At 44.3% G+C, this 57,671-nt stretch carries 49 protein-coding genes (2 of these 49 running past the window's edge); 17 read left to right on the plus strand and 32 right to left on the minus strand.

Translation table 11 applies throughout. The features are described 5' to 3' along the window. The 5 genes from OA79_RS03405 to OA79_RS03425 form a co-directional block, all read left to right on the plus strand. Positions 1–230, plus strand: partial view of a MerR family transcriptional regulator gene (locus OA79_RS03405; protein WP_063331816.1) — the 3' portion only. 127 nt of this gene lie to the left of the window's left edge; 230 of the gene's 357 nt are visible here — the last part of the coding sequence; its start codon lies off the left edge, out of view; the stop codon is at positions 228–230. Between the two features lie 57 nt (positions 231–287). Then, entirely contained in the window at positions 288–671 is a 384-nt protein-coding gene (locus OA79_RS03410) for a carboxymuconolactone decarboxylase family protein (RefSeq protein ID WP_063331817.1), read from the plus strand. 344 nt (positions 672–1,015) lie between these two features. Further along, on the plus strand, positions 1,016–2,545 hold the full coding sequence (locus OA79_RS03415; RefSeq protein WP_063331818.1) for a flavin-containing monooxygenase: 1,530 nt from the start codon (positions 1,016–1,018) through the stop codon (positions 2,543–2,545). 322 nt (positions 2,546–2,867) lie between these two features. After that, positions 2,868–3,407, plus strand: a complete 540-nt coding sequence (locus OA79_RS03420; protein WP_063331819.1) for a shikimate kinase — start codon at positions 2,868–2,870, stop codon at positions 3,405–3,407. 31 nt (positions 3,408–3,438) lie between these two features. Beyond that, positions 3,439–3,651 (plus strand): Rho-binding antiterminator, encoded by a 213-nt coding sequence (locus tag OA79_RS03425; RefSeq protein ID WP_269447816.1) that lies wholly within the window; start codon positions 3,439–3,441, stop codon positions 3,649–3,651. Between the two features lie 80 nt (positions 3,652–3,731). On the opposite strand, the gene OA79_RS03430 is transcribed toward OA79_RS03425, so the two are convergent. The 6 genes from OA79_RS03430 to OA79_RS03455 form a co-directional block, all read right to left on the minus strand. Then, positions 3,732–4,367 carry an NAD(P)-dependent oxidoreductase gene (locus tag OA79_RS03430; RefSeq protein ID WP_063331821.1) on the minus strand — a complete coding sequence of 212 codons (636 nt, stop codon included), beginning with the start codon at positions 4,365–4,367 and terminating at the stop codon, positions 3,732–3,734. 215 nt (positions 4,368–4,582) lie between these two features. Next, a complete protein-coding gene (locus OA79_RS03435; RefSeq protein ID WP_197465351.1) occupies positions 4,583–5,143 on the minus strand; it encodes a nuclease-related domain-containing protein in 561 nt (186 codons plus the stop codon). A 239-nt stretch (positions 5,144–5,382) separates the two neighbouring features. Beyond that, positions 5,383–5,985: a class I SAM-dependent methyltransferase gene (locus tag OA79_RS03440; protein ID WP_063331823.1), complete on the minus strand. Its 603-nt coding sequence runs from the start codon at positions 5,983–5,985 to the stop codon at positions 5,383–5,385. 88 nt (positions 5,986–6,073) lie between these two features. Next, positions 6,074–6,970 carry a PhzF family phenazine biosynthesis protein gene (locus tag OA79_RS03445; RefSeq protein ID WP_063331824.1) on the minus strand — a complete coding sequence of 299 codons (897 nt, stop codon included), beginning with the start codon at positions 6,968–6,970 and terminating at the stop codon, positions 6,074–6,076. A 472-nt stretch (positions 6,971–7,442) separates the two neighbouring features. Then, positions 7,443–8,222 (minus strand): thioesterase family protein, encoded by a 780-nt coding sequence (locus OA79_RS03450; protein ID WP_063331825.1) that lies wholly within the window; start codon positions 8,220–8,222, stop codon positions 7,443–7,445. Positions 8,223–8,314: 92 nt separating this feature from the next. Further along, positions 8,315–9,148, minus strand: coding sequence for an alpha/beta fold hydrolase (locus tag OA79_RS03455; protein ID WP_197465352.1), 834 nt, complete (start codon positions 9,146–9,148; stop codon positions 8,315–8,317). A gap of 100 nt (positions 9,149–9,248) precedes the next feature. On the opposite strand from OA79_RS03455, the gene OA79_RS03460 reads away from it, so the two are divergent. Beyond that, on the plus strand, positions 9,249–10,229 hold the full coding sequence (locus OA79_RS03460) for a GlxA family transcriptional regulator (protein WP_063331827.1): 981 nt from the start codon (positions 9,249–9,251) through the stop codon (positions 10,227–10,229). A gap of 420 nt (positions 10,230–10,649) precedes the next feature. On the opposite strand, the gene OA79_RS03470 is transcribed toward OA79_RS03460, so the two are convergent. From OA79_RS03470 to OA79_RS03485, 4 genes are all read right to left on the minus strand, one after another. Next, positions 10,650–11,423: a hypothetical protein gene (locus OA79_RS03470; RefSeq protein WP_063331829.1), complete on the minus strand. Its 774-nt coding sequence runs from the start codon at positions 11,421–11,423 to the stop codon at positions 10,650–10,652. 964 nt (positions 11,424–12,387) lie between these two features. After that, positions 12,388–13,026, minus strand: coding sequence for an RluA family pseudouridine synthase (locus OA79_RS03475; protein WP_082825362.1), 639 nt, complete (start codon positions 13,024–13,026; stop codon positions 12,388–12,390). A gap of 5 nt (positions 13,027–13,031) precedes the next feature. Continuing rightward, positions 13,032–15,860 carry an RNA polymerase-associated protein RapA gene (gene rapA / locus OA79_RS03480; RefSeq protein ID WP_063331831.1) on the minus strand — a complete coding sequence of 943 codons (2,829 nt, stop codon included), beginning with the start codon at positions 15,858–15,860 and terminating at the stop codon, positions 13,032–13,034. A 2-nt stretch (positions 15,861–15,862) separates the two neighbouring features. Further along, on the minus strand, positions 15,863–16,480 hold the full coding sequence (locus OA79_RS03485; protein WP_063331977.1) for a YigZ family protein: 618 nt from the start codon (positions 16,478–16,480) through the stop codon (positions 15,863–15,865). A 138-nt stretch (positions 16,481–16,618) separates the two neighbouring features. On the opposite strand from OA79_RS03485, the gene OA79_RS03490 reads away from it, so the two are divergent. After that, the gene (locus OA79_RS03490; protein ID WP_063331832.1) at positions 16,619–17,944 is read left to right on the plus strand and encodes a DNA recombination protein RmuC; all 1,326 of its coding nucleotides are present in this window, start codon (positions 16,619–16,621) and stop codon (positions 17,942–17,944) included. A 1-nt stretch (position 17,945) separates the two neighbouring features. On the opposite strand, the gene OA79_RS03495 is transcribed toward OA79_RS03490, so the two are convergent. From OA79_RS03495 to OA79_RS03515, 5 genes are all read right to left on the minus strand, one after another. After that, positions 17,946–19,121, minus strand: coding sequence for a cation diffusion facilitator family transporter (locus OA79_RS03495; RefSeq protein WP_063331833.1), 1,176 nt, complete (start codon positions 19,119–19,121; stop codon positions 17,946–17,948). Between the two features lie 157 nt (positions 19,122–19,278). After that, entirely contained in the window at positions 19,279–20,175 is an 897-nt protein-coding gene (locus OA79_RS03500; protein WP_063331834.1) for a recombination-associated protein RdgC, read from the minus strand. Positions 20,176–20,177: 2 nt separating this feature from the next. Beyond that, the gene (locus tag OA79_RS03505; RefSeq protein WP_063331835.1) at positions 20,178–20,756 is read right to left on the minus strand and encodes a thymidine kinase; all 579 of its coding nucleotides are present in this window, start codon (positions 20,754–20,756) and stop codon (positions 20,178–20,180) included. Positions 20,757–20,843: 87 nt separating this feature from the next. Then, positions 20,844–21,140 (minus strand): LexA regulated protein, encoded by a 297-nt coding sequence (ybfE, locus tag OA79_RS03510; protein WP_063331978.1) that lies wholly within the window; start codon positions 21,138–21,140, stop codon positions 20,844–20,846. A gap of 73 nt (positions 21,141–21,213) precedes the next feature. Continuing rightward, entirely contained in the window at positions 21,214–23,298 is a 2,085-nt protein-coding gene (locus OA79_RS03515; protein WP_231908792.1) for a carboxy terminal-processing peptidase, read from the minus strand. Between the two features lie 85 nt (positions 23,299–23,383). Between OA79_RS03515 and OA79_RS03520 the strand changes: the two genes are divergently transcribed. Further along, positions 23,384–24,682, plus strand: coding sequence for a M18 family aminopeptidase (locus OA79_RS03520; RefSeq protein WP_063331837.1), 1,299 nt, complete (start codon positions 23,384–23,386; stop codon positions 24,680–24,682). Positions 24,683–24,812: 130 nt separating this feature from the next. Here the strand turns inward: OA79_RS03520 and OA79_RS03525 are convergent, their stop codons facing one another. Together OA79_RS03525 and OA79_RS03530 are read right to left on the minus strand one after the other, a co-directional pair. After that, positions 24,813–26,138, minus strand: coding sequence for a TolC family outer membrane protein (locus OA79_RS03525; protein WP_063331838.1), 1,326 nt, complete (start codon positions 26,136–26,138; stop codon positions 24,813–24,815). Positions 26,139–26,321: 183 nt separating this feature from the next. After that, entirely contained in the window at positions 26,322–27,548 is a 1,227-nt protein-coding gene (locus tag OA79_RS03530) for a hypothetical protein (RefSeq protein ID WP_063331839.1), read from the minus strand. Between the two features lie 105 nt (positions 27,549–27,653). Between OA79_RS03530 and OA79_RS03535 the strand changes: the two genes are divergently transcribed. Further along, positions 27,654–28,445, plus strand: a complete 792-nt coding sequence (locus OA79_RS03535) for a 5'-3' exonuclease H3TH domain-containing protein (RefSeq protein WP_063331840.1) — start codon at positions 27,654–27,656, stop codon at positions 28,443–28,445. Here the strand turns inward: OA79_RS03535 and OA79_RS03540 are convergent. Together OA79_RS03540 and OA79_RS03545 are read right to left on the minus strand one after the other, a co-directional pair. After that, the gene (locus OA79_RS03540) at positions 28,442–29,260 is read right to left on the minus strand and encodes a nitrate- and nitrite sensing domain-containing protein (RefSeq protein ID WP_063331841.1); all 819 of its coding nucleotides are present in this window, start codon (positions 29,258–29,260) and stop codon (positions 28,442–28,444) included. The two genes, OA79_RS03535 and OA79_RS03540, sit on opposite strands and share 4 nt — an antisense overlap. Further along, on the minus strand, positions 29,260–30,420 hold the full coding sequence (locus OA79_RS03545) for a methyl-accepting chemotaxis protein (protein ID WP_063331842.1): 1,161 nt from the start codon (positions 30,418–30,420) through the stop codon (positions 29,260–29,262). The genes OA79_RS03540 and OA79_RS03545 overlap by 1 nt, the downstream gene beginning before the upstream one ends. A gap of 435 nt (positions 30,421–30,855) precedes the next feature. On the opposite strand from OA79_RS03545, the gene gltX reads away from it, so the two are divergent. Beyond that, positions 30,856–32,337 carry a glutamate--tRNA ligase gene (gltX, locus tag OA79_RS03550; protein WP_063331843.1) on the plus strand — a complete coding sequence of 494 codons (1,482 nt, stop codon included), beginning with the start codon at positions 30,856–30,858 and terminating at the stop codon, positions 32,335–32,337. Positions 32,338–32,463: 126 nt separating this feature from the next. Here gltX and OA79_RS03555 read toward each other — a convergent pair whose 3' ends face one another. The 9 genes from OA79_RS03555 to OA79_RS03595 form a co-directional block, all read right to left on the minus strand. Next, positions 32,464–34,350, minus strand: coding sequence for a methyl-accepting chemotaxis protein (locus tag OA79_RS03555; RefSeq protein ID WP_063331844.1), 1,887 nt, complete (start codon positions 34,348–34,350; stop codon positions 32,464–32,466). Between the two features lie 169 nt (positions 34,351–34,519). Beyond that, a complete protein-coding gene (locus tag OA79_RS03560) occupies positions 34,520–34,834 on the minus strand; it encodes a DUF3301 domain-containing protein (RefSeq protein WP_063331845.1) in 315 nt (104 codons plus the stop codon). Between the two features lie 368 nt (positions 34,835–35,202). Next, positions 35,203–35,739, minus strand: a complete 537-nt coding sequence (locus OA79_RS03565; RefSeq protein WP_063331846.1) for a flavodoxin — start codon at positions 35,737–35,739, stop codon at positions 35,203–35,205. A 21-nt stretch (positions 35,740–35,760) separates the two neighbouring features. Beyond that, positions 35,761–36,648, minus strand: a complete 888-nt coding sequence (locus OA79_RS03570) for a helix-turn-helix transcriptional regulator (protein ID WP_063331847.1) — start codon at positions 36,646–36,648, stop codon at positions 35,761–35,763. Positions 36,649–36,795: 147 nt separating this feature from the next. Next, a complete protein-coding gene (locus OA79_RS03575) occupies positions 36,796–38,163 on the minus strand; it encodes a sigma-54-dependent transcriptional regulator (RefSeq protein ID WP_082825363.1) in 1,368 nt (455 codons plus the stop codon). A gap of 1 nt (position 38,164) precedes the next feature. After that, on the minus strand, positions 38,165–40,183 hold the full coding sequence (locus OA79_RS03580) for an ATP-binding protein (RefSeq protein WP_063331848.1): 2,019 nt from the start codon (positions 40,181–40,183) through the stop codon (positions 38,165–38,167). Between the two features lie 124 nt (positions 40,184–40,307). Beyond that, on the minus strand, positions 40,308–41,258 hold the full coding sequence (locus OA79_RS03585; RefSeq protein ID WP_063331849.1) for an AEC family transporter: 951 nt from the start codon (positions 41,256–41,258) through the stop codon (positions 40,308–40,310). A 34-nt stretch (positions 41,259–41,292) separates the two neighbouring features. Further along, on the minus strand, positions 41,293–41,970 hold the full coding sequence (locus tag OA79_RS03590) for a response regulator (RefSeq protein WP_063331850.1): 678 nt from the start codon (positions 41,968–41,970) through the stop codon (positions 41,293–41,295). An 18-nt stretch (positions 41,971–41,988) separates the two neighbouring features. Next, entirely contained in the window at positions 41,989–43,395 is a 1,407-nt protein-coding gene (locus OA79_RS03595; protein WP_063331851.1) for an ATP-binding protein, read from the minus strand. 235 nt (positions 43,396–43,630) lie between these two features. On the opposite strand from OA79_RS03595, the gene OA79_RS03600 reads away from it, so the two are divergent. The 3 genes from OA79_RS03600 to OA79_RS03610 all read left to right on the plus strand — a co-directional run bounded on the left by OA79_RS03600 (position 43,631) and on the right by OA79_RS03610 (position 45,635). Beyond that, on the plus strand, positions 43,631–44,524 hold the full coding sequence (locus OA79_RS03600; protein ID WP_063331852.1) for an acyltransferase: 894 nt from the start codon (positions 43,631–43,633) through the stop codon (positions 44,522–44,524). Positions 44,525–44,650: 126 nt separating this feature from the next. Beyond that, a complete protein-coding gene (locus tag OA79_RS03605) occupies positions 44,651–45,367 on the plus strand; it encodes a YebC/PmpR family DNA-binding transcriptional regulator (RefSeq protein ID WP_063331853.1) in 717 nt (238 codons plus the stop codon). Between the two features lie 70 nt (positions 45,368–45,437). After that, positions 45,438–45,635 (plus strand): DUF1289 domain-containing protein, encoded by a 198-nt coding sequence (locus tag OA79_RS03610; RefSeq protein ID WP_063331854.1) that lies wholly within the window; start codon positions 45,438–45,440, stop codon positions 45,633–45,635. 17 nt (positions 45,636–45,652) lie between these two features. On the opposite strand, the gene OA79_RS03615 is transcribed toward OA79_RS03610, so the two are convergent. Further along, positions 45,653–46,879 carry a glycosyltransferase gene (locus tag OA79_RS03615; RefSeq protein WP_063331855.1) on the minus strand — a complete coding sequence of 409 codons (1,227 nt, stop codon included), beginning with the start codon at positions 46,877–46,879 and terminating at the stop codon, positions 45,653–45,655. Between the two features lie 168 nt (positions 46,880–47,047). On the opposite strand from OA79_RS03615, the gene fabV reads away from it, so the two are divergent. Together fabV and OA79_RS03625 are read left to right on the plus strand one after the other, a co-directional pair. Continuing rightward, positions 47,048–48,250 carry an enoyl-ACP reductase FabV gene (gene fabV, locus OA79_RS03620; RefSeq protein WP_063331856.1) on the plus strand — a complete coding sequence of 401 codons (1,203 nt, stop codon included), beginning with the start codon at positions 47,048–47,050 and terminating at the stop codon, positions 48,248–48,250. Positions 48,251–48,366: 116 nt separating this feature from the next. Next, on the plus strand, positions 48,367–48,903 hold the full coding sequence (locus OA79_RS03625) for a hypothetical protein (protein WP_063331980.1): 537 nt from the start codon (positions 48,367–48,369) through the stop codon (positions 48,901–48,903). On the opposite strand, the gene OA79_RS03630 is transcribed toward OA79_RS03625, so the two are convergent. The 3 genes from OA79_RS03630 to ubiG form a co-directional block, all read right to left on the minus strand. After that, positions 48,880–51,990, minus strand: coding sequence for an insulinase family protein (locus OA79_RS03630; protein WP_063331857.1), 3,111 nt, complete (start codon positions 51,988–51,990; stop codon positions 48,880–48,882). The two genes, OA79_RS03625 and OA79_RS03630, sit on opposite strands and share 24 nt — an antisense overlap. A 74-nt stretch (positions 51,991–52,064) precedes the next feature. Further along, positions 52,065–52,808 (minus strand): YciK family oxidoreductase, encoded by a 744-nt coding sequence (locus OA79_RS03635; RefSeq protein WP_063331858.1) that lies wholly within the window; start codon positions 52,806–52,808, stop codon positions 52,065–52,067. A 21-nt stretch (positions 52,809–52,829) separates the two neighbouring features. Continuing rightward, complete coding sequence (ubiG, locus tag OA79_RS03640; RefSeq protein ID WP_063331859.1) at positions 52,830–53,552, minus strand: bifunctional 2-polyprenyl-6-hydroxyphenol methylase/3-demethylubiquinol 3-O-methyltransferase UbiG; 723 nt, start codon at positions 53,550–53,552, stop codon at positions 52,830–52,832. Between the two features lie 355 nt (positions 53,553–53,907). Between ubiG and gyrA the strand changes: the two genes are divergently transcribed. Then, on the plus strand, positions 53,908–56,562 hold the full coding sequence (gyrA, locus tag OA79_RS03645; protein WP_063331860.1) for a DNA gyrase subunit A: 2,655 nt from the start codon (positions 53,908–53,910) through the stop codon (positions 56,560–56,562). A gap of 74 nt (positions 56,563–56,636) precedes the next feature. Next, positions 56,637–57,671, plus strand: the 5' portion of a protein-coding gene (serC, locus tag OA79_RS03650) for a 3-phosphoserine/phosphohydroxythreonine transaminase (RefSeq protein ID WP_063331981.1). Its footprint extends 45 nt past the window's final position; the window shows 1,035 of its 1,080 coding nt (coding positions 1–1,035); its start codon is at positions 56,637–56,639; the stop codon falls past the right edge of the window.

Raw genomic sequence — 57,671 nt, forward strand, 5'->3', positions numbered from 1 at the left:
ATCTTGCTTGGATGGCCTTTATTCAGCGTTTAAAAGCCACGGGTATGTCATTGGACAATATCCAGCGCTATTCAGAATACAGAGAGCAGGGCGATGTGTCTTTAGTGGCGAGAAAGCAGTTGTTGGAAGTGCATAAAAGCCAGCTTGAATCTTACATACAATCACAGCAGTCTCACTTAGCGGCGCTGCAGGACAAAATAAACCACTACCACCAACAAATTAACGATTGACTTAGAGTTTACTCGAAGTCGTAAGCTGATGTTCTTTATCCATTAAGGAGCATCAAGATGCACAACTCTCGTTATGATATTGGTCGTAAACAGCTGGCAAAAATCGATGGTGACGCCGGTGAAAAGGTGATCGACAGCCTGAAAGACATTTGTCCAGATCTGGCTAAATACACGATTGAATACCCATTTGGCGATATTTATGCACGACCAGGGTTGGATCTGAAATCACGGGAGATCGCCACGGTTGCGGCATTGACCGCACTGGGGAATTGTCAGCCTCAACTCAAAGTGCATTTGAATGCCGCTTTAAACGTGGGCTGCAGCGAAACGCAAATCAAAGAAGTAATATTACAAATGTCCGTGTATGCAGGCTTTCCTGCGGCCTTAAATGGCATGTTTGCCTTTCGGGATGTGCTACAAGAACGCAGTAAAATCGATTGATTTAAAGGCGCGAACGCACCAGAAAAAACCTGAAACCAATCCATTACATCAAGTCGCTCGAATGACCATCATTCCATAGGAATGGTGGAATTTGATGTGTGCAATGTGTCTAAACCCCACCTTTGAGGTGGGTTTTTAATGTCTGTTCTGACTGCCTGTATTGGCCCTCATATTTACGCATTGCTCACGAATTGATCATGTACTCATAACTAGTGTATTCTTTTTTGTCTAATCAAATGGCTTCTATCTTTTAGGAACCTAGCCAATACTTAAACACTCGATGTACAAAAGGTAGAACATTAATAAAGCAAAGATCACATTTTATAAAAAGGAAGCATCACATCATGGAAGTAAACAAAGCAAAAGTCGCCATTATTGGCGCCGGTGTCTCAGGCATTGCCGCTGCCAATGTTTGGCAAAAATGCGGCTATAACGTCACCTTATTTGAAGCCTCTGAACAGATAGGAGGCCAATGGAATCAAACCTACCCAGGTGTCAGTTTACAGAATACCGCTCCGCAATATCAGTTTTCAGAATTCCCCTGGCCATTCAAAACTGAACGACATCCGAGTGGGGAAGACGTCTTAAACTACCTCAAAAAAGCCATCGAATTCTTTAGCCTCAAGGTGAAATTTCATCATCGATTAAGCCGTATGACCGCCGATGAAAACGGCTGGCAATTAACATTTGAGCACGGAGAAACCGATCACTTTGCTTATGTGATTATCGCCACAGGACAATATCCAGGTGGCGATAAAAAACGCCAACCAGATTTTGAAAATATCGCCTTGTATCAAGGTGAGGTCATCACCAATATTGACTCAAAAGCGGTCTTTGAAAACAAACACGTTGCGGTTGTCGGATTTGGCAAAACGGCTTTGGATTTCGCTACTTGGAGCGCAGAACTAGCGCATAGTACAAAGCATATTTTTCGCACCCCAAGATGGACCATACCGGATTATTTGTTAGGCATTGATTACACTAAGCCTTTCTTTGCAAGGATTGGCAGCGGCATGATGCCCTCATGGGGCTACAGTACTGTCATGCAAAGATTACTGCATAATAAACTGCCCTTTCTCGTCAAGGGATTTTGGCGTTTTATCAATGAACTGTTCTTATTTCAGCACCGCAAAGACGCGAAACTGGGTAGCATCGACAAGAACGTGTTGGATGTGGTGATGCCACCGAAGTCACAATTTATGGCTGACTTTCGAAGTGCCTCCGCCGTTGCGCCAAAGCGTTACTATGAATACATTGCTCACCAGAACATCACGCCGTATCGCGGAGAAGTGTCAGGCTTTTTTGAACACGGCATCGTATTATCGGATGGCCGTAAAATAGAAGCCGATTTGATTTGCCTTTGTTGTGGGAATGACGCTCCCGATTACCACTTCTTGCCAGAACATTATCGGCAATACTTAAAAGGAGAGGGCGGTCCTGCTCTCTACCGTCATCAAATTGATCCACGTATCCCTAACCTTGGATTTGCTGGCTACAATCATGGTTTCTTACATATTGCTTTGGCCGAAATGGGCGCTTTATGGCAAGTGGCGGCCTATGAACAATCCATTCAGTTGCCTACCGAAACCGAAATGTTGGCTTCAGCCGACAGAATCCGTCAATGGAAAAAAACGCACTCATCTTATGAGTCCACTTTCAATATTGCCGTTAATACTCGATATCAGCAGCATCTAGACATCTTGATGCAAGACCTTGGTATTAGTAAATGGCGGAAACTGCCCAACCCGATTGCAGAAGTTTTTTCTCGCTACGATCCGACCGATTATAAAGGCGCCGTTGCTGAGTATTTGGCGAAACAGCCAACAACGGCATCATCGATTAACAGAACCACCGCTGTACCTGTGGATGCTTAGGGTACGCAAAGAAGTGATATTACCGATGTCCATGTATGCCAGCTTTCCTGCGGTCTTAAATAGCATGTTTGCCTTTCGGGATGTGCTACAAGAACGCAGCAAGAACGCAGTAAAATAGATTGACTTAAAGACGCGAACTAACGCAATATAATCCCATGAAGACAAAACGATCACATCAAGTCGCTCGAATTATCATCATTCCATAGGAATGGTGGGATTTGATGTGCGCAAAATTGCAAAAACCCACCTTTGAGGTGGGTTTTTTTATGCTCATTTAAAACTGCCTCAAAGTGACTTTCACAGAGCAAGTTGAGGAGACGTTATGAACAAAGTCGCCGTATTTGGCAAACCCGGTAGCGGGAAATCCACCTTAAGCAAAGCCTTAGCCGAGAAAGCGGGCTTGCCTCTGTATCAATTGGACAATTTAGTTTATCAAGCCAATGGCGATTTGGTGTCACGAGACATTTATGATCAAGCGCACGCTGATATTGTCTCGTCTGACGTTTGGATCATCGACGGCTTTGGGCCAATCGGCTCGTTTTATCAAAGATTGTCAGCGGCAGATACCCTGATCTATGTGGATTTAGCGTATTCAACCAGCTACTGGTTAGTGGCCAAACGCTTGCTCAAAGGTTTGTTTGTTAAGCCAGAAGGTTGGCCTGAAGGCAGTTCTATCATCAAAGGCAGTTGGCAGAGTTATAAAACCTTAAGACTCTGTCCAGCTTTTTGGAACCAAAATTTCCATGACAAACTACAGGCTTATTCAGCAGACAAGCAAGTGTATGTGATCAAAACCATGGCGGAACTGAAGTCGTTTGTGAAACGTGACGATAAATTGAATTCTAGGGTAAGCTTAAAATAACCCAAGCGATGAACTTAGCGACGACATAGAAATCGTCGGTCTGTTTCACTATCCAGTGGCATTGGCCTTGAAAACAGGCGAAGTGATCACTGGCAAAGCTTTAGACACCAAACGTAATGCGAGCAGAGAAGAGTGCATCGAGATAGAGCAAGATCACAAAGCCGTGTTGGTTGTCTTAGACTCAATCGCCAAACTCAACATCCTCGTCGACAACCCGTATTTTGACGAAGTGGTGTTTGAGTGAGTGGGGGCGAAGTTGGTGGTGCCTAAAATACCAAGCCCACACAGGCGGCGTGGGCTTGGTTGTTTTGACACTTTGCGGTATTAAGCAGTGGCAACAAAAGGCGCCTTGTGAACCCATTCATCACTTTGTACTTGGTCAAGCATAAACTTAGCAAGATCAGGCAGGGTGATTTTACCTCCTGGCATTTTTTGATCATCCGCAATAACTTGGCCTGTGGCTGTTTTTTTCAGAATCAAGTTTGCACGAACACTTACCCAATCTATGTCTTTTTCATTTAACAATATTTGCAATTCGGCCTTTTTGGCGTCCTTCATGTGCTTTAACAAAATGCCCACAATGGTACTTAAAAAGCGACGCTTAACGCCAACATATTCATTTGGAAGAATCGTACCAGAGCCGTTAATACTGACCAGTTTCTTAACGCCTGTAAGCTTCATTGCGCCCACTAAAACCTTCGTAATGTTAAGAAAGGCTTCATATTGATCAGACCCTTTCACACCGCCAGCCGCATTCACAACAGCACAGCATCCTAACAATGTTTCGGCCACTTTTTCGGCGTCCTCTAAACTGCCTTGTATGATATTGACCTTGTCACTTGTGGTGGTTAGCTTGGCAGGGTTTCTTACCAAGATGTTGACTTCATAGCCTTCATCCATTGCTTGTTGTAAAACGGCTCGCCCAACAAACCCTGTCGCACCTAAAATGGCAATTTTCATACTTTGCTCCAATTCGAATAATTCATTCTTCAATACCAAGCAGCATAATAAACAATATACTTACCTTGAGTAAGTACTGATAAAAAGGTAAGTGTTGATGAAAAATCAAATAGAGAAAATTTTCTAACGAAAAAGAGGGGAGGCACTAGCTTTAGAACACGCTGGGCTGTTGAAAGGTTTTGATCTTTTTAGTTTGTCCTAGGTTCTTTGAGCAACTAATTATGAAACTTGTTATTGAGATAGCCTTGATGTTCAACATCCGTCTTTTTTGTAAGTTCAAGCCTCTTACATTCCAGCCGACCGACACAAAATTGAACTCTATTCTCAGAAATTGAACCAAGACGAATATTATCAATATAATCTATGAGATTGTTAACATGAATAACATTTTTAGGCATGAGTGTTTTAAATTGTGCTTCGCCAGTAAATACAACTAAGCTACTAATTGATTGTTCAGGGATGAAATCCAGTTGTTTTTGAGTAGCGATTAGGTGTTTGAAGTTTTGAAATATAGGGTTTTGGAATTTGAATTTTACTTTAAATAATACTTGAGTCCAATTTTTTTGATTCTCGTTAGCGAAAATCCAACCGTTATAATGTTTGGTTTCAATGACGAGAATTCCATTCTGTGTAACTAAAATATGATCTATTTGTGTTGTGCCATCATCATACTCAAGTGTTATGTTGTTAAGCACATGAGCGGTTGAATTTTGACAGTATTCTAATAGTGATTCTCTAACTAATTTTTCACCATGATTTTCTTTGTTTGATATCAATTTCTTACCTTTCGATAGTCCTTTTCTATAAGATATAATGATTGAAATTGATAAAACTAATGTGATGATTAGTATTTCGTTCTTTATTTGAAAATTATTTATTAAATTTATAAGTTCATTCATGGTTTTGTTTTAATTGAATCTAATTGTTCTAGAATATAACACCATCATAAACAGCGCTAGCTTATGAGTGTCGATGAGCAATGAGAGCGGATTAGATGGCTTTGTTCGTGAATGATTCACATCCAAATATTCTTCTCGAAACCATAGTAGTGATTTTTCCCTTCATCCGTATATTCGTCAGCCAAGCTCAATCCATGTTGACGAAGAATATCTATATACACCTGCCTACCAAGTGACTTAGATTTTCTTCCGGTCAAAGAATCCTCCCATTCGCAGGTTTGATAGGGAGAGCTAAACAATAGCTTGCCTCTATCCTCAAGAGCGCGAGCCATTTTCTGAAGGACCCTGTTTTGATTGTCCTCTGACAGCAGAAAAATGAACCCAACGGAAAGAATGCCATCGTGTTTTCTGTCGTAGAACGAAGATTCCTCAGCCGCTTCGCATGCTGCCGACACATTAGGAAATCTTTTTCGGTATTCCTGTATTAAAGTCTTGGAAGCGTCGATACCATGAAGTTTGACGCCCTTGTCGATCAAACATTGGGTGTATGGGCCGCCAACGCCACAACCAACATCTAAAACCGATTGCCTAGGTTGTAGAAAATGACACCAATCTTCTACAGTTGCTGCACCGATATCAGCACTTCTCATGGACACAAACTCATTTGCGACGGCTTCCCAGCCATTAGAGAAATCTTTGTGATTGGTTGGAGTGGTCATAGTGCTCTCTGGGGGTGGCTAATGCTAAAAGAAATTGAGGTACAGCGTCTGTTTATATTTCTTGTTAGGCCATTGTGGGCAGGCTTTTTTAGCATAAAACATATTCCCCATCTATTCTTAAGACTGCACCTCCACCAAACCAGACCTGACAGTTTTCAATATCAGTTTCTCTTGAAAAAATCTGCACGTAATTCGGGGCGTCTCGAAAACTATTTTGCTCTATTTTTATCATCTCGCCATCCCACTTACCGTGCTTTAAGAGATAATAACCTAAAGCTGAATTTCCTGAACCTGTTGCTGGATCTTCAAGGTAACCAAATGTTGGTGCGAAAACTCTCGTCCGATATGTACTCCCTTGAGTCACAGTTTTTGACGAATACAAGATAATTATATCCACTCCAATGTCTATGCAAAATTTGTTGAGAGTTTGAAGGTCTGGCGTCACAGACAGTATGGACTCAAGTCCAGCTATAGGGACAATAAGAGTCTCAAGCCCGCCGTTTACAATTTGGATTGGTTGTAATTGGTCAATGTCATTAATGTGACAATCAAATGCTGAGACAACATCAGTTACGCTAATATTTTTTGAGGAGAATCGAGCAGGTGGTGCCGATATATAAACGCTTTTCTCACTTTTGTAACGGTTTTCCACCATTAAACGATCAGTCATTGTCGAGATAGACAATATTGGCTTTTCCTGCATTGCCTTATTATTGGCGACGATGTCATTTAGCATAGCGATGGTTGCATGCCCGCAGAAGGCTACCTCTCTTTCAGAAGAAAAATACCGAAGATGGTAATCAGTATCCATCCCTGGACTGACATAACCAACTTCACTGACAAACCCTTTCAGTTCTTTCGCTAGTTGTAACATTTTCGCACTGGAAAGCTTTTCTGCTGAGTCAAGATATACGACAGCAGCTGGATTCCCTGTTGAATATTGGGAGGCAAAAGCATCTATTTTTTTGAATCTTAATGTATGCATGAATTTTCCTTGCGCCTAACGAAGCTGAAGATCCGAACAAAATGATTGATAATGTGAGTTCATTTTTGAACATAATTTAGTATACCTTTTAGAAATCAATTTAATTGTCTTTTCAACTCGATAACTTCTTCAAAGTTAAGGGGAGCATCTAATTTTTATGCTCCCTCAAATGGTAAATTACAGAATCGTATGGATTCTCTCCATTAAGCTCAGAATATGAATCTTTCAGATCTTGAAGAGTTTCAGATAAATCATCTAAATTGAACCTAAGAAGACTTCCTTTCACTATTTCTGGTGGTTGGTCAGGGTTCACTTAATGCTAGGTAACTCGAAAGACGCCAAATTACTTTTTGCTCCATTTCTAAAAATTTAATTGGTTTTGTTTCATCAAAACTTAACCACTTGTACATCTCTCGCCAAGCAGTTAGCACCTCTCAATTGTGCCGGTATTTATCTCTAATGACGTTTCCATTTATCCAAACACCGCAACGGTTTGGCTTCCTGATGCAACCAGATTTTTATTTTCGTCCCAGATCTCCATAGTTTGATACGAGTATCCATGAACCGAGTGTTGACTGGTCGAGCGCAACAAATGCCACTCACTGGCGTTGTTCGAATCGCTGGAGAAATCGATACTCCAAGTCATAGAGCTGATTGGCACCATGTCTGTAATTGTGGAAAGAACGGCCGGTGGTAAGGCATCGGCTAATGCAATTAGAGAAACTGTCGGTGCAACATTGGCAGCATCGCCATGACGCAGCCATGCTAATAACTCAGGATGAGTAGCGCCAGATAAAGGTAAGGTCGAGGTAACTGGTTTGAGTTCAAAATTTACCGACAAAGCAGGCGCTGACGCTATGGGTATCATTGATTGATATGAAGTTGGATCACTCACTTTGGGGAATTCGTAAAGACTCTGCCTAATTTGACTAGTCCGAGGCTCTGCAAATAGAAATCCGGCACGTAGCACAGTATCTGAACCAACCAAACAATCTACAGATATGAACGTTGATGATTTTCCTCGTCGCAAAACTTGGGGTTTAAATCGCATTGGTCCCTTTACTGGACCAACAAAGGAAATCAATGCTGACTTTAGTGGCGGAAGCGTTTGATTTGGCATTTGCAAAATACTTTGCAGCGCAAGGGCAGCAGATAATCCGCCGTAGACAGTTCTCCCCTGCAACCACTCTGGAGGGGCGGTAAATTCACGGGTATAGTCGAATTGTTGAATAACATGAGAAAGTGAGGACATAATTTTCCTAATTATAATTAAAGGTACAAGCGCATACAGTTAAAAAGCCTTAAAAAATTAGTGTTAAACGTGGATGGGATAGGTAAAGTGAACTAAGTTCCAGTTAAAAATAGACTAATATATGAGGCTGCAAGTTCTGGATACTGATGTTGAGGCGCATGTCCTGCGGCTCCGAATAAAATCATCTGTGTAGTAGGTAATGTGCCGTTAAGGTTCGTCCAATCTATTGCCGCAAAGCACACATCGTCTTCTCCTATAAGCACTAAAATCGGCAATGTAGTTTGTTGCATTTTTTCAAGTGTGTTGTAGGTATTTTCTGCAAATCCCGCGACTTTTGTCAGCTTTTCAATTTGCTCCATACTCATAGGTATACTTAGATCATTTTTCCTTATTGCCAGCCTTTCATTAGAACGCTGTGCAGCAGCTTTGCTACTTTCATATTTGGGATTAAAGAAAAGCACGATTTCATCTTCGAGAGTATTAGTAGGTTTTAAGGCATGCTGAAAAAACTCAGATCTAATTGGTGAAACATTCAAACCTGGTGCTCTGGTACCAATTAAAATTCCATGACTTATTCTCTCAGGAAATTCGGTCAGAACAATCTGCGCAACAAAACCTCCTAGAGACCAACCTGCAACTGTAAATCGGTTAATCTTAAGGCTATCAGCAAGGTCTATAACATCTTGCGCCATTTCCATGTAAGTTTTGGCTTGCTTTCCTGTCGATAAGCTTTTGCCAGAATATTCAAAAATAATTACAGTGTTAGTTTGTGCAATAGAGTCTAAAAACGCAGGGTCCCACGAGTCAAGATTACCTCTAAAGCGGTTGGCAAATATAATGGGTTGGCCTTCGCCAAACATTCTATATGCAAGTGACTTATCTTCATTAATTTTGGCATATCGTGTTTCGGAATCGACAGTGCTCATGCTTGCTTCTCTCTTCATTTAAAAGGGAGGCTTAATATTGACAGCATAAATACAGACAAAAAAGTGGCAATATTGCCACATTAGATGGCATAATTGACAAATGAGAGAGAATCAAAACACCATAGAAGTAGCGCTTATTCTGCAACCTAATGCGCAGTTATCTGTTGTTTACGGACTAATCGACCTATTCAAAATTGCTCAGTTTTGCAATGAGAAGCTCGAAGCAGATCTGTCAACAACTGTCAGAATTACACATTGGGATATCGCTAAAAACGGTAAAACATTTGAGTGTGTTTTCGATTCCCAACCTGACAGCTCAAAAGCATCCCCTGATTTTTTGGTTATTCCTCCGACGCTTAATCAGATTATTAGCTCAAGTGATGCTGTAATATGGACAGACTGGATAAAGCGACAACATGAAGAGGGCGCGATCATTTGCTCGGTATGCACAGGGGCATTTTTACTAGCAGAAACAGGTTTATTAAATGGCCGAAAAGCGACAACACATTGGTTTCAAGCAAACAGTTTTCAAGACAAGTTTCCGGCTGTAAGAGTCGACACCAACAAGCTTGTTATTGATGAAGGGGACATAGTAACCGCGGGAGGCATCACTGCCTGGGTTGATCTTGGATTACATTTAACGGAAAGAATTTTCGGAAAAGCGGCAATGTTAAAAACCGCACAATTTATGAATGTTGATCCTACCGGGCGCGATCAACAGAATTATAATCGCTTTTCTCCGAAACTTGCTCATGGCGACGAAAACATCCTCATAGTCCAGCATTGGCTTAGAAAGCATTATATTGACAAGACCAGCATATCTGACATGGCTGAAAAAGCCGGTTTAGGTGAGCGGAATTTCATACGTAGATTTCAACATGTTACTCGATTAACACCTACCCAATACCTGCAAAAACTTAGAATAAACCAAGCTAAAGATCTTTTGGAATTGACCAAAAAAAATATTGAGCAAATTTCTTGGGAAGTTGGGTACGACGATGTTGCATCCTTTCGAAAAGTCTTTCATAAACACTCTGGATTAACTCCTGGAGAATATCGTACAAAATTCTGGGTGGCATAAATTTTCACCATGTTTGCAAGTAATAGCTCGAGGGTATGTTGTCAGCCTTATAAATTTGGGATTGTCCCTGGACTGACAAACCAACCTCACTGACAAACCCTTTCAGTTCTTTTGCTAGTTGTAACATTTCCACACTGGAAAGCTTTTCTGCTGAGTCAAGATATGCGACAGCAGTTTGATTCCCTGTTGAATATTGGGAGGCAAAAGCATCTATCTTTTTGAATCTTAATGTATGCATGAATTTTTCTTGCGCCTAACGAGGCTGAAGATTCGAACAAAATGATTGATAATACGAATTCATTTTTGAACATAATTCAGTATTACTTTCAGTAATTAAAAGGGGGCAGAGTAGAATGATATTTAATTTCACTCTGCCCCTAATTATTTGAATCCCCTTGAATCCCACAATTTTAGTCAAAACTACTCCTTTAGTAATCTTGAGGTTAGATCTATTAGTTCTGGAAATTCTTCAATTGAAATATTTAGCTCTCGATAGGCTGTTTTAAAGAGTCGACAGCTTTTATTAGTCTCTATACAGTCTGATTCATTTCGAGCAAAATCAAACAGGTTATCAATTAATACCTGCAATTCGCCTAGGCTATATAGACAAGATATATAATATGAATCATTAAATGAGCTCGATTGAAGGGAGATTTCACACATTCTAGAGTGATGTATTTGTAATAATCTCAATATATTGGATAAATATTCGCCAAATTCTGGTGGTGCGTGCCTTATACAGTTTGTAAATATTTCAGCATAGGAATGTGGTAACTCTGGAATATTATTAATTTCAATCTGAGGAGTATTAAGTCCTGTAACTATTTCTATTCCCTCTGTTTCTCTCATTCCTGATCTTGGGTTTAAAGAGTGCTTATAAGCTTTTATGAATATCTGACTGCTTGAATTTAAATAGCTACAAAGTTCACTTAATGCATGAGGAAGAAATGCTTTCGAGGCAGTGAGCTCTCTATTTCTTTGTTGGTCTGAATTATAGCGTGAAATATAAAAGGCAATACAACTAGATATGAATGCAAGTATACCTACATTCAATGCTTGCCATCGATTCCATACATTCTGAAGGTGCTGCCAATCGAAGTTGCTTTGGACCAATGGAGCTATAAGCATACATATTGCGTAGATTGATACTGTAAACGTTATAATCCAAGGTCCTAGCTTTACCAGTTTTTTCATTCTAGTCTCATACTCATAAAAAGTTCTTAAAGTTTAATCTAATAGCAAAGAAAATCTATGGCTGTGTTTGTGTTTATTTTCTGGTGGTGAATTTTTTTGTGTTAGAGGGTACTATTTCTTGATCTGACTCCAACTACTGCTTTTGCAATTTATAAACCCCCTCCACACTTTCTGAACTCATACTTAAAGAAGAAAGAACTTCGATTCAATCCTGATTGAACGATCATGAGCAGTTTCCGAGTCACGGTAACGCTGAGCTTTCACATCAATGAATATCCACTATGCCTTACGCTATCGAACGTCTTGCAAAACCTTATGTTAAATAAAGTAGACGACATGTTTTGGGCTGAAAGTCCGACAAGAGACCTTTTGGTAACTTTTGCGGCTCTGGGCAAAAGTTACACGCCCAGCAGGGCGGAATAAAGCTTATGAATACAAAGCGTTTGAATGGAAACTAGAGAAGAGAGTAACCCCACCCTAACCCTCCCCTTGGAAAGGGGAGGGGATAAGAGATTTGGTTTGGTGGTTTTAGATTAAGTCTGATGGCGCTGCGCTGATCAGACCGATATTTTTGCGCGGTTTACTCTGAATTTGTCTGAGGGTGCTTGGCTAACCCAATCCTAGCCTTCCCCTTGGAAAGGGGAGGGGATAAGAGATTTGGTTTGGTTGTCGCTGGTTTTTGTCTGATGGCGCTGCGCTTATCTGACCTACATTTTTCGCTGTTTACTCTTAATTTGTCTGAGGTTGCTTGGTTAACCCCACCCTAACCCTCCCCTTGGAAAGGGGAGGGGATAAGAGATTTGGTTTGGTGGTTTCAGATCACGTCTGATGGCGCTGCACTTATCTGACCTACTTTTATTTTGCTGTTTGCTCTCAATTTATCTGAGGTTGCCTGACTAACCACACCCTAGCCAAAGGGGAGGGAATTGAGCGACTGTTGGTGCTTTTCCTTGGAAAGGGGGGATCAAAAGGGCATTGGCGCCACAAACGCAACCCAAGCCCCCGTAAATGGATGGCGAAATTCCAATCGATAGGCATGCAGTAATAATCTGGCGTCCGAGCTGGCATATTCAGGATCATAGAATTCGTCGCCTATGATGCTGTGCCCCAGGCTTTGCATGTGAACTCGCAGTTGGTGCGAGCGGCCGGTGTGAGGGGTTAAGCGAACTCGAGTGGTGTTGTCTTGGTAATCGAGGATGTGCCAAAAGGTGATGGAGTCTTTGCTCCATTCGTCGGTGCAGACAATTTGTCGAGGACGATTGGGCCAATCACAGCGCAATGGTTTGCGTACTTCGCCGCGTTGGCCTTGAAGACGACCGCGCAGCAGGGCGCGGTATTCTTTTTTTACTTCTCGCTCACGAAAATGCGCGTACATGCGCTTTTGGCATTCGTGAGTTTTGGCGACCAGAATCAAGCCGGAAGTGGCTTCGTCCAGTCGGTGAATGGCAAAGGCTTCGCCAAAGTGTTGTTCCGCACGATACAGGATAGAGTCCTGTTTGTCTGGGCCACGACCGGGCACAGACAAACAATTCGCTGGTTTGTTGATGACGGCAAACCAGTCATCTTCATACAGAATCTCCAACAAAGCGGTGTTGTCGATCACTGAGCTTATTCCGGTTTCGTCGTTAAGATGATGCGAATCGCGTCGAGGCGAATTTGGTGCTCATCAATGCGTACTAGACCTTCTTGCATGTTGTGTTCTAAGGCTTCGATGTCTTCGTCACGAATCAAGCTGTTGTAGGCTTTGAGTTCACGCAGACGGTCGATTTCGTTTTCACAACGATGCTGATAAGCCGTTTTGGCGGTGTGCACAATAGGGCGCGCTTGGTCTTGAGCGTTCAGTTGGTGCGCTTGCAATACTTCGATCAAGTTTTTGCGTAATGCTGCGACCCATTGCTCGGCGACACGATTTGGCACGCCTTTCAATTTTTCGGCCCATTTGTCTGCGGTAAACTGCTGGTGTAGGAATTTGCCGTTGGAATCTGACAATTGCCACATAGGCGTCATGGGTAACGACTGTGCCAGTTTAAGACGAGGATGCGCGGTGGCTTCAATCACGAACATACTTTCAATCAGCACGGTGCCTTCTGGAAGAGCGGCGATCGGTAAGATTGCGGACGTCAGTTTGCCTGAGTCGAAGCCTTGGACTTCGTCCATTAACATGGTGATCAGCGGGTGTTCCCAGGTGGCGAAAGCAACGTTTTCTCGTTGGCTGGCTTGGCGGCGATCCAACATCAGCATTTTACCTTCTTCTTCAATGCCAGGTAGGGCTTCGAGCATCATGTCGGTAGAAGGGCGGATAAACCAAGCGGCCGTGTCAGCATCGTCATTTTGGCAATCTGCGTAAATGTTAAAGGCATGAGTCACTTGTTCAATGTAATGATGCAAGCCTTTGTTGGCTTGATGATTGATTTGATCAATCAACTGGCGCGCTTGCTCAGGACGACAAGAACTCATTTCCAACAAACGGTTACGGCCTTCGTCCATTTGCTTGAGCAAGGCTTCGTGATAAACGTGTGCTTCTTGCAATAAATCGCTGTCGTCGTCTTGTCCGTGTAAGTAAGCGTGTAAACTGTCGCGGAAGGCTTCTTCGACTTTGTCGCCGGAACCTGTGGTACGGCAAAACGCATTGAGAGCATGGTGATACCAGTTAAACAGGCGTTCTTGAACACTGTCCTTTAAGTAGGGAACGTGAATTTGAACGTCGTTTAATTGGCCTAAACGGTCCAAACGACCAATACGCTGTTCCAATAAATCTGGGTGTTCTGGTAAATCGTACATGACCAGATGATGGCTGAACTGGAAGTTACGACCTTCACTGCCAATTTCTGAACACACGAGGATTTGCGCGCCGTCTTCGTCCGCGAAGTAAGCGGCGGCACGGTCACGGTGGATCAGTGGCATTTGTTCGTGGAAGTCGGCACTTTGGAAACCAGCAAAGGTCAGTTGGTCGTTCAACCATTGCGCCATGTCGGCGCTATGACAAATGACTAAGACTTTGTCCGCCTGACACTCAAGGAACTCTTTTAGCCATATCCAACGCGGGTCTTTTTCCCATAAACCATGTGCCACGTCGTGTTCCGGCTGCACATGGTGTGTCGCTGAGGCAAACAATTCGTTGTTGTCTAATGCGTATGAGTGTAGGTAACGATCGGGGAAACCACCCACCGCAGCACGGGTATTACGGAACATTTCACGGCCCGTACCATGACGGTCAATTAACCAGCTGATGGCTTCTTGAGCGGCTTCAATGTGTTGTGTACCTTGGCTTTTCTCAAGTTGGGTAAACCAATCTTTGTTTTGCACTTCGCTTAGGTAGTGGCTAAATTCGGCACGCCAATCTTTGGCCGCTAGGCCATGATTTTCTTGGCTATATGGCAATAAAATTGCGGCCAATTCTGCTGCTTGTTTGAATTCCTGCTGTTGTGCTTGGTAACGTTCAAAACTGTGGTAATGATCTGGATCCAATAGCTGCAAGCGCGAAAAGTGTTCGCGTTCACCGGTTTGTTCTGGGGTGGCGCTGAGCAGCAGTAAGGATTCTGAATTTGCCGCCAAACGTGACACCACCTGATAGCCAATGCTCGGTGTTTCAGGGTGCCAAGCAAGGTGATGCGCCTCATCGACAATGACCATGTCCCATTCGGCATCGAGCATGTGTTGCGCGGCTTTCGGGTGTTGGCTAGCCCAATCGATCGGTGCAATGACGAACGGTTGTTGTTCAAACGGGTTGTCATCGCCCTCCATGAAGTCTTCGTAGACAGACTCGTTGATCAAGGAGAATGGTTGGTGGAAGCGACGCAGCATTTCCACTAGCCATTGATGTTGTAAATTGGTTGGCGTCAAAATTAAGGCGCGCTTACACAAGCCATTTAATAGGCGTTGATGAAGGATCAAACCTGCTTCTAAGGTTTTCCCCATGCCCACTTCGTCGCACAACAACGCGCGAGCTTTTGAACGATTGGCAATGTCGTGAGCTAGGTAAATCTGGTGCGGTAACAGTTCGGCCTTTAGGCCCATTAAACCGCGTACCGGAGACGCCGCGTTCGCCGCTTGATGTTCTAAGGTGTGACGACGCAGGTCAAACCACATGCGACGCGCAGGGGACAAGGCGAGCAGTGAATCAATTTCGTTTTTATCATTACGAGGGAATTGAATAATGGACTCTTCTAACCAGTCATCTTGATCACTAATGCGGTATTCGATCAAGCCATCGATCTCTTCGACTTCTAACACGGTGAAGGTGTCATCTTGGAAGTGAAGTTGATCGCCAATTGTCAGTGTGCGTCGCACAAGACTGGTTTGATCGTGTGAGTATTGACGGTCTGCTTCTGCGTCAGGGAAGTGCAGAGTAAAAGATTTGGCTTGTTTTTCGACTATCATGCCAACGCCGAGATCAGGCTCGTTGCGGCTACTCCATCTTTGTCCAGTTTGGTACATGGTTATGCGTTGTCCGGTTCTATTAAAGTTAAGCTACCTTGGCAGAGGTCCGTCAGGGCGGTTTGTTGCTCTGGCCAAGTTCGTTCAATGACAGCAAGGTCGAGAATAATGCTGTCACTGTAAGTTTTATCAGTGACTTCAATGTCGCTTTGTTCTAGCCAGTATTCTACCTTGCCTAGTAAAGGGTAGGCGATTTTTAGCTGAACAGGGCGACGTGGGTAGATATTTTCATATTCGGTTTGGGTCAATGCTTCCTGAACCGCTTGGCTGTAAGCTCTGACTAATCCACCGGCACCCAGTTTGATGCCCCCAAAATAGCGTGTCACCACTAGGGTGATTTCGCCAAAATCAGAGTGTTGCAAGACGTTTAACATGGGTTTTCCTGCGGTGCCCTTTGGCTCACCATCGTCACTTTGATCCCACAGGTGGACGTTATTTGGTGCACCGGCGACAAAAGCCCAACAGTTGTGATTGGCATCCGGAAACTCGTTACGGATCTCGGCAATAAATTGCTTTGCCGCATCGCGACCTTGGGTACGACACACAGTGGTAATGAATTGGCTGTTTTTGATTTCCAATTCAAAGCGTTGTCTGTGTGTTGGGCTGAGATAATAATCCATGTAAACTTGCTTGCTTGTTGTTTTCGCTATAAAAAACGGTATTAAGGTAAGACGAATCAATGAATGATAGTCTAGTCTTTTCACCGTCTCCATGACATGGTGCAACTGTCTTTATTTTAATTAGTGGGTTTATGTTTTATGACAGATTGGCTTTGGCAATCCGTTTGGGCTTTTTCAGGCTTTTTCACTGGCACCTTGTTGGCGTCCATTATTGCGGCGCTTATTGTACAGGCTATGCGTCGTCAGTGGCAGCAGTCACAAGCAAAAATTCAGCAACAAAATGAAGAATTACAACGACTTTTAGGACAATCCAAGGATCAACTGCATTATTTGGAAAAAGAGTCCATCACCTTAGAGCAACAATTTGCCGCCGCGCAACAGGTATGGCAAGAAAAAGAGGCGTTTTATCGGGAGCAAAAAAAGCAGAATGAGGTGGAGTTTAAGCAGCTAGCGCAAGACATTCTGAGTCAGCAAGGCGTGAAATTGGCGAAAGAAAACGAGCGTCAATTGGGTTCATTGTTGACGCCACTTGGCACTCAGATTCAGAAATTTCAGGAACGAGTGGAAAAAAGCTATGAAGCTGAAGCTCGTGAGCGCTTTTCTCTCGCCAAAGAAATTAAAAACCTACAACAACTTAATCAGAAAATCAGTGACGATGCGGTGAATCTGACCCATGCTTTGAAAGGTCAGAATAAATTACAAGGCGGTTGGGGGGAAGTCATCTTAGAGCGTATTTTGGAACGCTCTGGGTTGGAAAAAGGTCGAGAATATCAGGTTCAAGCATCTTATCAGACGGAAGAAGGGCGTCGTTTACAGCCTGATGTGGTGATTCATTTGCCTGATAATAAGCAAATCGTGGTGGACTCGAAGATGGTGTTGGTCAGTTATCTGGCTTACATGGAAGCCGAAACAGAGGAAGACCGTCAACGAGCCTTGAAGCAGCATTTGGACGCGGTGCGTCGTCATATGAAAGAGTTGAGTGCCAAGTCGTACCAAGATTTGCCCGGTGTGGCATCGTTGGATTTTGTGCTCTTGTTTATTCCCATTGAAGCGGCGTTTGGTTTGGCATTGCAGGCGGATAATGGTCTCTTTAGTGAAGCGTTTGAGCACAACATCATCATTGTTGGGCCGTCCAATTTGCTGGCGACTTTGCGCACGGTACAAAACATTTGGCGCAATGAAAAACAGAGCCAGAATGCCATTGAGATTGCCCGTCAGGCTGGAGCTATGTATGACAAGTTTTCAGGCTTTGTACAGGATATGGATGATATTGGTAATAAATTGGAGGCGGTGAATCGCAGTCATGATGCCGCATTGAAAAAATTAAGCACTGGTCGGGGCAATCTGTTGGCCCGAGCGGAAAAGCTGAAGGTGATGGGGGCGAAAACAACCAAGGTGTTGCCAGAAGCGCACCTCAACCAGGCCATAGAAAGCTCAGAGGATGAGGCGCGTGACGAGGACTAAGTTACGCCTTCTTGGACGAATAAATCCAATGCACACTGGCGTATTGAATGTAGCTGGTGTTGCTAAGGATAAATAAAATTTGTTGGCTGGCCGCGGCTTGCTGTTCTGAGGTGAGTTTGTCGGCTAGGGCGATGATTTCGATATCGAGCTGTTTGTTTAGGTAATGCAAGCGGGTATTGTCGATGTCCAAGTAAGTCTTGTGTTCTCTCAGCAAGTAACCCAAGTCCGCGAGAATTTGTTGTCTTGATGGCAGCTTTAAATGAGAGGGTTTGCCCGTTGTTTCTTTGCGGAAACTGTCGGTTTGAATGGTGTCGTCTGTGTCCACGTGTACCATGACATCGGCCACTTGTGGATGAGCTTGTTTGATGGTGTAAGCCACGAGATCACCAAGATAATGCCCTTCACTCACCGTAGCGTGGCTAGGCACGTGGATGTGCATGTCGAGATAGATTTTACCCGCCATGGAACGAGCGCGCATATCATGTGGTGCCATGACATTTTTTAGACCATTTGCTGTTTCTTTGATCTGCGCCATCAGTTTTGGGTCTGGGGCGGTATCGACCAATTCGGCAAGGTTTTCCCAGATCATACCAATGGCCATTTTGCCGATTAATAAGGCGACAAAAATGGACGCCGCCATATCGGCCCAAGGTAAGCCTAAATATATTCCCACCAAGCCTGCTAATACGGCGACAGAGGAGAGCGCATCACTGCGACTGTGCCATGCATTGGCGACCAGCATTTTGCTCTGAATCTGCTCACCAGCGTGTTTGGTGTAATGGAAAATGGCTTCTTTCACGACAATGGTTAGTAGGATGGCGGCCAGACCATACCAGGTGAATTGCGCATTTTGGCTGTTGTTCGTTATGGCGTCTAAGGCAATGCCAATGGCGACCAACATGAGGACAAAACCAAGTAAAACGGTGGTGAGTGTTTCAAACCTTAGATGGCCGTATGGGTGATTTTCATCTGGCCCACGGCGTGCGTTCGCTGAAGTAACATAGACAAACACATCGGTGACTAAATCGGAAAGAGAGTGAATGCCGTCTGCGAGTAAGGCTTGGGATTGGGAAAAGTGGCCAGCGATGATTTTGGCTAAGCCCAATAAGGCGTCCCAAACCGCGCCAACCAGTGTCACTTTTTTGGCTATCTTTTGTTCTTGCAGAAGTTTTGACATTTATCCACTCTAGGGTTTGATAAAACGGTTTTTAAGGCGGCAATGGGCTGTGTTTTTATTGTGCTATTTAAGGTGCGATACCAGCTTATCTGGCTTGGCGAGCTTTCTCCCCAAGCTTATCCACGAAATCTGTGGAAAAGCCTAGGGAGGCCAGAGATTACTTGATCTCGAACCATAAACAGAAGGATTCGAAAAACTCTCGCATGGTCAGTGACATTAGGGAAAAGTTAGCGTCCATATCAGACAGGCCGCCGCCTTGTGAATCGTTAAAGGCGGCTTCTTTCAAAGCGTCGTCAAATTTGATCTTACGTAAGGTCAGATCATCGTGTAGCACAAAGCTCATTTTGTCTGTCCAGCGTAACGCTAGATTTTTGACCGACATGCCTTGTTCTAGGTGGCGAGTCACGTCTTCGGAAAGTGGCTCTAAGGCTTTGAAACGGATGCTGGCTTTGTCTTCGGAGCTGTCTTGGATTTCACATTCTTCGCCAGTTTCTAGGCTGGCGGGCACTTCGTTTTTCGTCAACCAATCCGTCATTAAACTGGCAGGTGATACTTGTGCTTGTAGCGGTGTCATTGGGAAGCTGCCAAGTGTGGTTTGCAGGTGCTTGAAAAGCAACTCTGTCATGCTGGCATTGGTGCTGTTGAGCACCACGATCTTGGCTTTAAGGTCGATATAGGCCCAAATGTCAGAACGTTTGGAAAAGGCTTTCGGACGAAGAGTGAAGACGAGTTCGTCTTTCATGTCGGCCTTTTCTTTGCGGCCCACTTTACGGCCTTCAATTAACTCGATTTCCGCCACTTTGGCTTCCAGTTCTTCGCGAACCACAGCCGAGGGTAAGACTTTTTCTTCTTTACCCGCACGGAACAGTAAACAGCGATCACTGGCTAGGCTCCATTGCTCACTGTTGCGAATCAGTGGTAACCAGCCGAAAGAGAACTCTTCTTGTGAACCGCATTCTTGTAACGGAAATTCTGGTATTTTTTTAATTAGCTCATTGGTATCCAGTGACTCCGTGTCACTTAATTGGAATATTTGGGCATTTTTAAACCACATAGTTAATCTCTCACAGCTTCTTTAAAGTGTTTTCGACACACAGATAAGTAACGATCATTGCCGCCAATTTCTACCTGAGCTCCTTCTTTTACAGGAATTCCTTGCTCATTAACCCGTATTACCATAGTGGCTTTGCTGCCACAATGACACACGGTTTTTAATTCAATCAGTTTATCAGACCAAGCCAATAAAGCTTGGCTGCCTGGGAATAACTCGCCTTGAAAATCAGTGCGAATACCAAAGGCCAAAACCGGAATGCCCATTTTATCGACCACTTCGGACAAAGCATAAACTTGTTGTTTGGTTAAAAACTGAGCCTCATCAATTAAAATGCAACTTAGGCGTTGTTTGGCGCTTTCGGTTTTAATCAGTTCAGTGATGTTTGTTTTATTATCAAACAAGCTAGCTTGCGCGGAAATACCAATACGAGACGCGATTTTGCCCGTTTCAAATCTGTCGTCAATGGAGGCGGTTAATAATAAAACCTGCATGCCTCTTTCTTGATAATTATGGGCAGATTGAAGCAGTACGGTCGATTTTCCTGCATTCATCGCTGAATAATAAAAATAGAGTTTTGCCATATTACCTTGTGTCGTTGCCAATTGAATAAAATGGGCCGGACAGTATAGCAAAACTCTAATATGAATGGCGGGTTTTCTATGGGGGGGTTATTTTGGACTTTTGATAGACCGTTTTTTCAGCTGTTTAGCGCCGTTTTCAATTTGTTGGAGGAGCCATTCAGAGCGCTTCAATCCGCCCATTTCACACAACTGATCGAGTGTGTTGATGGCTTCCTGCTCGATGACAAGCTCTAAACGCTTTAAGCCCAATTTCTTTTCTTTCTGACGTTGTGCGCGTTTATTCAGCTTTAGTTGGTCTTTGCGGTTTAGGGTGCTGGTTCTTGGTCGACCAGGGGCTTTGCCAAACAGGTCGATGGTATTACGGTCGGTGGACGCTTTAGCCATGTTGTTTTCGGTTATGTCGAGTGGGTCTTGAAAAAACACTGACCACAAGGCTTGTGGTCAGTGTCGATTAAATTTAGTTTTGAGCCGTTTGTTTTTCCGCTTGTTTTTGTGCCATCTGGTTGGTGGCTATGAAATCAAGCAGAATTTCAGACGCTTCTTTTGCGTAAGTATCTTCTTCACTGGCTTCAATGTCATCAACAGACGCGACGGGCTCTAAACCTAATGCTTTGAGTCGGGTATTTTCACGATCCAACTCACGCTGCTCGTTTTCTTCTCGCTGTTGAATGCGGGTGTTTTCATTTAGCGAAATGGTTTTGTATCTTTCCACTTGCTGCTTGAAGTAATCAATCTGATCATTAAGGGCAATGAAATTCGGATCTTTTGCCATTCTTGCTTCATGACGTGGCGTCAAAATCGGCAAGTAAGCTGGCATGTTCCAATACACTGGGTAGCGAGTGTCATGGATTTTGTCCCACGGTAGCGGATTGTCCAATGCACTCTCACCGACAGACTCTTTGTCGATCAAAGAAGGGAAGGCAATGTCTGGCATGACACCCTTGTGTTGGGTACTTTCGCCAGACACACGGTAAAACTTAGCTTGGGTGACTTTAAGCTGACCCTTGTCAAGTTCTTGCAGTACTTGCACTGTGCCTTTACCAAAGGTCTGGTCGCCCAGAATAAGGGCTCGACCATAGTCCTGCAAGGCGCCCGCAACGATCTCGGATGCGGAAGCGCTCATACGGTTCACCAACACCGCCATCGGCCCACTGTAGGCAATGCTTGGGTCAGAATCACCCAATGGGGTGACACGACCACTTTGATCACGAATTTGTACGGTCGGCCCAGACGGAATGAATAAACCGGCTAAGGCGTTGGCTTCTTGTAAGGAACCGCCACCATTATTACGCAGGTCTAAGATTAAGGCGGAAATGTCTTCTTTTTGTAGCTCTTCAATCAGCTTTTTAGTATCTCGAGTGGAGCTTTTGTAGTCTTTCTCGCCCGCTTGGATAGCGGCAAAATCTGAGTAGAAAGTGGGCAGCGAAATGACACCGACCTTGTAGGTTTCACCACCGCGTTCGACTTCGACGATTTCTTTTTTGGCAGATTGGTCTTCCAGTTTGACTTTTTTGCGCACTATGTCGATGACTTTACTGGTTTGCGTGTCCCCTTTGCTTGGGGTGATTTCCAGTCTTACTGTGGTGTCGCGTTCGCCGCGAATCATGTCGACCACATCATCCAGTCGCATACCGACTACATCAATCATAGGGCCATCTTCTTGACCAACGGCAATGATTCTATCGTTCGGTGCTAATTCGCTTTGTGTCGCGGCTGGGCCACCTGGGACTAAGCGCACAACCTTGGTGTAATCATCGTCCATCTGCAACACCGCACCAATGCCCTCTAGTGACAGGCTCATGTTGATGTTGAAAGTTTCCGATGCGCGTGGGGCGAAATAGCTGGTGTGTGGATCCAGTGATGCGGTGACGGCATTGGCAAAAATTTGGAATACATCAACGGCGTTGGTTTGATCCACTTGTTTTAGTTGGTTTTTATAGCGACGTTCCAATACTGAGACAATTTTGTCTTCGTCTTCACCATTCATTTTTAGAATCAAAGCACGATTCTTCAAACGTTTACGCCAGTAGTCATCTAATTCTGTCTGTGAGGTGGCCCAATGTTGGTTGTCTGGGTCTGCGTTTAGGCTTTCATCAATGCTGTAATCAAAAGATTTGACCATGTCTGGCAAGTTGGCTTGTAGGCTTTTCACGCGATCTTCAAAGCGCTTTAAGTACAAGTTGTAAATGGTGTAGGCCACTTGGGTATCACCATTTCGAAGAGCGTCATCGAATTCATAGCGATACTTTTCTAGGTCATCAATGTCACTTTGTAAAAAGAAACTCTTGGTTGGATCCATGGCATCGATATAATAGTCGAATGCTTTTGTCGAAATGGCATCATCAATTTCAGGTCTGTTGTAATGAATGCCTTCCAGCATTTCAATCAGCTCTTTAGAAACTTGATCGTACTCGTGAGGAGGTTGTAACTCCTGATAGGCGGATACGGGGGTGACGGCAAAAGAATAGCCTGAAAGTAGGCAAAGTAGTAAGCGTTTTAGGTTCATCCGGTGTCGTATCTCTCTGTCTATTTTGTACATCATTGGTAAAATCATATTAGACACAGGGCGTTAAGGCTAGCCTAAGTGTTAAAAAGTCACTTTTAAAGCATTTTGCTTATGGAAAAATATGGAATATTCACAATTTAATGATTCATTGTTGTCCTTTCTTCAAGCGTCACCCACGCCTTTCCATGCGACAGACAGCATGCGTTCGGCTCTGCTTGCAGAAGGTTATGTTGAACTAATTGAAGATGAAAACTGGGTTATTGAAGAAGGTGGGAAGTATTTTGTTACGCGTAATGAGTCTTCCTTAATTGCGTTTACGACGCCAGTGTTGGACGTCAGTCAAACGGGTTGGCGTATGATTGGGGCGCATACGGATAGCCCATGTTTGAAATTGAAGCCGAATGCGCATGTGAACCGCTTTGGTTACCACCAACTTGGCGTTGAAGTATACGGCGGGGTGCTGTTACACACTTGGTTGGATCGTGATCTATCGATTGCTGGTCGTGTTACGGTAAAAACAGCCGCGGGCGACATTGTCAGTCGCTTAGTGGATTTCAAAGAGCCGATCGCCGTGGTGCCGAATTTGGCCATTCATTTAAATCGTAAAGTAAATGAAGGTTTTTCAGTAAACCCACAAGAGGAAATCTTGCCCATCTTGTGTGGTGCGGATAACGAGTTCGAGCTTCAGCAGTTGCTGATAGCTCAGCTGCGACAACAGCATCCTGATTTGCCGGTTGCACAGGTGTTGGATTTTGAATTAAGTCTTTACGATACTCAGCCAGCGGCTTTGGTTGGTTTGCATAAAGAGTACATTTGCTCCGCTAGGTTGGATAACTTGTTGAGCTGTTACGTGGGTCTGCAAGCCTTGTTAAGCTCCAATAATGAGCGTCCTAGTTTGTTGATCTGTACCGATCATGAAGAGATTGGCAGTTTGTCGGCGTGTGGTGCAAATGGGCCTTTCTTGGACGATGTGTTACGACGTTTGTCACCTAATCCAGAGCAATTTGTGCAAGCGATCCAGCGTTCTATGTTGGTGTCGGCGGACAATGCTCATGCCTTGCACCCTAACTATGCCAATCGTCATGATAACAATCATGCGCCAGCGATCAACAAAGGGGCGGTGATTAAGGTCAACGCGAATCAACGCTATGCGACCAACAGCGAAACGGCGAGTATTTACCGCGATGTTGCAGCACAAGAAAATTATGACGTACAAACCTTTGTGGTACGCAGCGACATGGGGTGTGGCAGTACAATTGGGCCAATTACGTCAGGGGAAATTGGTGTGCCAACCATAGATATCGGTTTGCCAACCTTTGGTATGCATTCGATTCGGGAGTTGGCTGGTAGTCATGATGCGTTTGGTTTGTACAAGGTGCTGGCGCGATTTACTAAACGAGATAAGTTGATGACCCGCTAAGGAATAACGGCACTGAGCCTGTCTGCTGAAAGCAGCAGGCAGAGCGAACCATTAGGTTTGTGTCAGACAGCAAGTATAAAAAAACCACCGCATAACAATGCGGTGGTTTTTTTGAGCCAAATACAGAGCGTTAGTTTTGAGCAATCAACCATTTATCAAGTTGTTTGATCTTATCTTCCGTTAAGTCACCAGTTGCTTCTAACAAGCTAAGTTGTTTTAGAACGAAGTTATAACGGTATTGCTCATAAGTATTTTGCGCATCGTACAAATTTGATTGCGCGTCTAGTAGTTCGACTAGGTTACGAGTACCCACATCATAGCCGGCTTTTGTGGCTTCTAAGGCGCTGTTACGAGAGCGAATTAGTTGCTGTTGCGCTTCGATTTGAGCCACGGCGGTTTGCAAATCAAGGTACAAGCTACGAATATTTAACTCAATGGATTGCAGTGAGCTGGCTTTCTGTTCGATTGCCGATTCCGCTTGAGCAGAGGCTTGACGTACCGATGCGTTAATCGCACCACCACTGTAAAGTGGAATGCTGACGCCAAGGGAGACTGCGGTTGTGTTCGTTGCACCACTGGTCAATGAACTGGAGGCAACGCTGTAGTCATTGTCGGTACGAGAAAGTGAACCCGTAATAGCAACCGTTGGCGTACGACCATTGGATTTTTGAATGCTGATATTGTTTTCTGCACTTTCTACTGCTAAATCCAGGATTTTCAGTTCTTTGTTGTCTTTTTGCGCTTTCGCGATCAAAGCATCAACGGTCATGTCTGGGTCTAAACGAATAGGGTAATCCGCAGATAAGGCCGGAATGCTATTGATGACACGGCCAGTTCTTTGGTACAAGGCTTTTTGAGCGTAGGCCACACTCGAACGCGCACTTAACTCGGTGACTCGAACCGCATCGTACTCGGCTTGAGCATCTTGTAGGTCGGTGATGGACGCTAAGCCCACTTCGTATTGTTTCTTGGCACGATCTAATTGACTGGCGGTGCTTTTCACTAACGCTTCGGTGGTTTGCAGCGTAGATTGAGCAATCAGCAAATTGAAGTATTCATTTAGAGTGGTCAGCGCCAAGTCTTCTTCAGAGTTTTCGTAGCTGATGCCCGCACTGACTGAGCTGATTTCGACCGCATCAACAGCATAACCAAGTGCCGGTGAGTAGATGGGGTAATTCAGTTCTAGTGCCAATGAGTTTGAATTATTGTCGTATTCAATAGAGGGACTGTCTATGTTGGTATAACCCAAGCTACCACTGAAACTAATTTGTGGGTAAAGATTACCCTTAGTCACCGTGACACCTTCTTTTTGTGCCTGATAGGTTGCGGCAGCGGCACGCAAGCCTGGATCATTTTGCTTCGCCAGTTTATAGATTTCGTAGATACTTTCGGCTTGAACGGCTGTACTGCTCAACACAGCGGCCGTGATCAAAGATGAGATAATATGCTTTTTCATAGATTTCTGTAGGCTCATAGTATGAAATTTAGTTATAATACTAGCGTAACTTCTGGCCTTGTGGCAGTGCCATTTTCGCTATATCTATTATGACTACTGACCATATCATAACGAAATGCTTTGAATAGGCTTCTAATGTGGAAACTTATTGCAAGCCACTGACTTCCTTGTCTTTATAAGGCGTTATTTTTTCACCTCAATCGTATAAGTGATGACTTTTTCTTGTTGCGGAGCCAGTGTGCCTTCGATAAGCAAGCCATTTGCAGAGTATTTAGTGACTTGATTCGCTTTAACGATGTCGACAATGCCATTGGTATTCTGCTGCAAGGAGAATTTCGCCATTTTGGTATCATGATTTTTCACTGTCAGCTGCCAAACTTGTCGACTAGGTAATTGCTTAGAAGAGGCGTTAAGTAAGGTTAGATGACCACTGATGGCTTGGCTTTTATTGGTTATCACCTCTTTAGTTTGACCTGCGCGCATCTGATTAAAACTGACTTGATTCGCCGGAATTAAGAGCGGACCTTGCTGCCAGAAGGTTTTGTAACGCCCCGGCATGCTATCTTGTTTTAAGGTAAAGGTGAGTTGGTTATAGAAACTCAGAGGGATACGGTCTAGCTGTCCGCTGTGGGTAAACTGCGTCGCTGTGTGACGTTGATCTTGTATCTTCAATGTGTCGCTGGGGAGGGCATATAAGGTACTGGAGTAAGGTGCTAATTCGACTTGGTTAGCGAGTGGGAACACCACTTCATTGTCTTGATAACTGACTTGTGGCGAAGCCGAGTCGAGCATCATGCTGGCTCGTTCGGTTTTGAATTGTGGGTTGGGTTGCTGATGAGAGTAATGCAACAAGCTAGAATCTAACACCAATGCTTGGTTGGACTGATTGGTAATTAAAGCTTGCTGAGTAAGGGTTAGCTTATTGCCGTTAAAGATTAGGTTCAGTTGTGGAGTCCAAGAAAGCTGATCTGTCTGATAGCTGATGGGCATGTTATTGGCATTTTGTACTGGTTTGTCATGGGATTCGAGTGGAATGAGATAAAAGTCATTCATTGGTAAGGTGACAGGTCGATTATTTAGGCTGAGAGTGACGCTCTGTTGAGCTTGATTGACCTGAGTGAGTAAGCCGGTGTAGTTGAGGTCTCTGTGTTTATGCTCAACACGAATTTTTCTGTCCACTTGGTTGATCCATTGTCGCTGAGACGCATCGCCAAGGTATTCAATGGGACTGAACTCTGTCGCCAATGGTAAGACACTGCCAGTGACTGGGGGCAAGGTCAGTGTGTTGTTGTCTTCGACAATTTGGCTGTTTTGTAGGCCAATGACGGCTTTAATTGGCTCAGCCAGCACAGGCTGACACAAAGCGCTTAGTATTAAACCTGTCATCATTTGAGCGTGTGATTTATGCATAACTCAGAATCCTTCTCTTGTTTGTAACATCTTATGATCGTGCCGTCTGCTTACCCATGTTAACCTAATAGCAACGAAATATTGTTGGAAATATAGGTCATTTGTGTGGATAAAACATTACTGATTATTGACGGTATGAATTTGATTCGACGACTGTATGCGGCGCTGGAAGCCGAGCAAGATGCGGTTCGGCGGGTTGAGCGTACGCAGAGTATTGCGATTGATGCGTTAAGTAAGTTAGCGCATCAGTTTGAGCCTGATTATGCCGTTGTGGTGTTTGATTCAAACGGTAAAACTTGGCGTCATGAGGTTTATCCTGAATACAAATTGGGCCGCGTTCCCATGGATGACGCTTTATTGGAAGCGTTAGACGATTTTGCCCGAGTGTTCCGTTTTAATCGTTTTCCCTGTCTGCGCATGGCGGGGTGGGAAGCGGACGATTTGATTGCCACCCTGGCGGTTAAAGCTTCCCAGCACAAGGTGACCTCTTATATTGTCTCGACCGATAAGGGATTCACTCAATTATTGGGTGATGAATGCATACTTCAGTATGACTATTTTGCCAAATTGGGTTACAACAAAGCTTGGGTGCCTGGTAAATATGGTGTTCAGGCAGAGCAATTGATGGATTATTGGGCCTTAGTGGGGGATACCACCAATCGTATTCCAGGAGTAAAAGGCATTGGTCCGAAAACGGCGTTGAGCATCATTGCGGATGCCCCGACCATTGAAGACATTTATGCCAATCTGTCGCATTTTCCTGAACGCATTCAAAAGCTCCTATCTGGTGGTTATGAACAGTGTTTATTGTCGCGCTCTTTAGTGTCGTTAAAGACGGATGTGTCGTTGGGCTTTTCTTTATCAAAACTCAAGTATCAACCAAAAAATGAAACTTAACGAACCGCTTGCTTGAGTTCAATCAAGCGATGATTAACGACGTCAAACAATTGGTTGATGATCTGGCTAGCGTCTTGAAACAAACTGTCTGGATCCCGCTGGCTTAGCGTATTTTGCTCCACACTGTGTGTTATCTCTCGAACAAACTGTTGCAGAAGGTGATTGCTGTTTGTGGGCAGTAACTGGCTTAATTTAGCATGATGTTCTGTGATTTTTTCTAAGGTAAAAATAAGTTGTAGCTTTTTATCTGAACTCAGTTCCTGCTTACTGGCCACTTGTACGCTTAGGGCGCGAATTTGGCCTAGGGCCTCGGCCAACTCGGGTAGCGTTTTAACCAATTGCTGTGAGGTCTGACGTACCGTTTTTTGGCGGCTGGTGGTGAGAGCAAACTCATCCGCAAGATCCCATAAGGCTTCTAGTTGGCGGTTGATTAAGCTTGTATGCAGCTGGAAACTCTGGCTGCTTTGAATATTGTCTTTTTGTAATAGCTTGAGCCATTGCTTATGGGCATATTGAATGCTCAGTTGAGCTGGATAACCGTATTTTTTTTCGAAACTCAGTAGCGCTTCGTATTGAGTTTGAATGTCTTTTTCTACCTGAGTTAATTTGTCTTTAAAGTCTAAGTTGCCATTTAAGAAACCGCTATGCATTCCCCTATGTTGTTGTGTCAATTTGATGAGTTCAACAAAATAATGGACGCCTTGGAGGCCTTCTATTGTGCGTTTTTTGGCATGGCTTTCACTGTAAAAGTGTCTGATAAGCGCCAGCGTGATGATCGTCAAGCTGGTAATAATGAGCAGGAAGATTGCATTCATTACAAGGTTTCCTTTTGGTCCAAGCGGGATGAAAGCCATTCCAGATATTTGACCATGTCCTTTGCGTCCTGGCTGGCTTTGCTGTGTTGTTCACTGACGCTGCTAATGCTTTTTAGTCGGGCTGACATCGTGTTGTTCGTTTGTTGAAACTCACTAATGCCTTGCATAGATTGTTTGACTTCTCGTTGAGTGGACTGAGCGGCGTCGTAAATGGCAGAGAGGGCGGAATGTGCTTCTCCTGATCCTTGTGAGGCAAGGTCAGCGAAGTTGATTAATTTTAAGCTGGTTTGTTCAGAGGCGTGCACCTGAGTGGCAATGGAGTTCACCATTAAGCCAATATCTTGAGCCGCTAATTCGGTGTTAGCCGCTAAACCTCTTACTTCGTTTGCGACAACGGCAAAGCCGCGACCCGCTTCACCAGCTCGGGCGGATTCAATGGCGGCATTGAGTGACAATAAATTAATGTTAGAGGTGATTTGTTCTATGGTGGCAACGAAGCCTTTGATTTTCTCTGTGGTTTGAATGAGTTCCTGCATTTGAGCTTGGTTTTCCGATACGGTGGCTTGCATGCTGGTAATTTGTTGACCAAGGTTAGCCAACGCGACTTGACCATTCTCTGAGTGATGGTGTGTTTGGTGTGCCATGTCTAACGTCGTTTGTATACGAGCCAAGATCTCATCAATGGCAATACTCATTTTGGCACTTTCCTGTACCAAGGTATCCAGCGCCTGATGCTCTTCGGCGGCCCCTTGAGCGACCATGTTAGACGAATTTTGTAATTCATTTGCTGTGTATTGGGTTTCTTGCGAGCAACTGTTGAGTAGATGCTGTTTACGATTAAGGTGGCGCAGCAGGTTATTAATCTGACTGGCAAGGTGGTTGAATTCTTTATCATTGTGGGACAGTTCTAACGTGTGGTTAGAGTCGAGTGTCTGCAAATGCTGGTTGAGTTCTTTGATGCGTTGCTGAGTTAAGTGATTGGCTGACATGGCAAAGTACATCAACAGGCTAGTGCAGATTAAAATGATGGTCTGAGCTTGGGGTTGTAAAAAGGACAAATACAGGGCGGAGATAGCAAGCGCGCCGGGGAAAAACAGAATGCTGAGACGAGCATAATAGGGAAGAGCGGTGATGAGTATGGTTCCTGGTTTCAGTAGCATGTTGGTCCCTCATTGTCATGATAGAGTGTTTATCAAAGCAATAAACAGACCAGCAAGGCTGAATGTGAATTCATTTAGTGCGAAATACTGTCTCAGTGTGAAACATAAAGAGGCATGGCTCGGGAGCTTGAGTGCGTGTTCGCCAGCTGATTTTTTGTCATCAAGCGTGAACTCACTTCTTGTTGTGCCTTTTGAGGTAACGAGGTCAACCGAAAAAGAGTGGGGGATAATCGGGAAGCGTGCTTGATTTTTGTGCGTGGTTGATTATTGAGGGGCGATTTTGAGCACACTAAAACCACTGGACTGGTTTGTACCTTCTTCACATAGCGAAATATCCGCTCAAGAGCGGAAAAGATGATCGCAGCCCCTTACTCATCGTAGTCGAGATGCTTATAATAGGCGCATCTTTGTAGAAAGCGGATAATTGAGAACATTATGTCTGAGGTAAGAACACGTATTGCCCCGTCACCAACGGGTGATCCTCATGTTGGTACGGCCTATATTGCATTATTTAATATGGCGTTTGCACGCAAAATGGGCGGTAAGTTTATTTTGCGTATTGAAGACACCGACCAGACTCGTAGTACGCCTGAATCAGAAAAAATGATTCTCGATGCTTTGCGTTGGTTGGGATTGGATTGGGCAGAAGGTCCAGACGTTGGTGGTGAATACGGTCCTTATCGTCAAAGTGAACGTGGTGACATTTATGGTCAATACGCCCGTGAGCTGGTCGAAAAAGGCCACGCATTTTACGCTTTTGAAACACCAGAAGAGCTGGATCAAATGCGTGCTGAGCAAAAAGAACAAGGTCTGCCGCAAAAATACGATGGTCGAGCACTGACACTGTCTGATGAAGAAGTGCAGGCCAAATTGGATGCTGGTGTGCCATACGTTATTCGTATGAAGGTACCAGAAGACGGCGTGTGTGTAGTACAAGACATGTTGCGTGGCACCATTGAAATTGACTGGGCTCAAGTGGACATGCAAGTGCTACTGAAAGCCGATGGTATGCCAACGTATCACTTAGCGAATGTTGTGGACGATCATCTAATGAAGATCACTCACGTGATTCGTGGTGAGGAATGGATCAACTCTGCGCCTAAGCACATTTTGTTATATCAATACTTTGGTTGGGACATGCCAACATTATGTCATATGCCTTTGTTGCGTAATCCTGATAAATCTAAGCTGTCAAAACGTAAAAACCCGACCAGTATTTTGTACTACCAACGTATGGGTTACATGGCGGAAGCTGTGATCAACTACTTGGGGCGTATGGGCTGGTCGATGCCAGATGAGCGTGAAAAATTCTCATTAGATGACATGATTGAGCATTTTGACATTCAGCGCGTTTCACTTGGCGGCCCTGTATTTGATGTGGAAAAGCTAAGCTGGTTGAACGGCATGTGGATACGTGAAGATCTGACTCCAGAAAGCTTTGCACAGAAGTATGTAGAATGGGCTTTGAACCCTGAATACTTGATGAAAATCTTACCCTTGGTCATACCACGAGTAGAGACTTTCTCGGACGTGGCGGATGTGGCGGGCTTCTTCTTGAAAGGTTTGCTGCCACTGACCAAAGAAGACTTTGCTAGCATCAAGATGGAAGAGGAGACCCTTCGCAAAGCCATGCAGTTTGCTTTATGGCGTTTAGAGGCATTAAACAAGTGGGAAAAAGACAACATCTTTAACGAAATGAAATCTTTGGCGCAAGCGATGGAAATCAAGCCGAAAGATTTCTTTGCTCCTTTGTTTGTGGCCATTTCAGGCAGCACGGCTTCGGTATCGGTATTTGATGCTATGGCGATTTTGGGGTCAGACATTTCCCGAGCTCGTATGCGTACCGCAGTGAACGCACTTGGTGGACCTTCTAAGAAAGAAACTAAGCGTTGGGAGAAAGAATACGCCGCTCTATAAGCAGAAGGCGATTCCATTAAAGGGGATTTGTCGAGATTGATATCATCGTCTTATTGCTCTTAAAACGCATAAAAAAACCGGCCATTGGCCGGTTTTTTTGTTTCTATAGCAAATGTGAGATCAGTATTATTTCGTGGTGAAAACGCTGGTCTTACTGTCTAGGCTAGAGACTTGGTTATGGATGTCTCTGGTATTACCTTCAATGCTGTTGATGAAGCTATTGTCACGTTGTAGCTGTTGCGCAATCTTATCCATTTCTTCACTCATATGAATGGCGGTTTTAGCGACTTCTTGAATGGATCGTGCCATTTCAACAGAAGAGGAAGAGCTGGTTTGTGCGTTTTGCTCGATTTCACGAATAGCCAGTTCGGCTTTTTCACTGAAGTCTTCGATAGCATGCAGATTCTCTTGACCATTTTTCATGGTTTCAATGGCATTTTGAGTAGAAGACTGAATGGTGCTAACAATGTCCGTGATTTTCGCTGTGGCATCGACTGTTTTCTCTGCCAATGAGCGTACTTCATCCGCAACAACCGAGAACCCACGACCAGCTTCACCCGCACGAGCGGCTTCAATGGCAGCGTTCAAAGCGAGTAGGTTCGTTTGGTTAGCAAGGTCATTGATCATCGCAATTACATTATCAATGTCTTTTGATAATTGACCAAGTTCGTTTAGTTGTTCGCTGGTTTTGTTCACTACTTGGATCGTTGTTGATAAATTAGAAATCGCCCCATTGATGGTTTCAGCGCCTAATTTAGCCGACTCATAAGTATTTTGAGACTGCGAACTTAAATCCTCTGTGGTATGAGAAATACTCGAAATGGTCGTTGAGATTTCTTCTGTCGCTGCCGCAAGCGAGTTCGTTTGTTCGCTCACAGAACGGTTACTTTGGGCAATGTTCGTCACGGATGTGTTCAGTTCGGTGACCATGCCACTGACGTCTCGGGTCGTTGTGACAACATCGCCGATAACCGCTCCTAAGCCTGTGGTCATTTCGTTGACTGAGCTACACAATGAATCAAACTCATCGTTACGTTTGTTATTCACCGTCAAACGTGCCGTTAAGTCGCCACTTTTAACCTTGCCTAAATCTGAGATGATTTGGCTTAGGGTTTTTTTCACGTTACTACCAATACTTGCCATCATTAAGGCCGCAATGATCGCAACAGCAATACTGACAATGATGACACTAATGCTGGCTTGTTGTGAGCTTGTTGAGGCTTGTTGGCGTGCTTCCGTAACCGCTTGTTGCATGTAATTGGCGGCCGCTAAACGAGTCTCATTGAAGCTCTTTTTAGCTGAGCCAAAAGCGTCTTGCATTTGACTAAGGACTTGATTTTCTTGGTCAAAATTTCCTACGGCCGTGAAGTATTGGTTGATTACTTCACCAAAGCGTTCTTCAAGACCAAAGTTGGTAACGCGCTTATAAAACTTCTCGTATCGTTCCATGAAAACTTGTTTGTTTTCTGTATTTGGTTCGAAGATGTAGTTTTTTTCTGCTTCACGTACTGGTAGGAATTCTTGTTTAACCAGACTTAGGAATGAAATTTCTTCAGTCACTTTTTCACCTAAGCTGGAGATCGTACCTTTTAAACCAGAGGTACCATTAAATCCTACTTTTTGTTTCTGAATGACAAGTTGTTTTAAGGCGGTATTGTATAGATCCAAAGAAGAAGCAATTTGAGTTAGGTTTTCTTTGGCGCCTTCATCTTGAAGCAATTCAAGGTCTTTGTTCAGAATGACGGTGAAGTCTTCGTAATTGGTATCGAGTGTTGTGATAAAAGTATCAAAGCTTGAATCATCAATACTGGAAAGTGACTCGTACTCTTCCATTAAAATAATGGTGAGGGATGAGAGATCTTTATCGACTGTGGTGAGTCGGTCAAATTGTGATGAGGATGTCTCTTGTACATTTAATCCCTGCAATGCGACGGCGGTAACTACCACAAAGCCAAGAACTGCTGCTATCAAGAGAGAGAGTAACTTGGTGCGAAAACTTAGATTTGCCAACATATGATATCCTGCATTTATTATTATTCATCAAACAGATATTTATCCATAAAATCTTATGGTTCTGTCTAAACCATTTCAATTAGAGTCATCTAAATAGCTGTGTAGCTATATTATTGCTTCCTCTATCGTTTTTGCAATCTTATTAAGAGCTTTATAAGGAATTTATCTCTTAAATATCATGCGGGCTGAGCCAAATGTCCGCTTGGTTTTGTCCAATATAAGTAATAGTGCCAGAATATCGTGCAACCCCCGATGAACTGAATTCAAATTTATACACACGTTTAATCATCAAATTACCTTGATGCCAGCAAGGCCACCATTTTATGCCGGCAATGCTTTGGTCTAGCAGTTGTAAGTTATAGGACTCACAATGTTGTTTTGCGGACAGCGTTGCGTGTTCTCGAATGGCGATGTTACGCCACCATGCATAAACAATGCTGGCAAATACAAGAACGATGATGATGTCGGTTAGCTGCAGATTCATAATAGTGGGTTCTTAAAATCAGGAATGTTCAACATGATAACGAAATTATCGAATTAAGATAACCAAAAGCTGGAATGGGTTTATTGGAAAGAGATTTATTTTTACTGAATAACGGATGGCGTTTGTGTCGCCTAAATTTAAGCTAAAACCGGAAGTGCGTCCTGATCAGGATGACTCAGGTAGAAATAAATACGTGGCTACCTCCAAGCAGGAGAGAAAGGAGAGGTAGCCACGTTCTTTACGCAACGAAGAGCAAGTCGTATAATAACCTCATTGCTACTAAGTAAAATTTGGGCATTCGGGGCAGCGAATGTGTGGGAATCCAAATTGAGTCGTTTACTTAATATCAATGGCCAGTCAGTTGGTTATTATGCGGCCTCCACAGCTCTTTCAGCGTAAAGCTGGATAACCCACTGCTCAATGCGTTCGTCAGTGAGTTCAAATTGTTGGTCTTCGTCAATGGCGAGACCAATGAAACTTTCCTTATTTTCAACACAAGCTCGTGACGCTTCAAATTCGTAACCTTCGGTTGACCATTGGCCAATGAAAGTGGCTTTGGTTGGTAATAGCTTTTCATACAACCAACCCATCGCATCAACAAAATAATCACCGTAACCAAATTGGTCACCTAGGCCATACAAGGCAACGGTGGTGTTCTCAAGAGAGAGCTCAGTAAGCTGATCTTCTATGTCTTCCCAGTCAGATTGGATGCCGCCAAAGTCCCATGTAGGGATGCCAAGTATTAACGTGGCGTATTCTTGTAACTGGCTGACTTCAATGTCTTTGATATTGAAGATATCAACCTGTTCACCCAATTCTTCCCATTGTTTTGCAATCTTGTTTCCGACTTCTTCTGTGTTATTGGTGTCGGTACCGTAAATTAGGGCTATTGATGCTTGAGCCATTTTGTAATCTATTCCTATTTCTTAATGAATTTGGCCGTAATGATGACTACTGACGCCAAAATGTTTAATAAAAGCGGCTTCAAACTGATCTTCAGAAAAGCCACTTTCTGCCACGATGTGAGATTTAGCTGTTGGATCTTGTCTTAATCTCGCTGCAGCGTATTTTATCTTGCTTTGAGTGCAATAGCTTTCAATTGATTGCCCAACAACCAAATAGAAGCCAATCATCAATGCTTCGGTATTTAAACCGGTTAAGGTTGCCAGTTTTTGGACCGTAATTTTGTCGTGTTCTGGTGCTTCAATCAGGTTCTGGGCATGGAACAATTTACTCTGGCAATCTTCACAGCGAGAGAGGTGGCTGAGCATTTGTAATTGCTCAATCAAAGTAAAAATAACCGAATAAATATGACCTGCTAGGCTAATGGAATGGCCGTTATGAGTTAAAACAGGTTCAATAGTTTGTTTTGTTTTACTGGTCATTGGAAGGCTAATGGTCGTTCCATTATCCGATAACGCTTTTTGCATAGAAGAAAAATGCTGGATGATTTGATCTTCCGTTTCACCCAATACAGAAGCCAATAAACTTGGGCTAATGCAAATTTGCAGTAGACTTTGTTGCTGGTCTTTTGTCATCTCGAAATGACCACTTATTGGACTTGCTTGGTAGCGTATTTGTACAGATTGAATGTCTTCAACTGAACGAATGGCTTGAGTACCAAGAAACGAAAAATACAATCCCGTCTGAGCTTCTTCTTGCAAGGTAACGTCTTGTTGAGCCTGTATGTGGTGGTTCAACAAGGTTAAGTTTGGCAGTAAAGACAATAGATGCTTATGCCCAGATAAGACATCAGCAACAGGTTCTTTTACCTGTCCTTGGTTGTCGTAAATATCTTGCATGTGAATTTGCATCTCGTTGTGCCTCTAACTTGATAATGGTTATCATTAAAGAGGTTTTTTAAAATGAATGCAAGTGATTCTCATTAAATATTTTGTATAAATTTATGGGGGCGGATATTTTGCCTGCATGACCCACTCAGAAAGCGGTTAAATAATGGGTTATTTCAAATAGTCTGCCCTGTTAAGACCGTACTTTTGCATTTTCTGGTTTAAGGTTCGTCTTGGTAGTTGTAGTTGTTCTAAGACTTGTTGGATATTACCTTCTTGCTGGTTCAAGCTGGCTTCGATCAAACTACGTTCGTACTCTTGTACTTTGACACTTAAGGGTAATGGGGTTTGTGTGTCGATGTGTTCTTGTGCTTGGTAGCCCGCCAAAATTTTGGCGATGCTGGTGTTGGCCTCAAGAGCATACCGCAGGGCGACATTTCTTAATTCTCGCACGTTTCCAGGCCAGCCATAAAGCGTTAAGGTTTCCAGATCGATGGGGCTGAGAGGTCGAAATTCGCCGCCTCTTTCTTCAATGGCCTCTCGACAAAAATGTTCGAATAACAAGGGAATATCTGAGCCCCTGTGCCTGAGTTCGGGTAAGTGTATTTGCGATACATTTAAGCGAAAGAATAAGTCTTGTCGAAAGTCTGCTGTGTTTTGTAAATCTTGTTTCGCGGCCGCGACCACGCGAAGGTTGATGCTGATGGTTTGGTTGCTGCCAATGCGTTCGACTTGGTTCTCTTGTAAGACTCGCAACAGCTTAATCTGCATAGCAAGGGGCATGCTTTCAATTTCATCAAGAAATAGGGTGCCGCCACTGGCTAATTCCAATTTTCCAATGCGTTGTTTGTGGGCACTGGTGAAGGCACCCGCTTCATGTCCGAAGAGTTCGCTTTCAAATAGGTCAGCTGGGATTGCCGCACAGTTAATGGCGACAAAAGGTTTTTCTCGACGTGGGCTGGCGTCGTGTAATGCCTTCGCGACCAGTTCTTTACCACAACCCGTTTTACCATAGACAATTACATGCGCATCAATGTTAGCGAAAGTCTGAATTTGGTGGCGTACTCTTACGATCTGTTCATCTTGGCCAATTATGGATTCTTCTAAACCATGCAGATCACCGAGATATTGGCTTTGATTCGCCATCTGTAATTGTGTTTTTCGAGCTTGTTTGGCTTTTTCAACGGTCTGGATTAAACGATTCGGGTCGAATGGCTTTTCAAGAAAATCAAAGGCGCCATCGCGCAATGCATTGACCGCCGTATCAATGTCGCCGTGTCCGGTGATTAAAATAAAGGGCAAAGAGGGGTCTTGTGCGAGGCATTGGTTCATTAACGTCAGGCCATCCATTGGTGACATGCGAATGTCACTGACCACAATACAAGCCTGATCGGGTTGAAATTGATCGAGCAAGGTTTGTGCTTGGTGGAACTCTCTGACGTCATAATCAGAGAGTCTTAGCCACTGTGCTGTAGTGGAGCGTACGATCTCGTCGTCATCGAGTAGCCATATTTCAATTGAAGAAATGTCGTTTTGCATTTTATGCCTTTAATAAACGTAATCGGAAAACCAATTCTGTCGCATCATTATAACTTGCTTGCAACTTGCCATTCATGTCTTTGGCTAGGTTGGCGCTGATCGCCATACCTAAGCCCAAGCCTTTGCCAATGGGTTTGGTGGTAAAAAAAGGTTCAAATATATGCGCTAGCTTGTCTTTCTCAATACCCGGGCCATTGTCTTTAAACTGCATTTCTATATAGCGATCATCGGAACTCAATGAAATATCGATGGCGGGTGTGATGTTGGCTTCTGCACACGCTTGGATGCTGTTGCTGATCAAATTAGAGAAGATCTGTTCGAGACGGCTCGGCTCGGCTAAAACGAGGTCATTACCATGACTGTGTAACTGATGGGTGAGGCCGTGCGTTTCGTCGCCTAGGTGATGAAGCGCATTTTGAAAACATTGGTTAATCGACGTTGGCGTCAGTTGTTCTGGTCGACGATAAGCAAAGACCTTTAACTCACTGGTGAGTTTTTGCATTCTCACCACCAAAGACTCTAGGTCAGAGACGACCTTGAGTGCTTGTTCAGAGTCTTGTCGTTTTAACAGCAGTTCGGCGGTGTAGGTGAGTGTACGAATGCCTGTTAAGGGTTGATTTAGTTCATGAGCAATGGCGGTAGACATTTGGCCGATGGCCGCCAATTTTTCGGTTCGGAGAAGTTCTTTTTGTGCGACTTGTAGGGCTTGGGTTCGCTCCAATACCCTGTCTTCCAATCTTGCGTTGGCTTCAAGCAAACTGAGTTCGGCTTTTTTACGTTTGCTGATGTTAAGTAGGGTGACTAGATAACCTAATGAGTGATCCCACTGTAAAGGCGATACAGATAACAATGCAGGAAAAGTATCACCATTATGCTTTTGTAGAATCACTTCTTGTTCGAGAAGGTCCTCGTTGTTATGAATGTCGCCGCTACTCAGTGCATTTAGAAAACGTCGCGCGGTCTGGTTTTCAGCGCGTTCTGGTAAAAACGTCATCAGATTGTGTGAGATCAGCGGATGAGGTTCGCCAAAATAACGCTTGCCCATTGGGTTAACAAATGAAATGTGACCTTGATTGGTGAGCAGCAGTAAGCCGACATGGGTGTTTTCGATCAGCACTCGTTGTTGTAAGACACTGTTGGCAATGAGGTGTTGATTTTCTAACTTGGAAGCAATTTTCAGTGATCTTTCTCGTCGGTACAACCAGAATACAAAAATCAAAGCAAAGAGCCCCAAGCTGACCCAAGCTATATTATGCGCTGTTTTTTGTATGTTATTTAAACTAGAAAGATAATGGATTTGCCATTTTAAATCGTCCAGTAACACATCTTGCAGTAGGTAGTGCTGGTCATTCAGGCGATAGGTTTTTGCGCTAGTATGATCAAGAAACTGAATGGCTTTAGGGTTATTGAGCCAGTCACTGGTGATGACACGGTTGAGTTTGTTGGCGACAAATACCAGATCGTTTTGATCGGTCATGACCACAAGGTCGTCTAGTAGGTTCCAGCGTTCAATTAAATCGCTGACATTGATTTTGACTGCAATGGCCCCGGACAATTTGCCTGTTTGGCTGTAAACCGGTGCCAGAGCCAGATGTGCGGATTGAAACGCTGTTGGGCTGTAACCAGAGATAAGCAGGTATTCTCCCTGATATTCCTTAAGCGTGTCACTTAGATCGGCCAGATTAAAATAGTCTTCTAGTTCAAAATTAAGGGATTGTTCACTGGACAGCATTTCTTCCCCTTTGGCCGATAAGATGAACCAATCTTGGGTTTTAGAGACGTGTGTTAAGTCTTCAAGCTGTCGCTGCATTTGTTGCTTTACCGTCTGCTCATTTGGGTCTTGCATGAAAGCTAACAAGGTAGGATTGTCTGCTAAAGCGTATGGGAGGATCTGGTAATTTTTAAGTTCATTGCGTAGTTCAATGACATAATCCAGCAATCTATCTTGGCCTTCGTTATGTTTTTCGATAATGAGAACCTGATAGGCTAGCTTGTTCACGATGAAAAACAGTAATGCCATGCTAGCCAGTCCTAGGCTGACAAACGACAGTCTGTGCTTTTGAAATAATGCGATCAAAAAAAGGCTCTATCTGTATTAGCGATGATTCATTACCAGCACCTATCTTAGGTCGCGATCAGTCGCGTTAGATAAGTGCCAAACTGCGTAACAAGGTAACGCCAATGCTGGTGGTAATCAAGGACGCCAAGGTGGTGATGACAATGATGTTCGCAGCAAGAGTGGAATTGCCGTTCATGGCACGCACCATAATATAACTGGCGGAGGCGCTGGGTGCAGAAGACATGAGGAAAAGAACCCCGAGTTCCATGCCTCGATATCCCAATAAATAGCCACCAAAGGTCAGCACAACAGGAATAAAGATGAGTTTGCCAATGGAGGAAAGTACGGCGCCAAATACATCCTTACGCATGGCGCTAAAGCTCAATGATGCACCCGCGCAGAGTAGGGCTAACGGTAACGTCATTTGAGCAAAGTAGTCTCCCGCTTTGTGCAGGGTGGCCGGAAGGTGAAGTCCAAATATGGAAAACACAAAGGCGGCCACAATGGCAATGATCAAAGGGTTTTTTGCAATGCCTTTGAAAATACCTTTGAAATTGGTACTGCCGCCAAGGCCGCGAGTCAAACCAATGACTGACAGTATATTGAACAATACCGTGACACCACCCAAATACACTGATGCTACAGCGAATACGGCATCGCCATAAGCATTCACACAGTATGCCAGACCTATGATGCCCATGTTGGAGCGAAACGCCCCTTGAACCAGTACCGCACGTTCCGCTTTGTCTTTGATCCAGATCGGCATGATCAGTTCTAAGGCAAGGTAGGTGACGACCACGGCCAGCATGGCATAGATAACCAGTGAAAAGTCCGTTTCACTGGTTAAGCTGGTTTTTGAAATACTGATAAAGAGTAGGGCAGGTAAGGTGACGTTGAACACCAATTTAGACGCAGTATCGATAAAATTGTCATTAATGATGCGAACTCGGTAGAGAACGATCCCCAATGCCAATATTAAGAATATTGGCATAGTTATGGAAAACGAAAATGCCAATACGTCTAAAAAGTTGTCCAACTTGTGTCCCTTTTACTGGTTGCGTTCGTGAGGTTTAGTCGTTGTTTTCGAAGCGGTAACCAGCACCATAAACAGAGTGAATGACGTTAAGCTCTGGTGCCACAGCCGAAATCTTCTTACGCAATTTTTTAATGTGGCTATCAATTGTACGGTCACTTACCACACGACTGTCGGCATAGATGCTCTTCATAATGAGGTCACGACCAAATACTCGTCCAGGTTCTTTGATCAGTAACTGAAGTAATTGGAATTCGACTGTGGTGAGGTCGATCAATTCGCCTTTGTAAGTCGCACGTAGGCGATCCACATCAAGATCAAAACCGTCTGTGCGAGGCGATTCTTCTTGGTCAAGTTCAACTCGACGTAGGTTGGCTTTTACGCGGGCAACGATTTCACGAGGACTGAAAGGTTTACAAACGTAATCGTCTGCGCCCATTTCAAGGCCGATCAGGCGGTCAATTTCTTCTGCTTTAGCCGTTACCATAATGATTGGAACGCCACTGAATTGACGTACTTGTTTACAGATTTCGACTCCGTCTAAACCTGGCAACATGAGGTCAAGCAAAATCAGGTCAACCTGATTGTTTTTAATGTAATTTACGGCCACGTCGCCACGGTCAAGGTGATGATGCTCGTAACCTGCTTGTTCTAGGTAAGCTCCCATCAACTCCGCTAATTTTGGTTCATCTTCAATAATCAGAATCTTGCTCATAATGTTACTCGTTCCATATCAGTTTAAAGGGAGTTCTATTTTTATGCCTAAACCGCCAATTGGAGAATGGTAGGCGTTAATTTTACCTTGGTGACCATTCACAATGTTGGTGCAAATGGCAAGACCTAAACCGCGTCCACCTGTGGCCCTGTTGCGTGAATTTTCAATGCGATAGAATTGCTCGAAGATCCGCTCTTTCTCTTCTTCGCTCACGCCTGGTGCACTGTCTTCAAATAGGATAACGGCTTTTTTGCTTTGTTTCGATAGGCTAACTTTCAGTTTTCCTGGGGCATTTGTGTATTTTAGTGAGTTATTGATTAAATTCGAGAAAAGTTGATGCAAACGATCAGCGTCCCCGGTCAATGTAATGGGTTTACTCTCTAAATCTTCAAACTCAATTTCCAGTCCGGCTTCATTGAACGGAAAGGTCATAGTTTGCACCGCTTGCTCAACGATGTCGTTTAGTTCTAGTTCTTCCATATCATAGTTCAAACTGCCCACATCATGCATAGACAGCTGATTTAGATCGTCAATCAAACGCGTGATGTGGATGGTTTCGTGTTGCAACGACGCCAAGCTTTCTGGAGTTACCTTGATGATGCCATCCTGCATGGCTTCAATTTCGCCACGTAAGATCGCGACTGGGGTTCTTAGTTCGTGAGCTGTATCGGCTACCCAGCGTTTGCGAGCTTCGCGGGTATTTTCTAAGGTGCAAGCTAGGTGATTAAAATCGTAGCTTAGGTCGGCTAATTCGTCCGTTCCTTTTACTTCAATACGAGTGTCGAAACGCCCAGCGGAAAGTTTCTTAGTGGCCATTCGCATAGAGCAAAGAGGGCGACTCAACCACTGTGCCAAAGGCCATGTCAGCAAGGCGGCAATGGCCAACATGAAGGCAGAGATTAATAAGAAGGCTTCGCCTTGTTGTTTAACAAAGCGCAGGGTTTGATCCTGAACTAGTTCACGTATGGACCTCAATCCCACATAACCAACCACTTCGTCATCGACTTTTACCGGATATGTCTCAGCGCTAGCAAAAGGTGTGGAGCCGATAATAGGACGTTCTTGTAGATCAAACAGTAAAAAGCGTTGGCGATAATATTGCGATGGATAAATAAGGTCCAAATTAGGTGTGCTTGGCGGTGGCACAAGATCACGTAGGTTTTCCAATTTGGCTTTATGCCACTCTCTTTCCATACGACTTTCTTGTACTAAGAAGTACCAGTCATCATAGTAGATGTATAGGTTGGCTGTGCGGTTGGCCATTTGCTCTAAGAAATCTCGGTCTCGTTCTGTTGCATAGGAAACAAAGCCTCGATCGAAACTCCACTGAAAGACTTGCCACATGGAAACAATCAATAAAATGTTACTAAGAACAAAAACGGCAAAGAGCTTGTGTCGAATCTTTAAGCCTTTTAATGCAGTCATGGTTGAGCTTGAATTCCTATTTATTATCCAGCAAAGCGTCGCAGGAAATGGGTGAAGGCGATATGAGAACGGGTCTTATACCAAGCTAATATTTGATAAATACGCTAATCGTATGTTTACTATACAGTTTCTTAGCAAAACTTGGCTACTTGTCAGACGTGTAAATAATGAGGATTTCCATTCTGCCACTAGCTTTAGTATTATGCGAAAAAATTATTCCGATAGAGTTACGATAATGCCCAAATTACCTGCTGTTCGAGCAGTCATTTCCCTTTCTTTGATCGTGTTAAATACCTTGTTTTGTTTCTTGCCTGTGATGTTTTTGGCAATCCTGAAGTGTCTTTTACCAATCGCGTCGATTCGAGCCCGTTTGAATTTATTATTGGATCACATTGCCACCTTCTGGATAGGGGTGAACAACTTAAACCAACGTTGTTTGGGGCGATCTCAAATTACCCTGTCAGGGCAACAAACTTTGCTCGAAAAAGATTGGTATATGTTGGTCGCTAACCATCAATCATGGGTGGATATATTGGTCTTACAGCGAATGTTCAATCGTCGTATTCCGTTTATTAAATTCTTTCTAAAGAAAGAGCTGATCTGGGTGCCTTTTATTGGTTTGGCATGGTGGGCATTGGAGTTTCCTTTCATGAAGCGCTATAGCCCAGCGTTGTTAAAGAAACGTCCTGAATTAAAAGGTAAAGACATCGAAGTGACCAAAAAAGCCTGTGAAAAATTCCAGCATTTTCCAGTGTCCATTATGAATTTTTTGGAAGGAACGCGTTTCACTGCCGAGAAGCATCAACAACAAAATAGTCCCTTTAAGCATTTATTGATGCCGAAAGCGGGCGGTTTGTCGTTTGCATTAAATGCAATGGACGGAAAATTGCATCAGTTAATTGATGTCACCATTGTCTACCCAAATGGCGCACCAAGCTTTTTTCAATATCTATCAGGTAAGGTTGAGGAGATTAGGGTGCACGTTCGCACTATGCCAATCGATTTGAATTTACTGGGTGACTATCAAAACGATGCAGACTATCGACACCATTTTCAACAATGGGTCAATGCGTTGTGGTTGCAGAAAGATAAGCAATTTGACGACTTGTTAATGTCTAATAAATCGTAAGTGATTCTGGCTCAACAACCGATTAACCTCTACAGAGTGCGTATTTTATCCCTCTATTGGAGTTCCTTCTTCTGGTGGTACGAGTTAGAATCTTTCTTTTAAATGGGTAATCAATAGGAATAAGTAATGGGCAGAGCCTTTCAGAATCGCAAAGAGTCCATGGCAAAAACTTCTGACCAAAAAGCCAAGGTTTACAGTAAATACGGCCGTGAAATTTATGTTTGTGCCAAGTCCGGTGGTATTGATCCAAATGGCAATCTTGCGCTGCGCTCATTGATTGATCGCGCGAAGAAAGATCAGGTGCCAACGCACGTTATCGATAAAGCAATTGATAAAGCCAAAGGTGGTGGCGGCGAAGATTTTGATACGGCGCGATATGAAGGTTTTGGCCCGGGTAACACCATGGTTATTGTGGACTGTCTTTCCGATAACCCAAACCGTACCTTCGGTGATGTGCGCACTTGCTTTAACAAGGTAAAGTGTAAAATTGGTGGTCAGGGCAGTGTGAGTCACATGTTTGACCACAGTGCGATCTTTGTCTTCAACGGTGATGATGAAGAAGCCGTGTTGGAAGCTTTGATGATGGCTGACGTGGATGTGACGGATATTGAGCTGGAAGACGGCAAAGTCACCGTATTTGCGCCACACACAGAATACGCTAAAGCAAAAACAGCCTTAACGGATGCCTTTGGCGAGATTGAATTTGATGTCGATGAAATTCAATTCGTGGCTCAGAATATGACTGAAATCTCAGGCGAAGAAGTTGAGCAATTCGATCGTTTCCTAGATTTGTTGAATGACTTAGATGATGTTCAGCGTGTCTATCATAACGCGGAATATTAAATGACTTGGCACCTTGTTCCGTTCAGCGGGTTAGGGTGCCAATTTCCCCTTGTATTGGTTGGAGACAGCAATGAATCATCATGAAAATAAGGTGCCGTCCCCATGCGTTAATGTCTGTTTTCTAAACGAAGACGATGTATGTGTTGGCTGTTATCGTACTGGTCATGAAATCAGTCAATGGGGACGAATGGATGTCGCGTCTCAGCAAGCGGTCATGGAAAAAGTGCGCGAGCGAGAAGCGGCCAGTCAGTTTGTTAGTCAATCCTAATCACACTTTCTTAGTGATTACTCCTGTTTGTTTTTCAGTTCAATCCATTGTGACATATATTGTGTACTTTTTAGGCTGTGATGCCTGAGCATTAGGCCTAAAAAATGCTGTTGGCGTAGAGGTGTCTTAAGCTGAATTTGTCGCGTCAATCGATTGATTAGTTTGCTTTCCCATTCGCTGGCTTGATAGCGAGCGTGTAAAATCTGCAAACCATTTTTCTGCATCAGTTGCCAGCTTTGTTGGTCTTCATAAAGAGATACGGCAGCATTCACAAACTCATCCATGTCGTCTGTAATAATGCCGTTCCATGGCCATTCACCATGCATGGATTCGGCGCCAATAGGAGTGGTAATACTGGGTGTTCCGACTTCCATCGCTTCGACTAATTTGCCTTTAATACCTGCGCCAAAACGCAATGGTGCTAAGCAAATTCGAGCGCTTGCCATAACCTGTTTGGCATCCTCTGCCCAGCCTTTAATGTGAAAGCCTTGTTTGGGGTTATGCAGTTGAGTGGCTTTAGGGGGCGGGTAAGCACCGTAAACATGCAGTTCGGCCTGTGGCAATCTTTGACGTATTTTGGGCCAAATTTCCGTTTTTAATTGCAGTACGGCATCCCAATTTGGTGCGTGGCGAAAGTTGCCTATGCTGATGAAGTGTTGGCGTTGCTCAAACGCAACGAGTTCTTCGGCTTCAGTGGGTGTGTTTAGCATAAACGGCAAATGCATCAGATGAGTCTCTGGCACATGAAACTCATCTTTTAGTAACTGAGTTTCAAACTCCGAAATCATCAGGGTTAAATCACAACGGTGTATGGCGGCGATTTCTCGGATGCCTTGTTCACTGTATAGATCCGTCAGTTGGAACTGGCGTTGCGCTTTCAGTGCGTTGTGTCTGGCTTGTCTGAGTGAATGTAGGTCTTCTGTATTTAATACGCGCAGTGACTCAGGGCTGAATTTTTCCACTCGCCAGCCAAACTGCTCTTCCATCATGAATCGATCGAAGATGACAATGTCTGGTTTTTTGTCGGCAATATAGTGGTCAAAGCTATCACTGTTGAGTTCGATTTGGTCTTGTTGGATGTTAAGTTGGCTGAGGTCAGCCATGTGATCACTGAGTTGCGCAGGACTGGCAAAGGTGATGTGCCACGCTTGATTATAAAAGCTTTGCAGTAATTGCATCATGCGACTGCCGGCGGCAGATGAGTTGGGTTCTGGCCAAACATAGCCAATTACTAATACTTGCACTTGAATCTCATCAATGTTTGCGGAGGAAGATTTTGATTCTGTATTTAAACGAGAATCAGGACATATTGTTTCGGCTATTGTATCATGGCGGTCACATTTGTGTTGCCTGTCTCATTTGAAGGGATTGTCAGGCAAGACGTAAGCAAAACATGATGTTGAGAAAATACTATGATCATTAAACCAAAAATTCGTGGATTTATTTGTACAACGACTCATCCAGTGGGCTGTGAGCAAAATGTAAGAGAGCAAATTGCGCTTACAAAGAAAAATGGTGCCATTGAAAATGGCCCTAAAAAAGTACTCGTGATTGGTTCTTCTAGTGGTTATGGTCTTTCTTCACGTATTGCCGCAGCGTTTGGATCAGGCGCCGCCACAATTGGTGTGTTCTTTGAAAAACCAGGAACAGAGAAAAAGCCAGGCACAGCGGGTTGGTACAATGCAGCGGCATTTGATAAAGCGGCGAAAGAAGAAGGTCTGTATGCGAAAAGCATCAATGGTGATGCATTCTCTAATGAAGCCCGAGATAAAGTGATTGAGTTGATCAAGGAAGACCTTGGTCAAATTGATATGGTGGTGTATTCATTGGCGTCGCCAGTACGTAAATTGCCTGAAACAGGTGAAGTGATTCGTTCTGTATTGAAACCAATTGGTCAGCCATACCGCTCTACAGCCATAGATACTAACAAAGATGTCATCATCGAAGCGGAAATTGAACCAGCTACGCAAGAAGAGATCGCCGCAACTACCACCGTAATGGGTGGGGAAGATTGGGAATTATGGATGTCTGCGCTACAGGAAGCAGGCGTCTTGGCTGAAGGTGTTCGCACTGTTGCTTACTCTTACATTGGTTCTGATATCACTTGGCCTATTTACTGGCACGGTGCTCTAGGGAAAGCGAAAGAAGATTTGGATCGTGCTTCTACCGCCATCAATACACAATTGTCTGCCTTGAAAGGTGGGGCAAATGTGGCAGTTCTTAAATCTGTGGTGACACAAGCGTCTTCCGCTATCCCTGTTATGCCACTGTACCTAGCGATGGTGTTTAAGGTGATGCGTGAAAAAGGTCTGCATGAAGGGTGTATGGATCAAATTTATCGCATGTTTGCGGAGCGTTTGTTTAATAATCATAACCCTGCAGAACTTGCTGATGAAGCGAATCGTCTGCGTTTGGATGATTGGGAATTACGTGATGATGTGCAGCAGGCGTGTCGTGATCTTTGGCCACAAGTGAATGATGAAAACTTGTTTGCGAAAACCGATTACCAACTTTACAAAGACGAATTCTTGAAGTTGTTCGGTTTTGGAATCGATGGTGTGGATTATGAAGCGGATGTGAATCCAGTGGCCGATTTTGAGGTGATTACCCTGTAATCGACTCAAGCTATTGAGATACATTCCGATAAAAGGAGTTCAGAGGTTATCTGAACTCCTTTTTTATTATGGGGATATCTCTTATAGTGTGTTTGTTGGATTTGCTTGGTAAGACTATGAAGCTTGTTTGTTATGTGTTGTGCGTCTTTTCTTCGGCTGTTTATGCGCAAACAGTTGAACGCCAGCCTGTGGAAATTATTTACGGCAATCAAGTGATTCGGGCGGAGCATCAAGTTGTTTTAAGTTCAAAAGATGAAGTGTCGATTATTCCGGTTGATAAGGCCTCTCAAGAGCGTAAGCCAAATGTGGTGGTGTCTTCTAATGCATCAGAAGCGTCCTACTTGGAAGAAAATGCCATTGCTCAGCGTGAGCAAGAAATCTACGACGAAGTTAATCAGCGAACCAAAGATGCGCCGTTTACGGTTTTGTTTACCGGAAATGTGCCAGACGAGATTGAAGAGAGAAGGTTGCGTATGATGCCTGAAATCGGTCTATTGAATGAGCGCGGTGATGCCGTATCGGCGCAAGATGTGAAACCTGAGGTGGGCGACTTTTCGCCAATTGGGCAGGGTGTGACACCGATTCCTTCTGGAAAAACAAGTGAATCATTACAATCCAAACAGAAAAAATTAGAGACTCTGATCGGTGGCTGAGGCTTCTTGCCAGATTGTTTGATCACCATTTAGCTCATCTGGAAAGGCCTTGTTGTGTACAATGATTCGAGTGGTCTGATTGGACTCAATTTTCTGTTTTACAAAATGTACAAAATCCTCTTTTTTAATCTGCTCTATGACATCAATCCATTCTTCTTTGGTTTTAAAGTTAGGTTCGGATTTGGCGATTTGAGGCCACTCTTTTAGGGCATTTTCACTCAGATTTTTGGCTTCTCGTATGACGTTTGTCAGCATGGCATTCTTTGCTGTTGTGAACGCTTCATCAGTTAAGTTTTTCAACTTGACTTCCTGTTCATCCAAAAAGCGCTCAATGGCTCTGATTATGGTTAGGTTATCTTTGTTAGGGGATTGCACCAGCAAGCCTAAAATAGGGGTATTGCGAATGCTTAAATTTTGCGTGCCGACAATGTAGCCCATTTGTTTTTCTGTTCTCAGTTCTTGGTAGAAAGCACTCTTTAATAACGTATTCAGTAAGGTGAAGTAGCATTTCTGAGCGATTGCGGTTGGGGATTCGTCTTGACCTTGATGGCTGGTGTCAATCAGGGTGTAAAGAATGACACTGTCATCGCTGCTGGATGTAAAGGGGGTATGCAGTGTTTGCTGTGGCAAAATAGTTTTGGTTTCTATTTTTACTGGTGCACGCTCAACAAGGCGGCCAATGAAGCGTTGGTATAAGGTTTCAGCAAGCTTTTTGGTGTTTGCTTTGGTGGTGTTGCCAGTACTGTAACCGACTATGTTGAAGCTCTCTCTAGCTTGTTTGGTGAAGCTTTCGTAATCGCGAAAGGATAAGGCCTGTAATGCTTGCTCTAGGGCGTCTGTGGTGTAGCTGTTTTTGGTGATGAGTGTATTGAAGGCTGTGTTCGCAATACGAAACGCTTGGCGATTTTGTTGGTTTTTAAAATCTTTTGCTAATTGCTGTTTGGCTTGTTCGAACCTTTCTCGGTTGGGGCGATAAAGAAATAACTGGTCGACCAACCAAGTTAAATATTCACCTTGCTTGTCAGAGTAGCCGTTAGTGCGCAGGGTGACGCCATTGACGTGTGGGTAAAAGCTGTAACCCAGGCCAGCAACATAGGGTGAGTAGGTGGCTTCACTGATGCTGGCATTGAACAGTCGTGTCCATAATCGATTGGCAAGCATGTGTTTGGCGGTATCGCCGGCATGATCAAAGCGGATTGCTAAAAAATTCATGGCGGTTGGTTTGTTAAAGCTCGGATCGGATTTATTCCAGAAGCGGAAGCCTTGCTCTTCAAATACCACCGTCGGTTTGTCGTCCACTTCCTCTATCAGTTCAAGGCTATTGGGAATGAAGAGGTTTTTTTGCGGAAGGCTAACGAAAGTGCTTTTTACCGCTAAGGTCATCATGTCCAAAAAAGCTTGGCTGAAATGATGGTTGCTATATTGGGTCTGGTACCAAGGCTCTTCTTGCCAATGAGAGGGTTTGGCAGCCCAGTCTTCTGGGAAGGGTTGTTTGCTGGCAATTTGTATTAGTAGGTTATTGGGCGTTAGTTGCTTTAAAAGTGCTTGAACGTCTTCTTTTGGGGCGGTTTTTTCAATTCTGTAGCTGCTAAGTAAGTCGGTCGGGCTGACGTTTAGCATGCGTGCTGAAAGTGAGCGGGCCAAACGGATAGGGGTAACATAGCTTTGGTTGTTAAACATCAAACGGCTGAGTTTTAGACCTTCATCCAAGTACATGGGGTTCACGGGGGAGGATTTAAGTAGACTGATGGTGGCGAAAAAGTGTTTCGCGACATCGTTTATGTGTTTCATGCCCTTATTGGTCAAGTTGATGTTGACGGTGAAAAAGGCGTTGTGACCGTAATCATTGCTCGTAGACGCTGAAATGCTGGTGATTAGGTTCTCTGACTTTAAGGTTGAGTAGAGAGACTGCTTGTTCTCGTTTCCCAAAATGTAGGACAGATAGCGTGTGGGCTGGGTTTTGTAATTCTGTCCTTGCGCTGGGATTTGGTAGTGAAAGCGAATGCTGTTGCGATCAGATAATGAGCGTACAAACTGAAGTCTTGGTGACGCTAAATCGTTTTTGATTAAGTCTGGGTAAATCTGATCCTGGCTGGGCTGTCTGGCGTGTTGTGGAATGTCAGAAAAATAGCGTTTTGCAAGGCTGGCCAATTGCTCATGGCCAAGATCGGCGACCAAAACCAAGGCCATGTTTTCGGCGTAATAATGCTGTTGGTATAGGCTCAGTATTTGTTCTCTCAGTGGTTGGTTGGGTCTGTCTTTGAGTGTTTTTAAGTTTCCCACTGTAAAGCGGCTGTAGGGATGCTCTGGGTTGATGAGTGTTTTGAGGGCTTGGTTATTACGACGGCTGTCTGTTTTGATTTTGGCTTTGTATTCTGCATCAACGGCATTTTTTTCCCTTTGAGTTAGGGATTCGCTAAACAAAGGGGCTGTAAAAAACTGTGAAAACCTATCGAGAGCGCCTTCATAGGCAGACGGTTTAACGTCAAAAAAGTAGTTGGTGTTGTCTGTGCTGGTATAGGCATTGTGTGTCCCCGCGTGGTCATGTATGAAATATTGATAGTCGCCAGATTCTGGGTACTTTTCGGTGCCAAGAAACAGCATGTGTTCCAATAAATGAGCAAGTCCGAGCTGTTGGTTTGGGTCTTGGAAGCTGCCAACCTTGACGGAAAGTGAGGCGGCAAACTTTTCGGCTTGCGGGTCACTAACTAAGGTGACTTTGAGTCCATTGGGTAGGGTGATGAAGTGGTATTGGCTTTGATCGGTGCGACTTTTATGTGGCATCTCTTCAATTTTACCAATTAAGTCATGATTGGTGGTCAGATTTGTCGCTTGGTTTGCAGTAGGTGTGTCTATCTCGGTTGAGGCGGCTTCTTGTCTTTGTGTGTTGCTTTGCGGTGTGTCTGTATTGGTGTGCGAAGGCGGCTTGAGGTGTGACGGCGAAGTGTTGTCCTCGGCAGAGATAGGCTTCGCGGCTTGTGCGTCATCAACTTGTCTTTCAGACGGATTGGTCTCTTGTGCTGAAACTAGAGCACAACTAAAGGTAAGGCTAAACAGGTAGAAAAGGATGGTTACGGCTTTAATCATGAGTTCAGATTAACTGATGCCGCTGAATGGATGCAATGGGGGAGTGTGCCCCCATTGCTGAAATTACGAATTATTTATTGTGCATTGATGGATTGGCCGTTGATTGTCAGGCTGTCTTTACCCATTAGATACAGGTAAAGCGGCATGATGTCGTCGGCTGTCGCGAGGGTTTGAGGGTCTTCATCTGGATAAGCAGCTGCACGCATGGCCGTTCTAGTGGCGCCAGGGTTAATGGTGTTGGCACGGATGTTAGGGTTGCTGTCGCTCAGTTCACTGGCAAACAGTCCCATCATGGCTTCAGTGGCAAATTTAGAGACAGCATAAGCGCCCCATTTGGCTTTTACTGTGCGACCTACTCCAGAAGACGTAAAGATAATGGAAGCCGCAGGTGATTGTTCTAGTAGCGGAAAAAGAGCTTGTGTCAGCATGAGTTGGCTCATGACGTTGACACGCATGACTTGTTCAAACAGGGTTGGGTCGTAGTGTTTAAGGGCGACTCTGTCTCCCAGTAAGCTGGCGTTGTGTAAAATGCCATCAAGCTGGCCGAACTCACTTTTTAAGGTGTTGGCCAGTTCTAAATATTCATGCTCGGAAGCGCCGTCTAGATTGAGCGGTACGATGGCGGCTTGAGGGTAGCCATTGCGCTCAATTTCGTCATAAACCGCTTCTAGTTTCTTGGTTGTGCGGCCTAATAGAATAACCGTAGCGCCATGTTTGGCGTAAGCGAGGGAGGCGGCTTTACCTATGCCGTCTCCTGCGCCTGTGACTAAAATAATTTTGCCTGATAGTAGTTGGCTTGGGGCTTGATAATCGAACATATCTCCTCCTTATGCCTTGTGTTAGGCGGTGGGTTTCTGGGTGTGCATTAAGTAGTTAACGGACACGTCTTTATCAGTGAGCTTGTAGACTTTAGTTAGTGGGTTGTAAGTCATGCCTGTCATGTGCTGAACGTCTAATCCGGCCTCGCGCGCATAGCTGTTTAATTCGGCTGGCTGAATGAATTTGGCGTAGTCATGTGTCCCTTTGGGTAGCATGTTGAGAATGTATTCAGCGCCAATGATGGCAAACAGATAAGCTTTCGGGTTGCGGTTGATGGTCGAGAAGAATACGTGACCACCTGGCTTGACCAGTTTCATGCAGGCGCGAATGACCGATGCTGGGTCTGGAACGTGTTCAAGCATTTCTAAACAAGTCACTACGTCGTATTGTTCGGCTTCGCGTTCGGCGATTTCCTCGGCAGTGATGCGCTCGTAATCAATCGCTAAGTTAGATTCTTCGCGATGAAGTTTGGCCACTGCAAGCGGTGCTTCGCCCATGTCGATGCCCTTCACTTGAGCGCCATGCTGGGCCATGGCTTCAGACAGAATGCCGCCACCGCAGCCAATGTCGATGACTTTTTTGCCTTCTAGCCCCGCGCGCTCATTAATGTAGTTGGTGCGCAGTGGGTTGATATCGTGTAATGGTTTGAATTCATTTTCGGTGTCCCACCAACGGCTGGCCAGGGCTTCAAATTTGGCAACTTCATCAAGATCGACGTTGGTTTGTTGAGTATTCGTTGTCATGGATATGCCTTATGTACATTGGATGAGTGATGCGTCCGGTGAGTTGGACTCAGGTTGTTATGGCGGTCAAAGGTGCGAAAGAAAGGCCGCCAGTGGTCATTAAGATAAGTATAGCGTTAAGACTTTATAGAGACCAATAACAATTCTTATTTTGCACTTTTCATGGGTAAGATTTTGACCCCGGACAAAGAATTTTACGGGGCAACATTGCAGTGAGATCATAATTACACGAATAGGCAACAAAACATCTTGCTGGAAGGGGTGTTATTTATTTCCTTGTGGTATAATGCGGCGCTTATAAAAAAGATATTAGGAAGCCCTTCGGGCTTACGAGGCATAAGGATCGATTGTATCTATGGGTGAATTAGCCAAAGAAATTATTCCCGTCAGTATCGAGAATGAACTTAAAGGGTCTTATCTCGATTACGCGATGAGTGTTATCGTGGGTCGCGCATTACCAGATGTACGAGATGGGTTAAAACCTGTTCACCGTCGCGTTCTATTTGCGATGAATGAACTTAAAAACGATTGGAATAAACCGTATAAAAAATCAGCACGTATCGTTGGTGATGTAATCGGTAAATATCACCCTCATGGTGACTCTGCAGTTTACGATACGATAGTCCGTATGGCGCAACCATTTTCCATGCGCTACACCCTAGTCGATGGCCAAGGTAACTTTGGTTCGGTGGATGGTGATAGTGCCGCAGCGATGCGTTATACAGAGATCCGTATGGAGAAGATTTCTCATCATCTTCTCATGGACTTGGAAAAGGAAACGGTCGACTTTGTACCTAACTACGACGGTACTGAGTTCATGCCTGAAGTCTTGCCAGCTCGTGTACCTGGGCTCTTGGTAAATGGCTCAGCGGGTATCGCCGTTGGTATGGCCACTAATATCCCACCACACAACTTAGGCGAAGTGATCGATGGTTGTTTGGCTGTCATTGACAATAATGACATCACTATTGATGAGTTGATCGAACATATCCCAGGGCCTGATTTTCCAACAGGGGCCTTTATTAATGGCCGTGCTGGCATCATTGAAGCCTACAAAACAGGTCGTGGCCGTATTTACATGCGTGCTCGCCATCACTTTGAAGACATGGAAAAAGGCAATCGCCAAGCCATCGTCTTTACTGAAATTCCTTATCAGTTGAATAAAGCTAAAGTGATCGAGAAGATTGCTGAGTTGGTCAAAGATAAGAAACTTGAAGGCATTAGCGAGTTGCGTGATGAGTCTGATAAAGACGGTATGCGCATCGTGATTGAACTGCGTCGTGGTGAGAACCCTGATGTAGTGGTAAACAACATCTTCACCCAAACTCAATTGCAGTCTGTGTTCGGTATGAATATGGTGGCCTTGGTTGATGGTCGTCCTCAATTGCTTAACTTGAAACAAATTTTAGAATGTTTCGTTAAGCATCGCCGTGAAGTGGTGACTCGCCGAACCATTTTTGAATTACGTAAAGCGCGCGAACGTGGCCATATCTTAGAAGGTTTGGCGGTGGCGTTGGCGAATATTGATCGCGTGATCGAGTTAATTCGAAACTCACCTACGTCTGCGGAAGCCAAAGAGAAGTTGGTTGCGGAATCATGGCAGCCAGGTAACGTCATGGCCATGCTCGAACGTGCTGGTTCGGATGCGTGTCGTCCTGATGATTTGGCTGTAGAGTTTGGTTTTGTCGATGGTACTTACCATTTGTCGCCGGAGCAGGCACAAGCTATCTTGGATTTGCGTTTGCACCGTTTGACCGGTCTAGAGCATGAAAAATTAATGGACGAATACCGTGCATTAATTGACTTGATTGGTGAGTTGCTAGAAATTCTGTCTAACCCAGATCGTTTGATGGAAGTGATTCGTGAAGAATTGGAAGACGTGCGTGAAATGTTTGGCGATGCTCGTCGTACCGAAATTCTGACGTCTCGCCAAGATCTGACCATTGCGGATTTGATCGATGAAGCACCAATGGTGGTGACCATTTCGGATACGGGTTATGCCAAATCACAGCCGCTTGAGGAGTACAAAGCTCAGCGTCGTGGTGGTCGTGGTAAGTCAGCGTCGGCAATGAAAGAAGAAGATCACATTAACCACTTATTGGTGACCAGCAGTCATGATACCGTCATGCTGTTTACCAACTTTGGTAAAGTGTACTGGTTGCGTGTGTTTGAAATTCCGGTGGCCAGTCGTTCTTCGAAAGGTCGTCCGATTGTGAATTTATTGCCATTGGCTGAAGGCGAACATGTTTCTGCGCTATTGCCATTAACCGCACCTGAAAAATCCGATTCTGATGAAGAAGAGGATGTACAAGAGGCAAGCAGCTATATCTTTATGGCAACGGCCAACGGTACGGTGAAGAAAACGGCGATGGAGCACTTTGCTCGTCCGCGCTCTACAGGTCTGATTGCGCTCAATTTAGATGAAACTGACGCCTTGGTTGGTGTAGCGCAAACGTCTGGTGAGAACGACATCATGTTGGTTTCAAGCTCAGGCAAAACCATTCGTTTCTCAGAAGGTGATGTGCGTCCAATGGGTCGTACGGCTGCTGGTGTACGTGGTATTCGCCTAGGTGAAGATGCGAAAGTGGTTTCTCTTATTGTTCCGCAAGAAGGCACGGCAGTGTTAATGGCTTGTGAGAATGGTTACGGAAAACGTACTTTGGTTGAAGACTTCCCAGTGTATGGTCGTGGTGGTCAAGGTGTTATCGGTATCCAAGTGTCTGATCGTAACGGTCCAGTGGTTGGTGCGACTCAGGTCGAAGAAACCGATGAAATCATGTTGATTACGGATCAGGGTACGTTGGTTCGAACTCGTGTTAGTGAAGTGTCTTGTCAAGGGCGTAATACCCAAGGCGTGACATTGATTCGTTTAACCAATGATGAACACCTAGTGGGTGTGGTTCGCGTTGAAGAAGACGAAGAAAGTGATGACGAGGATGACGAACTACAGGTACCTGAGGCTGAGAATCAAGCCGCGGCGGCAGAAGAGCCCGACGCAGCAGAAGATTAAGTAGTAATAAAGCGGCGCACTTGATGCGTCGCTTTTGTTTAGATTGGATCCTGATTTTTAGAGGTAAACAGGGGATGAGTCGAGTATACAATTTTTGTTCTGGTCCAGCGGCACTGCCAGAAGCAGTATTGAAGAAGGCCCAAGCTGAGTTGTTGGATTGGCATGGTGCTGGTGTCTCTGTTATGGAAATGAGTCACCGCAGTGCTGAGTTTATGTCAATCTTGGCGTCGGCAAAAGCACGCTTGAAGCGCTTGCTTGAGATTGGTGATGACTACGAAATATTGTTTGTGCAGGGCGGCGCGTCTACTCTGTTTGCTCAAATTCCAGCGAACTTGGCTAAAGGTTATGATTCGGCTTGTTATTTAGACACGGGTGCTTGGTCGACGAAAGCAATTAAAGAGGCGAAAAAATACACCAAGGTGAATGTGGTGGGCTCCTCTAAAGCAGATAATTACACTTATGTGCCGAATTGGTCTGACTTAGAGTTAGATGAAAGTGCGGCGTATTTGCATCTTTGTCCAAACGAAACCATTGGTGGTTTAGAGTTTGCGGATTTGCCTGAAACCGATTTACCGATTGTGGCGGATTTGTCTTCAACCATCTTGTCACGCAAAATTGATGTCAGTAAATATGGCGTTATCTACGCAGGCGCGCAGAAAAACGTTGGCCCTGCTGGGATTGTGATTTGTATTATCCGCAAGGATTTGTTGGCGCGATGCGATGATGCCTTGCCGTCGATCTGGAATTTTGCCAATTTGGCGAAACACGATTCTATGGTTAATACGCCGCCGACCTTCGCTATTTATTTGGCTGACTTGGTGTTTGAGTGGTTGGAAGAGCAGGGCGGTGTTGTGGCCATGGAAGCCGTTAACCAAGCGAAAGCGAAAGCCTTGTATGATTTCATTGATCAAAGTGCGTTTTACGCTAACCCTATCGCGCCAGAAAATCGCTCGCGTATGAATGTGCCTTTTACCTTGGCAGATGAGGCGTTAGAAGCGACGTTTTTGGTAGAGTCTGAAGCCGCTGGTTTACGTACTTTGGCGGGGCATCGTTCTGTTGGCGGTATGCGTGCCAGTATTTACAACGCGATGCCAATGGAAGGTGTTCAA

The sequence above is a fragment of the Marinomonas sp. TW1 genome (genome assembly GCF_001625355.1).
Taxonomy (GTDB): Bacteria; Pseudomonadota; Gammaproteobacteria; order Pseudomonadales; family Marinomonadaceae; genus Marinomonas.

What these genes read in the sequence shown, in the direction of transcription:
- OA79_RS03570 (WP_063331847.1), bottom strand. Translation starts at nt 36,648, where the DNA reads ATGCAAATTCACATGCAAGATATTTACGACAACCAAGGACAGGTAAAA.
- OA79_RS03450 (WP_063331825.1), bottom strand. Translation starts at nt 8,222, where the DNA reads ATGTCCTCACTTTCTCATGTTATTCAACAATTCGACTATACCCGTGAA.
- OA79_RS03565 (WP_063331846.1), bottom strand. Translation starts at nt 35,739, where the DNA reads ATGGCTCAAGCATCAATAGCCCTAATTTACGGTACCGACACCAATAAC.
- OA79_RS03525 (WP_063331838.1), bottom strand. Translation starts at nt 26,138, where the DNA reads ATGAAAAAGCATATTATCTCATCTTTGATCACGGCCGCTGTGTTGAGC.
- gyrA (WP_063331860.1), top strand. Translation starts at nt 53,908, where the DNA reads ATGGGTGAATTAGCCAAAGAAATTATTCCCGTCAGTATCGAGAATGAA.
- OA79_RS03520 (WP_063331837.1), top strand. Translation starts at nt 23,384, where the DNA reads ATGGAATATTCACAATTTAATGATTCATTGTTGTCCTTTCTTCAAGCG.
- OA79_RS03545 (WP_063331842.1), bottom strand. Translation starts at nt 30,420, where the DNA reads ATGCTACTGAAACCAGGAACCATACTCATCACCGCTCTTCCCTATTAT.
- OA79_RS03595 (WP_063331851.1), bottom strand. Translation starts at nt 43,395, where the DNA reads ATGACTGCATTAAAAGGCTTAAAGATTCGACACAAGCTCTTTGCCGTT.
- OA79_RS03590 (WP_063331850.1), bottom strand. Translation starts at nt 41,970, where the DNA reads ATGAGCAAGATTCTGATTATTGAAGATGAACCAAAATTAGCGGAGTTG.
- rapA (WP_063331831.1), bottom strand. Translation starts at nt 15,860, where the DNA reads ATGTACCAAACTGGACAAAGATGGAGTAGCCGCAACGAGCCTGATCTC.
- OA79_RS03505 (WP_063331835.1), bottom strand. Translation starts at nt 20,756, where the DNA reads ATGGCAAAACTCTATTTTTATTATTCAGCGATGAATGCAGGAAAATCG.
- OA79_RS03515 (WP_231908792.1), bottom strand. Translation starts at nt 23,298, where the DNA reads ATGATGTACAAAATAGACAGAGAGATACGACACCGGATGAACCTAAAA.
- OA79_RS03495 (WP_063331833.1), bottom strand. Translation starts at nt 19,121, where the DNA reads ATGTCAAAACTTCTGCAAGAACAAAAGATAGCCAAAAAAGTGACACTG.
- ybfE (WP_063331978.1), bottom strand. Translation starts at nt 21,140, where the DNA reads ATGGCTAAAGCGTCCACCGACCGTAATACCATCGACCTGTTTGGCAAA.
- ubiG (WP_063331859.1), bottom strand. Translation starts at nt 53,552, where the DNA reads ATGACAACGAATACTCAACAAACCAACGTCGATCTTGATGAAGTTGCC.
- OA79_RS03490 (WP_063331832.1), top strand. Translation starts at nt 16,619, where the DNA reads ATGACAGATTGGCTTTGGCAATCCGTTTGGGCTTTTTCAGGCTTTTTC.
- OA79_RS03605 (WP_063331853.1), top strand. Translation starts at nt 44,651, where the DNA reads ATGGGCAGAGCCTTTCAGAATCGCAAAGAGTCCATGGCAAAAACTTCT.
- OA79_RS03500 (WP_063331834.1), bottom strand. Translation starts at nt 20,175, where the DNA reads ATGTGGTTTAAAAATGCCCAAATATTCCAATTAAGTGACACGGAGTCA.
- OA79_RS03560 (WP_063331845.1), bottom strand. Translation starts at nt 34,834, where the DNA reads ATGAATCTGCAGCTAACCGACATCATCATCGTTCTTGTATTTGCCAGC.
- OA79_RS03460 (WP_063331827.1), top strand. Translation starts at nt 9,249, where the DNA reads ATGAGAGAGAATCAAAACACCATAGAAGTAGCGCTTATTCTGCAACCT.
- fabV (WP_063331856.1), top strand. Translation starts at nt 47,048, where the DNA reads ATGATCATTAAACCAAAAATTCGTGGATTTATTTGTACAACGACTCAT.
- OA79_RS03485 (WP_063331977.1), bottom strand. Translation starts at nt 16,480, where the DNA reads ATGGATTATTATCTCAGCCCAACACACAGACAACGCTTTGAATTGGAA.
- OA79_RS03630 (WP_063331857.1), bottom strand. Translation starts at nt 51,990, where the DNA reads ATGATTAAAGCCGTAACCATCCTTTTCTACCTGTTTAGCCTTACCTTT.
- OA79_RS03440 (WP_063331823.1), bottom strand. Translation starts at nt 5,985, where the DNA reads ATGACCACTCCAACCAATCACAAAGATTTCTCTAATGGCTGGGAAGCC.
- OA79_RS03410 (WP_063331817.1), top strand. Translation starts at nt 288, where the DNA reads ATGCACAACTCTCGTTATGATATTGGTCGTAAACAGCTGGCAAAAATC.
- OA79_RS03530 (WP_063331839.1), bottom strand. Translation starts at nt 27,548, where the DNA reads ATGCATAAATCACACGCTCAAATGATGACAGGTTTAATACTAAGCGCT.
- OA79_RS03415 (WP_063331818.1), top strand. Translation starts at nt 1,016, where the DNA reads ATGGAAGTAAACAAAGCAAAAGTCGCCATTATTGGCGCCGGTGTCTCA.
- OA79_RS03575 (WP_082825363.1), bottom strand. Translation starts at nt 38,163, where the DNA reads ATGCAAAACGACATTTCTTCAATTGAAATATGGCTACTCGATGACGAC.
- OA79_RS03420 (WP_063331819.1), top strand. Translation starts at nt 2,868, where the DNA reads ATGAACAAAGTCGCCGTATTTGGCAAACCCGGTAGCGGGAAATCCACC.
- OA79_RS03455 (WP_197465352.1), bottom strand. Translation starts at nt 9,148, where the DNA reads ATGAGCACTGTCGATTCCGAAACACGATATGCCAAAATTAATGAAGAT.
- OA79_RS03445 (WP_063331824.1), bottom strand. Translation starts at nt 6,970, where the DNA reads ATGCATACATTAAGATTCAAAAAAATAGATGCTTTTGCCTCCCAATAT.
- OA79_RS03540 (WP_063331841.1), bottom strand. Translation starts at nt 29,260, where the DNA reads ATGAATGCAATCTTCCTGCTCATTATTACCAGCTTGACGATCATCACG.
- gltX (WP_063331843.1), top strand. Translation starts at nt 30,856, where the DNA reads ATGTCTGAGGTAAGAACACGTATTGCCCCGTCACCAACGGGTGATCCT.
- OA79_RS03610 (WP_063331854.1), top strand. Translation starts at nt 45,438, where the DNA reads ATGAATCATCATGAAAATAAGGTGCCGTCCCCATGCGTTAATGTCTGT.
- OA79_RS03430 (WP_063331821.1), bottom strand. Translation starts at nt 4,367, where the DNA reads ATGAAAATTGCCATTTTAGGTGCGACAGGGTTTGTTGGGCGAGCCGTT.
- OA79_RS03580 (WP_063331848.1), bottom strand. Translation starts at nt 40,183, where the DNA reads ATGGCATTACTGTTTTTCATCGTGAACAAGCTAGCCTATCAGGTTCTC.
- OA79_RS03625 (WP_063331980.1), top strand. Translation starts at nt 48,367, where the DNA reads ATGAAGCTTGTTTGTTATGTGTTGTGCGTCTTTTCTTCGGCTGTTTAT.
- OA79_RS03555 (WP_063331844.1), bottom strand. Translation starts at nt 34,350, where the DNA reads ATGTTGGCAAATCTAAGTTTTCGCACCAAGTTACTCTCTCTCTTGATA.
- OA79_RS03470 (WP_063331829.1), bottom strand. Translation starts at nt 11,423, where the DNA reads ATGAAAAAACTGGTAAAGCTAGGACCTTGGATTATAACGTTTACAGTA.
- OA79_RS03600 (WP_063331852.1), top strand. Translation starts at nt 43,631, where the DNA reads ATGCCCAAATTACCTGCTGTTCGAGCAGTCATTTCCCTTTCTTTGATC.
- OA79_RS03635 (WP_063331858.1), bottom strand. Translation starts at nt 52,808, where the DNA reads ATGTTCGATTATCAAGCCCCAAGCCAACTACTATCAGGCAAAATTATT.